The sequence below is a fragment of the Pantoea sp. SOD02 genome, from assembly GCF_024707505.1.
Classification (GTDB): Bacteria; Pseudomonadota; Gammaproteobacteria; order Enterobacterales; family Enterobacteriaceae; genus Pantoea; species Pantoea symbiotica.
Window position 1 is genome coordinate 1036208 of sequence record NZ_CP102604.1, and the last position, 57671, is coordinate 1093878.

A 57671-nucleotide genomic window follows, 5' to 3' on the forward strand; every position below is an offset into this window, starting at 1 on the left:
CTGATTCTGTTCTGGCCAATGTGGGCGGCGCCGCTTTTGTTCCCAAATCTCAGCGATCCGTCGCGATCCTATTCGATGATGGCGATGGAACTGCTGCCGAATGGCTTAGTCGGTTTGGTGCTGGTGGCGATGTTTACTCACACGCTATCGATGACCTCTTCGGATGCCAACGCCATTACCGCCGTGGTGACGCGCGATATCCTGCCTGGCATGCTGCCGAAACGCTTTCAGCGCGGTAAAAGCTCGCTGCTGGTGGCGCGGCTCACCGCTTTCCTCTTCATTATCACCACGCTGGTGATTGCCATGAACGCCAGCCACTTCGGCGGCGTGCTGTCGCTGCTGATCATCTGGTTTGGCGGCTTAGTGGGGCCGATCTCCATTCCCATGCTGCTGGGTTTGCTGCCGGCGTTTCGTCGCAGCGGCAGCGCCGCCGCACTGGTGAGTTGGGCGATTGGCGTCGGCACCTTCTTTTGCGTGAAATTCATCTTTACCGATGTCAGCACCGCCACCGTGGTGGCCGCGCCAGTGATGTCTTCACTGGTGCTGTTTGTGGTGATGGGCTGGTTGCGCCGCGCGCCGGTTCGTCCGGAAGTGGATCAGCTGCTGAATGCACTCAATCAGGATCAGGATGCGCCCGCCGCACAGCGCTGGGCGCACAAAAGCAACGTCTCTCAGGAGGGATAACATGACGCTATTACAACAGGGAACCCGAGATCGCTTACACATCAAACGCTTCGCCAGCCGCGCGGCGTTGGGTGCGGATGCGGCTCAGGATGTGGCCGCGTTTCTGCGTCAACGGCTGAGTAAACAGCATGTGGTGCGCATGGTGTTTGCCGCCGCGCCTTCGCAAAATGAGTTTCTCGCCGCGCTGGTTGCGGCGAAAGATATCGACTGGTCGCGTATTCACGCCTTCCATATGGATGAGTACATCGGGCTGGAGGCGGATGCGCCACAGCGTTTTAGCCACTTTTTACGCCAGAAACTTTTTGATGTGGTGCAGCCTGGCGAAGTTAATTTGATCCCCTCTTGCGGCGATCCTGCCATGATTTGTGCGGATTACGCTAAAAAACTTAATGCCGCTCCGATTGATGCGGTATGTCTCGGCATTGGCGAGAACGGCCATTTAGCCTTCAACGATCCGCCGGTGGCCGACTTCAGCGATCCTTTCACTGTGAAAGTAGTGCAGCTGGATGATGCCTGCCGCCAGCAGCAGGTCAACGATGGCTGTTTCGCCACTTTCGCTGCGGTGCCTACCCATGCCGTGACGCTAACGATTCCCGCGCTGATGAGCGGAACGCGGCTGTTCTGCATGGTGCCGGGCGCCACTAAACGCGCGGCGGTGCGGGCAACGCTTGATGATGCGATCTCCACCGCCTGTCCGGCGACGTGTCTGCGCCAGCATGCCGATTGCACGCTCTATACCGACAGCGATGCCTGCCCGGAGGTGACGTTTGACTAACCTCATTTTGCGCGGCCGTGATTACCGCACGTTGCAACCGATTGAGCTGGAAATTGAGCACGGCACCATTATCGATGTGCGCGCGCTGAGCGAACTGGAAGAGGAGATTATCCTCGCGCCGGGCTTGGTCGATCTGCAGGTCAACGGCTTTCAGGGCGTCGATTTCAACCATTTTCCCTTCAGCGAAGAGGATGTGCTGCACGCCACGCGCGCGCTGTGGCAGCAGGGCGTCACCAGTTTTTTGCCGACGGTGATCACCGCCATGCCGGAGGAGATTGCGCAGGCGATGCAGCGACTCGCCAGCGCCTGCCAGCATCATCCTGACGTGGCACGCGCCGTGCCCGGTTTTCATCTGGAAGGACCGTTTCTGTCGCCTGAAGATGGGCCGCGCGGCGCGCATCCGCGCGAGGCGATTCGCGCACCGGATATCGCGCTGTTCGACAGCTGGCAGCAAGCAGCGCAGCAGCATATTCGCCTGCTGACGCTGTCACCGGAATGGCCGCACAGCGATGCGCTGATCAAGCATTGTGTGGCGCAGCAGGTGCGCGTCGCCATTGGGCACACTTCCGCTACGCCAGAGCAAATTCATGCGGCGGTTGACGCGGGTGCCACGCTCTCCACTCATCTCGGTAACGGCGCGCATCTGCAACTGCCACGCCATCCCAATTACATCTGGCAGCAGCTGGCTGAAGATGCGCTGACGGCTACCTTGATTGCCGATGGCGATCACCTGCCGGCGGACGTGCTGAAAGTGTTCCTGCGTGCCAAAGGCGAGCAAGCGTTGCTGGTCAGTGACGTCACTTCGTTTGCCGGGCAGCCGCCGGGCATCTATGACACGGCGATTGGTGGCCGCGTGCAGCTCAGCGCCAGCGGACGCCTGAGCATCGCCGATGCACCGCAACTGCTGGCGGGATCGGCGCGTGGTTTGCTGGAGGGCGTGAATTTCCTGCTGCGCCAGCAACTGGCGACGCTGGCGCAGGCGATTGAGATGGCCTCCATACGTCCGGCGCGCCAGCTCAATCTGCCGCAGCAGCAAGGTTTAGCCTGCGGCGCTCCCGCCGATGTGTTGCTGCTTGCTGCTCAGCCGGATGGCAGCGTGGCGCTGCGCGGCTGTGTGAAGCAAGGCGCTGCGGTGTGGAGTGAAAACGCAGATTATCTTTAGCGATTAAACAACGACTTACCTCTCGCTGCGCTTTGTTGTTGCGGACAAATCACCACGCTTTGCCAGGCTTACTCTTTGTAGGGATTTGCTGTTTACATCAAAAACCAGAAGAAAGGAGGCCTAACGTGAGCTATCAAACTGTCGTGGAACTCAAGTCGCTAGCGCAGCGCAAACCCACCAAATTTACCGTCGGCGACACCGATGTGGTGTTGATTCGTGATGATGAGCGTGTGCAGGCGTTTCAGGCCAAATGTCCGCACGCCGGTGCGCCGTTAGAGCAGGGCGCGGTGTGTGGCGACAAGCTGATCTGTCCGTGGCACAAAGCGGTATTTCAGCTACAGGATGGTCAGATGTGCGAGCCGCTGGCGCTGGCGAATCTGAAGCGTTATCCGGTGCGCATTGAACAGGGTAAAGTGCTGGTTAGCCCGCAGGCGATGTCGCCCGCCAGTGTGTCTTCCGCACAAGGTGAGTCGCCGGTTTGCGTGATTCTCGGCTCGGGCGCGGCGGGCAGCGCGGCGATCTGGACGCTGCGCGATGAAGGTTTTAGCGGGCACATCGTGCTGATTGAGCGGGAATCGGCTGCGCCTTACGATCGCACCGCGCTGAGCAAATTCGTGCCTTCAGGCAAAATGGCGATTGAAGATGTACCGAAGCTGCTGAAGCAGGATGTGCTGGGCACGGTGGAGCGGATTCAGGGCGATGTCGAGCAGCTCAAAGTACTTGAGCAAACGCTGATCCTTAAAGGCGGCCGGCAGGTGAAGTTTGACCAACTGTTGATTGCCAGCGGCAGCGTGCCGCAAGCGCTGGATATACCGGGTAAAGATCTCGACGGCGTGCATCTGTTGCGCTCGCTCAATCAGGCCGATGAACTACTAAAGGAAGTCGATAAGACCGAGCAACTGGTGATTATCGGCAACAGTTTTATTGGCATGGAGATGGCGGGATCGCTGCGTAATCGTGATGTTGATGTCACGGTGATTGCGCGCCATCCGCTGCCGTTTACTAAACAGTTTGGCGAAGAGATTGGCCGCCATTTTTACGATCTACATCGCAGCAACGGCGTGAAGTTTGTCGAAGGCGATCCGGTGGCGCTGGAAGGCGAGGGCAAAGTGAATGCGGTGCGCCTAAAGAGTGGCAAAAAAGTCGATGCCAGTTTGGTGCTGTTTGGTACAGGCGTGGTGCCAGCGACAACATTCATCCACGATCTGCCGCTGGAAGAGGATGGCAGTTTGCTTACCGACAGCCAGCTGCGCGTAGCTGATAACATCTGGGTGGCCGGTGATATCGCCAGCTATCCGTCGGTGCATGGCCCACAACGCATTGAGCACTATCGCGTGGCGCATCAACAAGGACGCATCGCGGCGCTGAATATGTTAGGGAAACAGATCCTGTATGATCGCGTGCCGTTCTTCTGGACCGCGCATTACGGGACGCGTTATGAGTATTTGGGGCATGCGGAAGAGTGGGATGATTACCGGTTGCTAGGATCGCTGCAGAATAAGCAGTTTATCGCTTTTTATTGTCAGAAAGGGATGATTGCGGCGGTATGTTCTGCCGGGCTGTATACGCTGACGGCAGCGCTGGTGCAGGAGATGCAGCAGCCCATGACGCTGGCGCAGGGTATTGCGTTGTATGAGGCGTATCAGGGGTAGAATCGGTGTTCAAAGGTCGCCATGAATGGCGACCCTACAACTACGATCACTGCTTACTCAACGCCTCTGACTTCGCCATACACTGCTGCATCGCGTTAATCACCGCCGCGCGGAAGCCTTTCTCTTCCAGCACTTTCACCGCTTCGATGGTGGTGCCGCCTGGCGAGCACACCATATCTTTCAGCTCGCCCGGATGCTTACCGGTTTCCAGCACCATCTGCGCCGAGCCTTTTACCGCCTGCGCCGCGAACTGATACGCCTGCGCACGCGGCATGCCGCCGAGCACCGCTGCATCGGCCATCGCTTCGATAAACATAAACACATACGCTGGCGCTGAGCCACTGACGCCAACCACCGCGTGAATCAGGTATTCATTCACCACCGCCGCTTTGCCGAAGCTCTCGAAAATCCCCACCACTTCATCCACCTCATGCGCTTCCACCAGCACGTTTGGCGTCACCGAGGTCATGCCTTCGTTCACCAGCGAGGGCGTATTGGGCATCACGCGGATGATTTTGCGATCGTGGCCGAGCACCGACGCCAGAGAATCCAGCGTCACGCCTGCCGCAATCGAGACCACCAGCACATCTTTCTTCAGCTGGCCGGCAAGATCTTTCAGCACTTTGAGAATCACATTAGGTTTCACCGCGCCAAACAGGATATCCACTTCGCGCGCCAGACTTTCCACGCTATCTGCGGCGGTGACGCCATATTGCTGCGCCATCGCCTGATTGGTGGCGGGCTTACGGTCGAATACCCAGATATTGGCGGGGGCGATCTGCCCGCTGTTGACCAGTCCGCTAATAATGGCTTTCGCCATATTGCCGCAGCCGACAAACCCGATTTTCTTCTCCAGCATCGCTTTATCCTCTAAGTGGTTCATTTTCTGTGGGGGTAAGCTTACGTCAGCAGGGATTAATAACAAGGCGGGCGGCCAGCAAAAACAGTTGCGATTCTGCCGCAGCACGGCAAGATCAGCCTCATTGCCGGTTAAGAAGGATTCATCATGTCGATTTGGGTTGATGCGGATGCCTGTCCCAATGTCATCAAAGAAGTGCTGTACCGCGCGGCCGAGCGCACCAAAGTTACCGTGACCTTTGTCGCCAACCAGCCGCTGCGCGTGCCGCCGTCGCCGTGGCTGAAAACGCTACAGGTCGCTGCCGGGTTTGATGTGGCGGATAACGAGATTGTGAAACGGGTGCAGCCTGGCGAGTTGGTGATCACCGGCGATATTCCGCTGGCTGCGGAAGTGCTGGAGAAGGGCGCTGCGGCGTTGAATCCGCGCGGAGAACGTTACTCGACTGACACCATTCGTCAGCGCTTAACCATGCGTGACTTTATGGAGACGATGCGCGCCAGCGGGATTCAGAGTGGCGGCCCGTCGACCTTGAGCCAACGCGACCGCCAACTGTTTGCTAACGAACTGGATAAGTGGTTACGTCAGCGCTAATCAAACGAAGCTGTCATCGTCATCGTAGTCACCGCCAAAATCGCCGAAATCATTGTTATCCGCAACGTTGTTATCCCAACCCGAATTATCGTTGTTAAGGAACGCGTTGTTGCTGTCGTTGCCGTTAAAGGTGTCGAGGCTGTTATCCACCTGCGGCAGCGCCGGCTCGTTGATGATGTTAACGATCTCTTCTGGCTGTGAATGGTGGAACATGCTGGTCAGCATATCCGCCATCACCACGCCGCCCGCCACACCAACTGCCGTTTGCAATGCGCCGCCGAGGAAGCCGGTGCCGCGTGCCGCCGGAGCATATTGCTGTTGTGGCGCTGGCGCATACTGCTGTTGCGGCTGCGGCGGTGGATTACCCCACGCCGGTTGCTGTTGCGCTGCCGGGCGCGATCCGCCGCCAAACAAGCTTGAGAGAAAACCGCCGCTGCTCTGCTGCGGTGCCTGTTGCTGCTGCGCCTGCGCCAGACGATTTTCCAGATCCGTAACCTGCGCGTTGAGTTTTTTCAACGCCGCTTCCTGAATCAGGATCGCCTGCGACATGTAGTAAGGCGCGCCGGGCTGATTCTGTAAATGCTGTTTGATTAACTGCTCTGCGCCAGCATCACGCGGGCCGCTTTGCGTTTCAGCCTGTTTCAGTCGGCTGAACAGATTTTCAATCAGTTGTTGTTCTTCGCTTTGCATGGGGAACCCTCCTTTAAGGTATGCCTCATATATGAGGGCGCGACTTGAGAAAGTAAATCAGCGGCCTGGTAAGGAAATGTTGGCCGCTGTTACATTTGGCCCGATGCACGATTCATTCATTGTTTTTCGCTGGCTTTTCAAACGGCTAGCTTAAGATGTGACTGAAATACGCGTAAATCGTGCCTCGCGGGTGGCTGATAAAATAAAATCCAGGTATTATGCGACGCATTATTGACCTGATGACGTTGCCCGTGCGGCACATTACGGCGGAGGATGAGCCCGGATGTCATTACCCATCTATCTGATCGGCGCACGCGGTTGCGGTAAAACCACTGTTGGCAAGGCGCTGTCACAAGCGCTGGGCTATGCCTTTAACGATACCGATCACTATCTGCAACTCACTACGCAACGCAGCGTGGCGGAGATTGTGGCGTCTGAAGGGTGGGATAGTTTCCGCGCCCGCGAAACGGAATCGCTGCGTGCGGTCACCGCGCCGAATACGGTCATCGCTACCGGCGGCGGCATGGTGCTGGCTGAAGTGAATTGTCGCTTTATGCGCGAACACGGCCAGGTGATTTGGCTGAATGCGCCCTCAGAAGTGCTGGCCGATCGTCTGGAACATCAGCCGGAAGCAGCGCAGCGTCCTACGTTAACCGGCCGCCCGATTGCCGAAGAGATGGGCGATATCCTGCGTGAGCGTGCCCATCTGTATCGTCAAACCGCGCATCATGAAGTCAACGCGATGCAATCGCCCGATCGCGTGGTTGAGCAAATTCTGCAATCGCTTTCTCTGGCGCGCGCCAGCTAAACCCTCAGATTTCTCTCTGTTTTTTTGCAGCGATCCTCAGTTGTCTATACTTAGCGTTAGGCAGAGGATCACCGCTGTCTGTGGACAACTGATAGAAGAGGGAAAACGATGCCAACTAAACCACCCTATCCGCGCGTCGCGCGTATTGTCGCCGTTGAAAAAGGTTCGGCGGATCAAACCGTCACCTGGTATGAATTACGTGCCGACCATCCCAAACCCGATACGTTAATTAGCGAACACAAAACTGAAGCCGAAGCGCAAGATGCAAAAGAGCGCTATGAAGATGCCGATAAAGATTAACTTTACCCGTCATATTTCAAGCTGCCGGTGCGTTGGCTGCATGTGTTCACCCCAGTCACTTACCTAAGTAAGCTCCTGGGGATTCACACATTTGCCGCCTTCCTGCAGCTTGAACTATTTAGGGTAAAGAATCTCAGCCGAAAAACTGCAATATTCCAAAAAAGTTACACACTTTCCTGCTGAATATTTAACTCACCTGATTACGTCATTTATTTCCCACTTCACGCCGTATTTTATTCTGCCTTAAATTCCCCCAGAAACGTCCGGCTTAAAATTTGCGCTTGACCGCAAAAGCGTAGCGCTTTACTTTCTGTTTATTGATAGAGGAACTCAGTTCCATATAGTGAAACCGACACCATGACCACACTCGAAAATGCCTCCGCCGTACTGAAGCTGTTTCAGCGCTTTGGCGTGACGCAGGGCCATCCCGGCTTAACCTTTACCGAGGTGGTGGATGCGTTGGGCTTGCCGAAAAGTACGGTATCGCGCCTGCTGGCGACCATGGAAAGTGAAGGCTTACTTGAGCGTGACACCGAAAGTCGCTGCTTCCAAATTGGTCGCGTGCTGCTGTCGGTGGCGGGTCACTATCTGTCGACGCCGTTAGTGGATAGCGCGTCGGCGCCGATGGCGCGTCTGGCGGCCAGCAGCGGCTGCATGGGCTATATCTCGGTGCTGGATGGTGACGATGTGCTGGTGATGCGCATGTATCACGGCCGTTTCTTCACCCAACTGGTGACGCCGCCGGGCACGCGAGTTTCATTAACCGGCACCTCGACCGGACGCGTGCTGCTGGCGCAGCTCAGTGATGAAGAAGTTCGCGATCGTTTTGCCAGCAACTGGCAGGCGGCGTCGATGAATTCGCCACTGAGTGTGGATGCCTTATGCCAGGAGTTAGCTGTGATTCGCCAGCAAGGCTGGGCACTGGCGCGCAATGAGACGCTGCCAGGCATCAGCTCGTTAGCGGTTGCGGTAACCAATAAACATCGCGGTGAAAGTGCCGCGCTTTGTCTCTCGTTTTTATCGCAAGAAGCGGCGCCCGGTTATCCGGAGATGCTGCTCAGCGAACTACGCGCAACGGCTGCACTGATGGCCGAAAAGTACGGCGCATAATCCTGTCCAAACAGGAAACCCTATTTTAGTTTTGAAGGCGTTTATTCGCGCCACACCAGGGAAATAGCAGGTCTTCGGACCTGCTTATTTCAATAATCAGGGAACGATTAATATAAAAACGTTGATGTCCCGCGTGTCGGGCGCTGCGAATTAACGCGTTTTCTACAGGGTGAAAATACGGGGATCTTATGCGTCAAAATAATCCAATAAAAAGTGTTGGCGTTGCCTTAATGCTGGTTCTGCTGTCCGTTGCAGGCGCCATCATTGGGGTTCAGCTTATTACCACCATTGGGGTGACACCCAATACCTCTATTATCGGCGCGCTGTTTGCCATGCTGCTGGCGCGTATTCCACTGCAATGGTTTCGTCGCTATCGCTCCATTGAAGTCCAAAACCTCGCGCAAACCGCCATCTCTTCTGCCACCTTCGGTGCCGCCAACAGCCTGCTGATGCCAATCGCGGTGCCGTGGGCGCTGGGCGAGCCGCAGCTGGTGCTGCCGCTGTTTGTCGGCGTCAGCGCGGCGATGCTGCTCGATGCTTATTTACTCTATCGCCTGTTTGATACGCGCGTCTTCCCGGCCAGCAATGCATGGCCGCCGGGCGTGGCGGCAGCCGAAGCGATCAAAGCCGGTGATAAAGGTGGTCGTCAGGCATGGTTGCTGGTGGTGGGCATTGTCGGCGGCATCGTCGGTTCGATGCTGAAGATCCCCATGTCAGCATTTGGTACCGCGTTTATCGGCAATATCTGGGCGCTGAGCATGCTCGGTATTGGCTTCCTGTTACGTGCTTACGCGCAACCGGTTGCTGGCATTGATATCAACGCGCTCTATATTCCGCACGGCGTGATGGTTGGTGCAGGTTTGGTGGCGTTGATTCAGGTGGTGCAGGTGATTCGCAGCCGCCGCAATGATCAGGTCAACGTCAGCCGCAGCGACAACGAAGTGAAACGTTCGCTGGGTTTCGGCACCGTCGGCTACATCGTCATCTCCACGCTGCTGGCGCTGGCGGGCGGTTTGTGGAGCCAAATGGGCCTGCCGATGCTGGTGCTGTTTATCCTCTACGCCGCCTTTGCTGCCTTCGTGCATGAATTGATTGTCGGTATTGCCGCCATGCACTCGGGCTGGTTCCCGGCCTTCGCGGTGGCGCTGATTACCCTGATTCTCGGCATTCTGCTTGGCTTCCCGCCGCTGGCGTTGTGCCTGCTGTGCGGCTTTACTGCCGCCACCGGTCCGGCGTTTGCTGATATGGGTTATGACCTGAAAGCCGGCTTTATCCTGCGCGGCAACGGTGCCGATGTGCAGCAAGAGCTGTGGGGTCGCCGCATCCAGCTGATCGCCGCGATGATCGCCTTTGTGATCTGTATTCCCGTGGTGTGGTATGCGCACACGATTTTCTTTGCCGAGAATCTGCTGCCGCCGGTGGCGCGCGTCTATGCCAAAACCATTCAGGCCGGAGCCGAGCCGGGTATTGCTGGAAATCTGCTGATGTGGGCGATTCCGGGCGCCATCATTCAGCTGATCGGCGGACCGAAGCGTCAGCTTGGTGTGTTGCTGGCGACCGGTTTATTGATCAACAACGCCGCTGCGGGTTGGGCGGTGATGGTGGGCATCACGCTGCGCATCATCATCCTGCGCGTGTGGGGCGAGCGTGGACGTTCACCGATGGAGGTGATGGCCGCTGGATTTATCGCGGGCGACGCGCTCTACAGCTTCTTCCATTCACTCTTTGCCAGTGGCACCAAGAAATAATCCAGGGAATTCATTATGAGTTTACAGCAGACACTGCAGGTCTTTGAGTTACTCGATAGCGCTTACATTGATGGCCAACAGGTAGTTGATTTGTTCGCGGCCTATCCGGGCGTCACCGCCAGCACGAAACGCGTCACCGGGCCAAAAGGGCGGACCGATTTCGTTCGTATAGACATTCCCGGTGCGCAGGGAAAAAGCAACGGCGGCAACGCACCAACGCTTGGCATCATTGGGCGTCTTGGCGGTATCGGTGCGCGTCCAACGCGTATTGGGATGGTGTCAGACGCCGATGGCGCAGTCGCGGCGGTGAGCAGTGCCTTGAAACTGGCGCAGATGCAAACCAAAGGCGACGTGCTGGCCGGTGATGTGATCATCACGACCCACATCTGCCCGGATGCGCCAACCCGTCCGCACGAACCGGTCGATTTCATGGATTCGCCGTGCGACGACATCACCATGAATGACAACGAAGTGATTGCGGGTGTCGATGCGATTTTGTCGATCGATACCACTAAAGGTAACCGCATCCTCAATCACAAAGGTTACGCGCTGTCGCCGACGGTGAAAGAGGGTTACATCCTGCGCGTCTCAGAAGATCTGCTGCGCATCATGGAGATGACCAGCGGCAAACCGGCGGTCACCTTCCCGATCACCACGCAGGACATCACGCCATACGGCAACGGGGTTTATCACCTCAACAGTATTTTGCAGCCTTCCACCGCGACGGATGTGCCGGTGGTGGGCGTGGCGATCTGCGCTGAATCGGTGGTGCCAGGCTGCGGCACCGGCGCGAGCCACGAAGTGGATATCGCTTTAGCGGTGAAGTTTGCGGTGGAAGTGGCGAAAGAGTTCGGGCGTGAAACCTGTCACTTTTACGACGCGCAAGAGTACGCTCTGCTGCTCTCTTTGTATGGTAGTCTCAGCCATCTGCGCACCCGGAAAGCCTGATGATGAATATCTCCCTGGTCACACTGACGATTGGTCAATCACCGCGCAGCGACATTCTGCCGCTGCTGCTGGAACATCTGCCTGCCGATCAGGTGGCGCATGCCGGTTTACTCGACGGTTTGACGCTGACCGAAGTCGAGCAGCAGTATGCGCCCACGCCGGGCGAAACGGTGCTGGTGTCGCGTATGCTCAGCGGCGAGCAGGTGCGCCTGTCGGGACCAAAAGTGGAGCAGGGACTGCAACGTAAGATCAACGCGCTGGAAGAGCAGGGCTACGACACCATTCTGCTGCTGTGCACCGGCGAATTTGGCGCGCTGAAAACCCAATCCGCCTTGCTGCTGGAGCCGGATCGCATCATCCCGCCGCTGGTTAAGGCGATTGTGCAACAACACAAAGTCGGCATTGTGGTGCCGGTGGCAGAGCAGATTGCCGAGCAGGCCAACAAGTGGCGCAATCTGGATACGCCGCCGTGCTTTGCCGTCGCCAGTCCCTATCTGGCGGAGCAGGCCGATTTGGTGGAAGCGGGATTGTCGCTGCAGGAGCAGGGCGCGGATGTGGTGGTGCTGGATTGCATCGGCTATCACCAGAAGCACCGTGATTTCCTGCAGAAAATGCTGGGCATTCCGGTACTGCTGTCGAACGTGCTGGTCGCCAAGCTGGCGGCAGAATTGATCGTCTAATGCGGAGAGATCACAAGTTGCGATCTGTGGCGCTAATTCGCGTGACAGATCAGCGAGTTCCTTAGTAATCTGCCAGTCACGATAATGTGCTGTGAGGAAGTAATATGCTCAATACAAGTGAGTATTTCGACGGAAAAGTGAAATCCATTGGTTTCGACAGCGTGACCATTGGCCGTGCCAGCGTTGGCGTGATGGCCGAAGGTGAATACACCTTCGGCACCAACCAACCGGAAGAGATGACGGTGGTGAGCGGCGCGCTGAAAGTGCTGCTGCCGGGTGAAACCGAGTGGAAATGGTATGAAGCCGGCGCTGTGTTCAGCGTGCCAGGCCAGAGCGAATTCCATCTGCAGGTGGCCGAGCCTTCTTCCTATCTCTGCCGCTATCTCTAAACTTAAGATTTAGAACATCTTAAACCTGCGACTTCTGTTGGAAGAGCAGGTTTTTTTATTGCTGAGCAATAGGTGCGCATGAATGCGCACCCTACGAAAATCCGCGCAGGTCTGTCGTAGGGTCGCCATTCATGGCGACCTGGTTCGAGGGAATTAACGCTTCGCTTCGCCGCCTAGCGCTTCAACCAGGTTGCTGATCAGCGCGGCCAGTTCGCTGGTCATCAGAATGAAATCGGCATCGAAACGCTGGGCGAAATCATCGCGGTCGATGTCATCATTCTGCTCACGCAGCGTGTCGCTGAACTTCAAACGCTTCACTGAAGCATCATCGGCGATAACGAACTGAATACGTTCCTGCCAGTCGAGCGCCAGTTTGGTGACCACTTTACCGGCTTCAATGTGCGTGGCGATCTCGTCGGAAATCAGATCCTGCTTCTTACAGCGAATCACACCGCCATCTTCCAGCATCGCTTTCAGTTCGGCTTCATCCATTAAGGCGAAACCGGCTGGCAGTTCACCTGAGCGCACCCATTCGGTCAGCGTCAGCTCGATCGGATTCTCCAGCGTTAACGGAACCACCGGCAGCGAACCGAGGCTTTTACGCAGCAGCGCCAGCGTATCTTCGGCTTTCTTGGCGCTGGCGCAATCGACGATGATCAGGTTGTTAACGGTGTCGATCCACATATAAGTCTGGCTGAAACGGCTAAACGCGCGTGGCAGCAAGCTGTGCAGCACTTCATCTTTCAGCGAATCTTTTTCAGTCTTCTTCAGCTTGCGGCTCTGTTCCGCTTCCAGCTTGTCGATTTTGGCTTCCAGCGCCTGCTTCACCACCGGCGACGGCAGAATTTTTTGCTCGGTGCGCGCGCAAATCACCATCTGACCGTTGATTTCATGCGTCAGCGCTTCGCTGCGGTTGCCCATCGGTGAAACCCAGCCGGTTTTCGCCATATCCTGGCTACCGCACGGCGAGAAGGTGAAGGCGTCGAGCTGCTTTTCCAGATCGTCTGCGGACAGCGGAATGTCACGATTCAGACGATAAACCATCATATTTTTAAACCACAACATCGGGATTCCTTACCGTGGGTGCGATCGGGCGCACAAGTCTCAAAGTCAGCGCGCATGATAGCGAAACATCGGATTGGTTTCATTGCCTTTCCCGATTCAGCCTTCTACTGTATTTGTCACCAGAACGAATAATGAGGAATAAATCGTGCGTATCGGGATTGATTTAGGCGGTACCAAAATTGAAGTGATTGCACTGTCGGATCAGGGTCAGGAGCTGTTTCGTCATCGCGTTAACACGCCGCGTGACGACTACGCTGCCACGGTTCAGGCGATTGTCGATTTAGTGCTGCTGGCGGAGGAGAAAACCGGCCAGCAGGGCACGGTCGGCATCGGCATTCCCGGCACGATTTCGCCCTACACGCAGCGGGTGAAAAACGCCAACTCCACCTGGCTGAACGGTCAGCCGCTGGATAAGGATTTAGCGCAGGCGCTGAATCGTGACGTGCGCATCGCCAACGACGCGAATTGTCTGGCGGTTTCCGAAGCGGTGGATGGCGCGGGCGCGGGTCAGCCGCTGGTGTTCGCGGTGATCATTGGCACCGGATCGGGCGCGGGCGTGGCGATTGGCGGTGAGTCGCGCATTGGTGGTAACGGCAATGCCGGTGAGTGGGGCCACAATCCGCTGCCGTGGATGGACGAAGATGAACTGCGCCATCGCGCGGAAGTGCCCTGTTATTGCGGTTTGCAGGGCTGCATTGAGACCTTTGTATCGGGCACCGGTTTCGCTATCGATTATCAGCGTCTAAGTGGTAAAGCGCTGAAAGGTGCGGAGATCATCAAGCTGATTGAGCAGCAGGATCCGGTGGCGGAACTGGCGATGAATCGCTACGAAATGCGTCTGGCGAAATCGCTGGCGCAGGTGGTGAATCTGCTTGATCCCGATGTGATTGTGCTGGGCGGCGGCATGAGTAATAACGATCGCCTGTATCAAACCGTGCCGGCACTGATGAAGCAGTGGGTGTTTGGCCGCGAATGTGAAACACCGGTGCTGAAGGCGGTGCACGGAGATTCGAGCGGTGTGCGTGGGGCAGCGTGGTTGTGGCCGGTTAAAGCGTGAGTTGATGTAAAAAGGTCGCCATAAATGGCGACCCTACAAAACCCCCTGCTAACATTACTCACCCACTAACATCGAATCCTGCGGCGCGTTATCGCGCTGAGCTTTGGTTGCCAGGAAGTAGACATATCCCACCGCCATAATCGCCACAAACAGGCCGCCAATCACCGGGTTAAACCACAGCATCGCTACGAGACACACCAGCGACAGCACCAGCGCAATGCCGGGCACAATCGGATAGCCCGGCGCACGGAAGCTGCGTTCCATCTCCGGCGCAGTGCGGCGCAGTTTAAACAGGCTCAGCATACTCATCAGATACATCACAATCGCGCCAAACACCGCCATGGTGATCATCGCGGCGGTCAGCGTCATGCCTTGCAGATTGATAAAGCCATCGCTGTAGATGGCGGCGATACCAATCAAACCCCCGGCGATAATCGCGCGGTGCGGCGTCTGGAAGCGCGACAGCTTGGCCAAACTCTGTGGCAGATAACCGGCGCGGGCGAGGGCGAAGAACTGGCGCGAATAGCCGAGAATAATGCCGTGGAAGCTGGCAATCAGCCCAAACAGACCAATCCACACCAGCATGTGCATCCAGTTGGAGTTTTCACCAACGATCATCTTCATCGCCTGCGGCAGCGGATCGTTGATGTCCGACAGCTTGCGCCAGTCGCCAGCGCCACCGGCCAGCAGCATCACGCCAATCGCCAGCACCACCAGCGTCAGAATGCCGGTGATATAGGCCTTGGGAATGGTGCGCTTCGGATCTTTGGCCTCTTCGGCCGCCATCGCCGCGCCTTCAATTGCCAGGAAGAACCAGATAGCGAACGGAATCGCGGCGAAGATGCCAGACATCGCCGGCATGCCGAAGTGATCGCTGCCCGCCCAGCCGTTAGCGGCAAAGTTGGCAATGCTGAAGCCCGGCGAAACCACGCCCATAAACACCAGCAGCTCCAGAACCGCCAGCACCGTGACCACCAATTCGAACATCGCCGCCAGCTTGACGCCGAGAATGTTCAGCGTCATGAAGACGATATAGGCGCCGACCGCAGCAGTTTTCGGATTGAGATCGGGATATTGCACGTTGAGGTAAGCGCCAATCGCCATGGCAATCGCCGGCGGTGCGAATACGAACTCAATCAGCGTGGCGAGGCCAGCGATCAAGCCGCCGGTTTCACCGAACGCGCGGCGGCTATAGGCAAACGGGCCGCCCGCATGCGGAATCGCGGTGGTCAGTTCGGTGAAGCTGAAAATAAAACAGGTATACATGGTGGCGATCATCGCGGTGGTGATCAGGAATCCCAGCGTGCCCGCCACGCCCCAGCCGTAACTCCAGCCAAAATATTCACCAGAAATCACCAGTCCAACCGCAATGCCCCACAAATGCAGGGTGCCCAGCGTGGGTTTGAGCTTATTCGTCATCGTCTTTTCCCCGTCGTCATTGTTGGTGCGGCAGCTTCACCGCGCTTTTTTATCTTTGCGCTACAGTGAAGTGATAATGCCGCTGGCTGGCGCGGGAAAACTTGACGCGGGCGCAGTGAGTTTTGTCCTCCACGGTCAACTCTGAGGCAAGAAAAGTGCCAGATGCACGCTGCGGTCAACTTTGGGTTGTCTGCGGTCAAGCAGTCAGGACGACGTCATCCCATGCTGATACCACTTGCTTGATGCTGGAGATTGATGAATGAGTGCCGAACAATCCGATACCTTAACCGATGCTGAAATCACCCTGCTGGCGCATCAGGCGCTGGCCAGTTATCCCGCGGCACTGCGCGGCGAACTGAAGCTGCTGTGCCGCTCGGAAAATGCCACCTTCCTGTTGCAGGCGGCGGGCAAACGCTATGCGCTGCGTCTGCATCGTCCTAACTATCACAGCAAAGCGGACATTCAGAGCGAGCTGCTGTGGCTGGATGCGTTACGTGATATCGGCATCATGGTGCCGCAGGCGATCCCGGCCAGCGATGGCGCAACTGTGCTGACGCTGCAGATGGCAAATGGCGCAGAGCGCTACGCCGTATTGTTCCATTGGATCGACGGTGACATGCCTACCACCGATGTCGATCCCAAAGCGTTTCAGCAGCTCGGTCACATCACCGCGCGCCTGCATCAGCACAGCCGCAAATGGCAGAAACCGGCCGGTTTCCAGCGCATCATTTGGGATCATCACACCATGGTCAGCGATCATAGCCATTGGGGACGCTGGCAGGATGCGCCGAACCTCAATCCGGCCGATCACGGCATCGTCGCCGAAGCGGTGGCGCGCGTCGGGCAAGAGCTGCAAGGCTTTGGCAAAGGGGCGGATCGTTATGGTTTGATCCACGCCGATCTGCGTCTGACCAATCTACTGCTGCATAAAGGCGAAACGCGGGTGATCGATTTTGATGACTGCGGACTCGGCTGGTATCTGCACGATCTGGCGGCGGCGATCAGTTTCGTTGAGCATCATCCGCGCGCCGCCGAATGGGTGGATAACTGGATCCTCGGTTACGAAAAAGTGGCGCATATCAGCGATGAAGAGATGGCGCTGGTGCCGACGCTGCTGATCCAGCGCCGTATTCAGATGACGGCGTGGATGGGATCGCACGCGGAAACGGAAATGGCGCTGAGTCTCGGGCCGCGCTGGGCCGATCACTCGGTGCGCCTCTGCCGACGTTATCTGGAAACTAATCAGCTGCCGGTCGGCGTTTGATGCACCAGCAGTGAGCAGCTTTGCGCTGTCGCGGCGCAATTGAGGTCGCCATTAATGGCGACCCTACGACAAAATCCACGAATGACTCGCCTGGTACGAAAATTGCTGGAATCCTCCACCTGTTTCACTCGCGCCACACGCAGAGGTTCCGATGCAATCACTCATCACACCCACTGAAGCCTTCAGCGCCTTGTCCGTCAGCGCCAGCAACCGCGGCGTGTTGGCGGCGGCCGCCACCGGACTGAGCGGATTTATCACTGACAAAGGCGGCGATGTCGATCGCATCTTTGGCATCAGCGGCATTAACTCCGAACTGCTGGCGAGCCCCACGCTGAGCCTGGGTTTAGTGAACTACTGTCGCGTGATGGAAGAAGCGGCACGTCATTCCGGTTTTGATAACTTCGGTTTGCATTACGGCAAGCAGTTCAAACCGCAGTCATTAGGCTTGATTGGGTATATCGGCCTCTGTTCACCGACGCTGGAGCAGGCGCTGCATAACGTGGTGAATGCGTTTCCGTGGCATCAGCACGACACGCTGACGCGGCTGGTGGACAAAGGCGAGTGCTGGCGGCTCGATTATCAGGTACGCCACGGCGCGATCCTGTTACGACGTCAGGATGCGGAACTAACGCTCGGCATGTTCCTTAACTTGATCCGCCACGTCGCCGGCAAAAACTGGGCGCCGCGCGAAGTGCATTTCGAACATCCGCGCCCGGAGCAGTGGCACGAGCACTGCAAAGTGTTTGATGCGCCGGTGTGGTTTGATCAACCCTTCAACTCATTGCTGATCCCGAAACGCGATCTGCTGCGCAGCATGCCAGAACAGGATCCGATGCTGCTGATGGTGATGCAGGATGCCATTCGCCGCCTGAACAGCTCTGCCAGCCTGCAGAGCGTGGTGGAACAGGCGCGATCGCAGGTGAATTTGTCGCTGATGCAGGGCGAACCGGTGCTGGAAGAGATTGCCGAAAAAATGGGCTTGTCGAGCTGGTCGCTGCAACGGCGGCTACGCGAAGAGGGCATCAGTTTCACCGCGCTGGTGGACAAGGTGCGCTGCGAGATGGCAACGCATTATCTGCAACAGAAGCAGCTGCCGATATCAGAAATGGCGCTGCTGCTCGGTTACTCCGAAGTCAGCGCCTTCTCCCGCGCCTTCCGCCGCTGGTTTGGCATCAGCCCGCGCCAGTGGCGCCAGGATGGCTTGGCGTCGCCGGAGCAAAACCGAACCACGCTGGCTGGCTAGCATCCGGCGGCGGCGGTAAATCTTTGCTTTGACCAATCAACTGCCACGCGCGCAGACACAGCGTTTCGTCACCTTGTGTCTGCGTCACCGCGTAGCGCCCGCTGTTTTGCCACTCGAGCCGCACCAGACATTGCTGACCGACATAACGCCGCGCATCGCGGAAATGCTGATTAAGCTGATGCTGCATCTCATCAGCCCATTTGCAGGATGCGCTGCCCGGCGCACTCTGCGGCTGGCACAGATTGATGATGCTATCCTGTTGCTTTGGCTGAGAATGCTGACAAGCGCTGAGCGCCACCACAATCATTAACCCGCCCAATAATCCCGCCATTCGATTAATTAAATTCATTAATGTGCCTGTGTTTTCACTAAAGATCCTTTCCCTCACTGCCGACAGTCTACAGACCGACTCAACCAATGCTATGGCATTACTCTGACTGTCGGCAGAACCAGAATTTGCCGCAGCCTCGCGGCTTTATCCCCTTTTGATTCATGGATTAGAAATGCAGAAAAAATATGCCCTTGCGGCACTCTCCTTGTTAAGCGCCACGCTGCTCAGCGGCTGCGCGACCGAATCGTCACGCGCGATTGAAGCACCACAGGTGCGTGCGGCCAGCCAGCCCGCGTATCAGGGCGTGCGCAGCCCGATTGCGGTTGGCCAGTTTGATAACCGCTCCTCGTACATGAACGGCATCTTCTCTGATGGCGTTGATCGTCTTGGCAATCAGTCGAAAACCATTTTGGTCACGCACCTGCAGCAGACCAATCGCTTCAACGTGCTGGATCGCAGCAACCTGAAAGAGTTGCAGCAGGAAGCGGGCTTTAAGAAGAGCGAGCAGAACATCAAAGGTGCGACTTACATCATCACCGGCGATATCACCGAATTCGGTCGCAAAGAAGTGGGCGATCAGCAGCTGTGGGGCATTTTGGGGCGCGGTAAAAATCAGATCGCCTATGCCAAAGTCAACCTGAATGTGGTGGATGTCACCACTTCAGAAGTGGTGTACAGCGCGCAGGGCGCGGGTGAATTCAAGCTGTCAGCGCGTGAGATCGTCGGCTTCGGCGGTACCGCCAGCTATGACTCAACCCTCAACGGCAAAGTGATGGATCTGGCGATTCGTGAAGCGGTTGATCATTTAGTGGATGGCATTAACAGCGGCGCATGGCGCCCGGCGAAATAAGGATATTGAGCATGAAAATGTTGCAACTGAGTGCGGCGCTGATCGCTGCGGGCGTGCTGGCAGGCTGTGCGCCAAAAGGGCCGGAACCGATCTATTACTGGGGCGATTATCAGCAGCAGATCTACAGCTACTACAAAAAAGATAGCGACCCGCAGAAGCAGATCGAAGCACTGAATCTGGATATTGAAAAAGCCAAATCGGTCAACAAACCGGTCGCGCCGGGCCTGCACGCGCAGCTCGGTTTGCTGTACGCCAAAACCGGAGATACCGATAAAGCCTTCGGCCAGTTTGCTACCGAGAAGCAGCTGTTCCCGGAATCGGCGCCATACATGGACTTTCTGATGAAGAAAAAACAAGGAGTTGCTCAGTGAAAAAGCTGATTGTTTCTTTAGGCATGCTCGCCACGCTGCTGTTGACCGGCTGCGCGCACAAAAAACCGTACGACTATAGCGCCTTCCGCGCCAGCAAACCGGCCTCGATTCTGGTGCTGCCTGCGGATAACCGCGCGCCGGATGTGAATGCGGCGAACAGCTTCACCTCGCTGGTAACGCGTCCGCTGGCGGAAGCGGGCTATTACGTGTTCCCGGTGGCGGTGGTGGATGAAACCTTCCAGCAGAACGGATTGACCAATGGCCATGAAATTCAGGCTGTCAGCCCGCAGCGCCTGCATGACATCTTCCATGCCGACAGCGCGCTGTATATTTCCGTGACCGATTACGGCAGCAGCTATCAGGTGATCCAGAGTGTGACCAAGGTGTCGGCGACGGCGCGTCTGGTGGATCTGCGCAGCGGTAAAGAGATTTGGCAAGGCATTGCCACCGCCAGCGACGCGGAAGATGGCAACAACAATAACGGCGGCATTATTGGCATGTTGGTGTCAGCGGCAATCAAGCAGATTGCCAGCAATGTGACGGATAAGGCACACACCATCGCCGGGGTGACCAGCGCCCGTCTGTTGGCGCAGAACGAGCAGGGCGGTTTGCTGGTCGGCCCGCGTTATAAGTTGGCAAGTACGCGATAAGAGAACGCAGTGAATCGTAGCGGCGCGATTTATCGCGCTCTTTTCGGATGGGCACCGCTGTAATAAGCGCGATAAATCGCGCCGCTACGAATTTTGCGTTTTTAAGCTAGATCTCCCGGCAACTCCAGCTTGCTGTAACCCAAACCGTTCATCTTGCGGACGCGGATCTGCACCGGAATGCGCTCTTTCATCGCTTCGACATGGCTTATCACGCCGATGGTTTTGCCGCTGGCGTTCAGGGCATCGAGCGCATCCAGCGCGGTGTCCAGCGTCTCGGCATCCAGTGTGCCGAAGCCTTCGTCGAGGAACAGCGATTCGATGCGCGTTTTATGACTCACCAAATCCGACAGCGCTAACGCCAGCGCCAGGCTGACGAGGAAACTCTCGCCGCCCGACAGCGTGCGGGTATCGCGCGTGGCGTCGGCCTGCCAGGTATCCACCACTTCCAGCTCCAGCTCTTCACTGACGCGGCGCTGCAGCAGATAGCGACCGTGCAAGCGATCGAGCTGGCGGTTCGCCAGCCACACCAGATGATCGAGCGTCAGGCCTTGAGCGAAGCGGCGGAATTTATCGCCTTTAGCCGAACCTACCAGATCGTTCAGGCGGCCCAGCTGCGCCAGCTCTACTTCATCGGTAGCAATTTGCGTCAGCAACGATTGTTGCTGTGAACGCAGTTGCGCATCGCTGTGCAACTGCTGCTGCGCTTCACCCTGTTGACGGGCATTGTCACGTAAAGTCACGCGCAGCTGTTCCAGCTGTTGCTGGATAGTGGCGGAGACTTCATCGCTGAGATCGGCCGGGCGCTGCTGCTGATGCGCCGTGCAGCGCTGAGTGAGCTGTTCGCTGAGAGTAATCTGCTGCTGGCGCTGCTGATCGAGCGTTTGCAATTGTTGGCGCAGTTCATGCACCTCGCGCTCATCCAGCAGGGCGGCACGCAGCGCCGTTTCATCGGCAAAATCACTCTGCTGCAGCGCGGCGAGGAAGGCGCTTTCGGCTGCGGCAGCGCGTTCACGCAAGGTTTGTTGCTGCGCCGCGATCTGCTCACATTGGCCATTCAGGCTGTGCAGCGAGCTTTGCGCCTGCTGCCACTGCTGTAGCTGTTGCGCCAGCGCTTGTTCACACTGTTGCAGCGCGGCGTGCTGCTGCTGTCGGGCTTCCGCCACCCGACGATCGCCAAACAGCTGCTGACGCTGTTGTTGCTGCTGCTGGCGCTGCTGTTGCAGCGCGCTGAGCGTCTGCTGCAGTTCATCGAGCCGCTGCTGTTCACGCGCCAGATTCTGCTGCAGGCTGCTGCGCTCGCTTTCGGCTTTTGCCAGCTGCGGCTGCAACTCGCCGTGTAAGCGCTCATTTTCCTGCCATGCGCTCCAGCGCTGCTGTAGCGTGTGGAGCCAGCTTTCCCGCTCAGCCGCGTCTGGCAAACTGAGCTGATGCTGCGCCAGCTGTTGTTCCAGCTGCTGCGCCAGTTGCTGCATGGCGCTGCGTTCGCTGGCTTCGCGCTGGCTGATTTCATCCAGCGTCTGCTGCGTGCTGACGATCTGCTGCTGCGCCAGCTGCTGTTGATTTTGATGTTGTTGCCAGAGCTGTTGCTGCTGCAGATGTGCATCCTTCGCCTGCTGCAGCGCACGCGCGGCGTCTTCCCGTGTCTGCAGCTGCTGTTGCTGCGTTTGTTCCTGCGCATCCTGCTGCTGTTGCCACTGCGCAAAATCGTCTTGCTGCTCCAGTGTGCAGGTAAGTGCCAGCTCACCGCTCAGCGCTTGCCATTGGGTGTTGACCGTTGCCAGTTGCTGGTCGTAATCAGCGATTTCCTGCTGCAACGCCTGCTGCTGTTGCAGCGACAGCTTCTGCTGCTCGCCTTTGGCGGTGCCGGACTCTTTCAGCTGCGCCACGCGCGTTTCCAGCTCAGTTAAACGCTGCTGATTGGCACCGGGCTCAAGCTGCTGATATTGCGCGATAGCCGGATGCTGACACGAGCCGCACAGCGGGCAGGGCTGATCCGGCTGCAGTTTGGCACGTTCGTCGGCCAGCTGAGCGATGGTGCGCTCCAGCTCGCAGATTTTGCGCACATCAAGCAACGCCTGATGTTCCCGTTTGTACTCGTCGCGCAGCGCCTGTAACGCCAGTTCGGCTTCCTGATGCTGCTGCTGAAGCTGCATCAGTTTCTGCTGACGCTGCAAGCGCTGTGGCTGCAACGCGCGCCACTGCGCGGCGAGCAGGCTGAGCTGCTGGCGTGCGGCACGTTGCGTTTGATGTTGTGTCAGGTCTGCACGCAACTGCGCGCTGCCGATCTCGGCTTCAAGCGAAGTCAGTGCTTGCTCCGCTTGCAGACGCTGCTGCGCGGCCTGAGTTTCGGCTTGCTGCAACGGTTGCGCCGCCTGTTCACGCTGAGCCTGCGCCTGCTGATGCTGCTCCAGCTGGCTGCGCTGCTGTTGCTGCTGCGCGATGAGCTGCGTCAGCGTCTGTTCGCGCTCATCCAGTCGGGCGATCTCCGCCTGCCAGCGCGTTAGTTCCGCCCCCCAATGGGCGACGGCGGCTTCGCGGGCGCGATATTCCTGCTGCTGCGCCAGCTGCTGTTGTAAACGTTCACTTACCTGCTGTTGCTGGCTCAGCGCGGTTTGGCTGGTTTGCAGCGCCTGTTGCTGCTGCAGATGCAGCCGCTGCTGTTCATCCAGTTGCTGCGAGAGGGTGGTAATGCGTTGATCGAGCGGGATAACCTGCTCGGTCAGCAGCGTTTCGATCTGCTGCTGTTGCTGTATCGCCTGCTCGCGCGCCTGCTGCGCGGCCTGATAATGGCTTTCGCCCTGTTGCAGCGCGGTTTTGGCCTGCTGCTGTTGCGCCTGCAGCTGCTGCGATTGCTGTTCCAGCGTGCGGAGATCGCCCTGCAGCTGTTCGCGCTGCTGTAGCTTCTCGCGCAGTTTTTCTGCCGGTTCGGCCCGCGCCAGCCGCTGACGATCGCCATCCGCCTGCTGCCACGCCTGTTGCGCGGCAAGCAGCGTCTGTTCGGCCTGTTGCTGTTCCTGCGTCAGCTGTTGCTGCTGCACCAGCCATTGTTGCTGATGCTGCGCCAGCGTTAGCTGTTCGCTTAGTGATTTCTCCTGAACGGCGAGTTCTGCCAGCTGCTGCGTCAGCTCTGCACGGCGCGCTTCATCGAGCAGCGACATACCACCGGCGCGGGCGCGCAGCGTATCCAGCTCGCTGCGTGCGGTGCGCCAGCGTTCGTAAATCTGCACGGAGATTTGCCCGTAGATTTCGGTGCCGGTCAGCTCTTCCAGCAATTCGGCGCGTTCGCCGGGTTTGGCATTCAGGAAGGCGGCAAACTGGCCTTGCGACAACATCATTGAGCGGGTAAAACGGGCGAAATCGAGTCCCGACAGGGTTTCAATCGCTTTTAGCTTGTCGCCGACTTTATCGGCGATGATCTGATTATCAGCGACGCGCGCCAGCTCGACGCGCGGTGCCTGCAGCTTGCCGTCGGCCTGACCGCGCGCGCGGTTCTGGCTCCAGAAGGCGCGCCAGGCTTCGCCTTTGATCTCAAACTCCACTTCTGCCAGACACTCGGCGGTGTCGCGCGTGATCAGCTCATTCTGGGTTTGTGACAGCGTGCCGAGGCGCGGCGTTTGGTGATAGAGCGCCAGACAAATCGCATCGAGTAAGGTGGTTTTGCCCGCGCCGGTGGCGCCGGTAATGGCAAACAATCCGTTGCTGGCAAAGGGCTCACGGCGGAAATCGATAAACCATTCGCCGCGCAGCGCATTGAGGTTTTTAAAACGTAACGTCAATATTTTCATGCAGATGGATTCTCCAGCGCAGCAAGCTGGGTGCGGAATAGCTGCGTTAACTGCTCGGCCTGCTCGGCATCCAGCTGATCTTCCTGCGCCAGTCGGCGGGCAAACACTTCTTCCACTTTTAATTCGCTCAGGGTTTCGTTCTCCAGCCGCTCGAGACTGCGCTGCCGCTGTTCGCGGCTGCGGCGCACCAGCAGCACTTCTACCGGCAGATTTTCGGTCAGCGCTTCAATGCGACGTTGCAGATCGCTGAGGTATTCCTGCGTGGTGATCTCAATATCCAGCCAGGTTGGCAGCTCGCTGGTGCTTTCGCTGAACTGCGCCAGCTGATGTTCAATTTCCGCCATCGAGCCTTTCAGCATCTGCATCGGCTGGAAGTGCGGAATGGTCAATGGCGTCACTTCCTTGAGCTTGTCGCCAAATTCCAGCAGGAAGACGCTTTTCTCGCGGCCAAGCTCATCAAAACTGAGCGGAATTGGTGAGCCGCTGTAACGAATATGTTCGCTGTTGGCGATGCGCTGGGCGCGATGGATGTGACCGAGCGCGATGTAATCCGCTGGTGGAAACGCCTGCGCCGGGAAGGCATCCAGCGTGCCGATATAGATGTCGCGCACCGAATCGCTTTTGGTGACGCCAACGGTGGTGAGATGGCCGGTAGCGATAATGGGCAGCTCGCTGTTCATTGACTGTGCGGCGGCAAAGCAGTGCTGATAATGCTGCTCGATCGCCTCCAGCAGCGAGATCTGCTTCTCGCGGCCGGATTGGCCGGCCTGGCTGCGCAAAATATCGCGCGGACGCAGATAAGGAATGGCGCACAGCAGCGCACCCGGCGCGCCATCGCGCTGCTTCAGGGTTAACACCTGCTGCTCGCCCTGCGGTGTGGCGCTGGTGATCACCTGCGTATTTAGGCAGGCCAGCAGCTCGCGCGATTCATTCAGCGTCGCCACCGAATCGTGATTGCCCGCCAGCACCACCAATTGACAGCCGCTTGGCTGCAGCGCCACCACAAAACGGTTAAACATTTCACGCGCGTAGCTCGGCGGCGAACCGGTATCAAACAGGTCGCCCGCGATAATCAGCGCATCCACCTGATGCTGCACAATCTGATCCAGCAGCCAGTCGAGAAACGCCTGATGTTCCCGCGCGCGACTTTTGCTGTAAAAGAACTGACCGAGATGCCAGTCAGCGGTGTGAATGATGCGCATGTTTGCTCCGTGCTCTGTTTAGCGAAGGCGAATTATAACCACTTAAGATCACAAAGAAAAAAAGCAGATTTTTATTGTCACATTTCTGTTTTTTATCTATCTATCTTAGGGCGGCTTTTTCATAAAAGTGTCACAAAACTGACGCATAATGGCGCCGCAAATCCCAGTGACACGTTGTCACACTAGCAGGAGTTACAATGGCTAAGCGCATTTTGGTTGTGGAAGACGAAGCTCCCATCCGTGAAATGTTATGTTTCGTGCTGGAACAGAATGATTACCAGCCTATTGAGGCGGAAGATTATGACAGCGCGATTGGTAAGCTGATCGAACCCTGGCCTGATTTGATTCTGCTGGACTGGATGTTGCCCGGCGGCAGCGGAATTCAGTTTATTAAGCATTTGAAGCGTGAAGCCATGACGCGCGACATCCCGGTGATGATGCTGACGGCGCGCGGTGAAGAAGAGGATCGCGTGCGCGGTCTGGAAGTGGGCGCGGATGATTACATCACCAAGCCATTCTCACCCAAAGAGCTGATGGCGCGTATCAAAGCGGTGATGCGCCGTATTTCACCGATGGCGGTGGAAGAGGTGATCGAGATGCAGGGCCTGAGCCTTGATCCTTCCTCACATCGCGTGATGTCGGAAACCACGCCGCTGGAGATGGGGCCGACTGAGTACAAACTGCTGCACTTCTTTATGACGCACCCGGAACGCGTGTACAGTCGCGAACAGCTGCTGAACCACGTTTGGGGCACCAATGTGTATGTCGAAGATCGCACCGTCGATGTGCATATTCGCCGTTTACGTAAAGCGCTGGAATTGACCGGCCACGATCGCATGGTTCAAACCGTTCGCGGAACAGGGTATCGTTTCTCTGCCCGCTACTAAACGTAAACGGAGTTTTTACCGTGCTGGAACGACTCTCCTGGAAGAGATTGTTGACCGAGCTGGCGCTGGTCTGTTTACCTGCGCTGGTGTTGGGTCTGTTGTTCGGATATCTGCCGTGGCTGCTGCTGATTGCGGTGACCGGCGTGATGTTCTGGCACTTCAGAAATCTGATGCGTCTGTCGCACTGGCTGTGGGTCGATCGTTCAATGACGCCGCCCACCGGACGCGGCAGCTGGGAACCGCTGTTTTATGGCCTGTATCAGATGCAGTTACGCAACCGGCGGCGTCGCCGCGAGCTGGGCAATCTGATCAAACGTTTCCGCAGCGGTGCCGAATCGCTGCCGGATGCGGTGGTGCTGACCACCGAAGAGGGCACCATTTTCTGGTGCAACGGTTTGGCGCAACAGCATCTTGGCTTGCGCTGGCCGGAAGATAATGGCCAGAACATCCTCAATTTACTGCGTTATCCTGAATTCTCCCGCTATATCCGCCAGCGCAAGTTTGATACGCCGCTGACGCAGATCCTCAATAATCAGCATCATATGGAATTCCGCGTGATGCCTTACAGCGAAGGTCAGTGGCTGATGGTGGCGCGTGATGTCACTCAGATGCACCAGCTGGAAGGCGCGCGACGCAACTTCTTTGCCAACGTCAGTCATGAACTGCGTACGCCGTTGACGGTGTTGCAGGGTTATCTGGAAATGATGGACGATGCGGTGATGAACGAGCGCACGCGCAGCAAGGCGTTGCACACCATGCAAGAGCAGACGCGTCGCATGGATAGCCTGGTGAAGCAGTTGCTGACTTTGTCGCGTATTGAAGCGGCACCAGCCATCGATCTGAAAGAGACGGTGGATGTGCCGGGCATGCTGCTGCTGTTGCAGCGTGAAGCGGAAACGCTGAGTCAGGGACGTCACACCATCCATTTCCATACCGATCCGCATCTGAAAGTGTTCGGCAATGATGAGCAGCTGCGTAGCGCCATTTCCAACCTGGTCTACAACGCGGTGAATCACACGCCGGATGGCACGCGCATCGACATCAGCTGGCTGCGTACCAAACAAGGCGCGCAGTTTAAGGTGTGTGATGACGGGCCGGGCATCAGCGAACAGCATCTGCCGCGTCTTACCGAGCGTTTCTATCGCGTGGACAAAGCGCGTTCGCGCGCCACCGGCGGCAGCGGGTTGGGGCTGGCAATCGTGAAGCACGCGCTGGGCCATCATAATGCGCGGCTGGAGATCACCAGCGTGCCGCATCAGGAAACCTGTTTCAGCTTCCTGCTGCCGCCAAGGTTGATTGTGGCTAGCGCTCTGCAAGAGCGGGTTAATTAAGGTTTGCACATCCATGGCGTAATGCCGCTCAGTTAAGCACAGAGCGGCTTTCGTTCGCCTTGAAATCAGGCAGTTGCAGCACCCTGGTGCGGCGACCGAGCAGAGAGCGCCTGGCCGCGCCCTCTGCACTCCCGGGCCTTGCGCCAGCCCAACCCGCCGCTGCGCGGTGCCTTCACTCATTCACGATTCCTGACGGACCGGTGGCGATTCGCTCCTGCTCAGCGCCACCTCTCGCCGCATCCATGCGGCTCGCCCTGGAATCCCTCATTCGTTCAGCGGGTTAGGATGTCGCCTCAACACCCGCGCTGCACCATCAAGGCATAATTTTGACTCGCCATCGCTACAAGTCTCGTAGGGTCGCCATTCATGGCGACCGCTTCGCGCTTAACTGACAACCTTTACGCAATTTATTGCGCGATAAATCACGCCGCTCCAGAATAGGCGTCTCATTAAATTGCGGAATCGCCAATGAAATCGCTGTTGCTATCCCTCTTGTTGCTTTGCTCTGCTTTAGCACACGGCCAACAAACCATGCTAACCGGCAATCTGAGCAGCGTCGGATCGGATACGTTGGGTTATCTGATGACCTTATGGGGCGAGGATTTTAGCCGCCAGTCGCCGGGCGTGAACGTTCAGGTGCAGGCGGCGGGATCGTCTACCGCACCGACCGCGCTGGCCGCCGGTGCTGCACAATTGGGCGCGATGAGCCGCCCGATGCAGATCGACGAACGTCAACTTTTCATTGCGCGCTACGGCTATCCGCCGCTGGCGGTGCCGGTGGCGATGGATGCGCTGGTGGTGGTGGTCAATCAGGACAATCCGCTGCCGCGTATCGCGCCGCAACAACTCGATGCGCTGTTTTCCATCACGCGTCTGTGCGGCGGACAGCAGGTGCTGCAGCGCTGGGGCGATCTCGGCTTGAGCGACAGCCAGTGGGCAACGCGCAGCATCCAACGTTATGGCCGTAACTCGGCGTCGGGTACCTGGGGTTTCTTCAAGCAGCAGGCGCTGTGTAAAGGCGATTTTCGTGCTGACGTCGCGGAATTCCCCGGTTCCGCTGCGGTGGTGCAAGCCGTTGCCGCCACGCCTAACAGCATCGGTTACGCCAGTTTTGGCTTTCATCTCAGCGGCGTGAAAATGCTGCCGGTGGTCACGACGAACGGCGACAGCGTGATGCCGGATGCCGAATCCATTCGCAGCGGCCGCTATCCGTGGTCGCGCCCGCTCTATATCTACGTCAACAAAGCGCCCGGCAAACCGCTGCCTCCGTTGGTGAATGCCTTTCTGCATCAGGTGTTGTCGCCACAAGGCCAGCGTCGGGTGAGCGAAGCTGGCTATTTGCCGTTGTCAGATAGCCAGATGGCGCAAGCGCGGGCGGCCATTGAGGGAAATTGAAGAACGTGCATCTGAACATGAAATAGTTTCATGTAAGCTGAATTTTCTTCCGTTGCCGAAATTGTAACAGCGTGGCATTCTTCTTGGACATATAGCCGTCCAGATGGCTGAGATAACCCAGTGAAATTATACCCTGACGCAACTAAGCGCTCAGCGAGGAGATAAGATGCCACGTCACAACCCATTCCGCGCCGATACCGTCGGCAGTTTTCTGCGTCCCGCTGCCATCAAGCAGGCGCGTGTGCAGTTTGCCAATGGTGACATCAATGCTGATCAACTGCGTCAGGTGGAAGATCGTGAAATCCGTCATGTGGTGGAGCAGCAGCGCGCCAACGGTCTGCAGATCGTTACCGATGGTGAATTCCGTCGCGCATGGTGGCACTTCGATTTCTTCGGCGATCTGCACGGCGTTGAGCTGTTCGAAGCGGAGCAGGGCATTCAGTTCAATGGCGTGCAGACCAAAGCGCACGGCGTGAAAGTCACCGGTAAAGTAGCCTTTAATCCTGAACACCCAATGCTGGATCATTTCCGCTTCCTGCAAAGCGTAGCGGGCGATGCGGTTGCCAAGATGACCATTCCCAGCCCAAGCGTGCTGCACTTCCGCGGTGGCCGCAAGGTGATCGATGCCACGGTCTATCCCGAACTGAAAGATTACTTCGCCGATCTGGCGCAGACCTACAAAGACGCAATTCAAGCGTTTTACGCAGCAGGCTGCCGTTATCTGCAACTGGATGACACGGTGTGGGCGTATCTGTGCTCTACCGAACAGCAGCAGCAGATCCGCGAACGTGGTGAAGATCCGCAGGAACTGGCGCGCATCTATGCTGAGGTGCTGAATACCGCGCTGGAAGGTAAGCCAGAAGATCTGACCGTCGGGCTGCATGTGTGTCGCGGTAACTTCCGCTCAACCTGGATCTCCGAAGGTGGTTATGAGCCGGTCGCTGAAGTGCTGTTTGGCGGCGTGAATATCGATGCTTTCTACCTTGAGTATGACAACGAACGTTCCGGTGGCTTCGAGCCGCTGCGCTTCCTCAAGCCTGGCCATCAGCAAGTGGTGCTGGGTTTGATCACCACCAAAACCGGCGAGCTGGAAGATGCGGAACAGGTAAAAGCGCGTCTGCAGGAAGCAGCACAGTTCGTCAGCCTCGATCAAATCTGCCTCAGCCCGCAGTGTGGCTTTGCTTCTACCGAAGAGGGCAACAGCCTGAGCGAAGAGCAGCAGTGGCAGAAGATTCGTCTGGTGGTCGATATAGCAAGAACAGTCTGGTAATTCCGTAAAGTTAGCCAAACAGGCGCGTAAATCGCGCCTTTTGTGCATCTGCAGGTCGATTTATGCAAAGAGATCTCCCGCGCTGAGGAAACTTTTAGCAAATCATCTGAGGTGTTTTCCTACAATTCCACCGTGATTCACTGCTTTCTCCCGCTATCTTGTTATATCCTTCTGGTTTTCCGATCCCGTATTGCCTTTCTTCGCTATAAACGTTCTAATTTGCGCCGTTGTCGATTTATCCCTCTGCGAACAGAAGAAAAGTAGATTAAATCACCTGCGCTTTAACGATTAGTCCCGCATAACACGCTGGTCTTGCCGAATAAGTCCTTGTTTTAGCGCATCCAGAGGACAACACGAACTCAACTTCCACCGCAACATCAGCTACAGGCAGTACAGAAGTTTATGACACATCGTTTAACCTCCAAGGATATCCTGGCGCTGGGCTTCATGACGTTTGCCCTGTTCGTTGGCGCAGGAAATATCATCTTCCCACCGATGGTGGGGATTCAGTCTGGCGAACACGTTTGGATTGCTGCCTTCGGCTTCCTGATTACCGCTGTCGGCTTACCGGTGATCACCGTTATCGCGCTGGCGCGCGTGGGCGGCGGCATTGATGCGCTGAGCTCACCGATTGGTAAAGCCGCAGGCTTGCTGCTGGCGACCGTATGTTACCTGGCTGTTGGCCCGCTGTTTGCCACGCCGCGTACCGCTACCGTTTCCTTTGCCGTTGGTATTGCACCGCTGACCGGCGATGGCGCGCTGCCGCTGTTCATCTATAGCCTTATTTACTTCGCGCTGGTGATCGGCATCTCGCTGTATCCGGGCAAACTGCTGGATACCGTTGGACACTTCCTCGCACCGCTGAAAATTCTGGCGCTGATTGTGCTCGGCGTTGCCGTACTGATCTGGCCTGCCGGTGGCGTTTCGCCGGGTACCGAAGAGTATCAGCGTGCGGCCTTCTCCAGCGGTTTCGTCAATGGTTATCTGACCATGGATACGCTGGGTGCGCTGGTGTTCGGTATCGTTATCGTCAATGCAGCGCGTTCTCGCGGTGTTGAGGATGCCAAACTGCTGACGCGCTACACCATGCTGGCGGGCATCATCGCCGGTATCGGTTTGACGCTGATTTACCTGACGCTGTTCAAGCTCGGTAACGATAGCGGCGCATTAGTGGCGCAGAGCGCCAACGGTGCTGAGATTCTGCATGCTTACGTGCAGCAGACGTTTGGCGGCATGGGCAGCTTCTTCCTCGCCGCGCTGATCTTCGTCGCCTGCATGGTGACGGCGGTTGGCCTGACCTGCGCCTGTGCAGAATTCTTTGCGCAATACGTTCCGCTGTCGTATAAAACGCTGGTATTTATTCTGGGTCTGTTCTCAATGGTGGTGTCGAACCTCGGCCTGAGCCATCTGATTCAGATCTCGATTCCGGTGCTGACGGCGATTTATCCGCCATGCATCGTGCTGGTGGTCCTGAGCTTCACGCTGAAGCTCTGGAACAAAAGTTCGCGTATCATCGCGCCGACCATGCTGGTAAGCCTGCTGTTCGGTATCGTTGATGCCATCAAAACCACCAGCTTTAAAGACGTGTTGCCGCTGTTCAGTCAGCATCTGCCGCTGGCCGATCAGGGACTCTCCTGGTTGCCGCCATCGCTGGCGATGCTGGTGATTGCTGCGGTGGTTGATCGGGCAAAAGGACGTGAGCAGGTCGCAGTTCATCAGTAAGCGACATTGCTGTTAATTCCAACCACGGGCTTGCCCGTGGTTTTTCATTTTCAAGGTACTGAGTGTTATGCAAGAAACCAATAAGCTCAAACGCGGACTGAGCACGCGCCACATTCGCTTTATGGCGCTGGGATCGGCGATTGGCACCGGGCTGTTTTACGGCTCGGCGGATGCCATCAAAATGGCAGGCCCAAGCGTGCTGCTGGCGTACATCATCGGCGGTGCGGTGGCGTACATCATCATGCGTGCGCTGGGTGAGATGTCGGTCAACAACCCGCAGGCCAGCTCATTCTCGCGCTATGCGCAGGATTATCTCGGCCCGCTGGCGGGTTACATCACCGGCTGGACTTACTGTTTTGAAATCCTGATTGTGGCGATTGCCGACGTAACGGCTTTTGGTATCTACATGGGCGTGTGGTTCCCCGATGTGCCGCACTGGATTTGGGTGCTGAGCGTGGTGCTGATTATCGGCGCCATCAACCTGATGAGCGTGAAAGTGTTTGGCGAAGTGGAGTTCTGGTTCTCCTTCTTCAAAGTCGCCACCATCATCATCATGATCATCGCCGGCTTCGGCATGATTTTCTGGGGCATCGGCAACGGCGGCCAGCCGACCGGCATTCACAATCTGTGGACTAACGGCGGCTTCTTCGCGCACGGCATCGTCGGCATGCTGCTGTCACTGCAGATGGTGATGTTTGCTTACGGCGGGATTGAGATTATCGGCATTACCGCCGGTGAAGCGGAAGATCCGAAAACCTCGATTCCACGCGCCATCAACTCCGTACCGATGCGTATTCTGGTGTTCTACGTTGGTACGCTGTTCGTCATCATGTCGATATATCCGTGGAATCAGGTGGGCACTTCCGGCAGTCCGTTCGTGCTGACCTTCCAGCATTTGGGCATTGCGGCGGCGGCATCGATCCTGAACTTCGTGGTGCTGACGGCGTCGCTGTCGGCGATTAACAGCGATGTGTTTGGCGTGGGACGTATGCTGCACGGCATGGCGCAGCAGGGCCACGCACCGAAGGTATTCCAGAAGGTATCGAATCGCGGGATTCCGTGGGTGACCGTTTTGGTGATGATGCTGGCGATGTTGATTGCGGTGTATCTCAACTACCTGATGCCGGAGAAAGTGTTCCTGGTCATCGCCTCGCTGGCGACCTTTGCTACCGTTTGGGTGTGGATCATGATTCTGCTTTCGCAGATCGCCTTCCGCCGCAAGATTGGTAAAGAGCAAGCCGGCAAGCTGGATTTTGCCATGCCGGGCGGCAGCACCACCGCATGGTTCGGCGTGCTGTTCCTGGCCTTCATTATTGGACTGATTGGTTACTTCCCGGATACGCGCGTATCGCTGTACGTTGGTTTCAGCTGGATTGCGCTGCTGTTGCTGGCGTGGCCGCTGGTGAAAAAGCGTAAAAGCTGATGATGAGTGAACGGGGCGCTTTTTGCGGCGCCCCGTTCATCCTGTTTTACCAATTCTTTCCTAACGCAATCTCACCACCCAATGGGCTCAGATGATTGTGGTCGTAATAGAGCGGCAATCCTTCACTGATGATCATACAACCCTGCTCATTGCACAACTTGTCGCGTAGCGTCAGCACGCGTACGTCTTGCTGCTGATAGCTTTTCAACAATGCCTCAACCGCTTCATCGGGTAACTGAAAAAGTGTGGTGCGTTCGCTTAATCGCGGCGGTGCTTCCCCGTTGCCCAGTAAAGCGCTCAGTTCGCGACGAATCGGCATGTTACGGTTATGGCTGAAGCGCAAAGGGTCGATCTCTATTGTTGGCGCTCCATCAATCACGGTGACTTTTTTTCCGGCCTGACGCAGCTGTGCCAACGCGGCGTCCATGCCTCGTTTGAGCGCTTCCAGATTACTTTGCTGGGCATCGCCGATGGCGCTGAAACCTTCGCCCGGCAACAGGCTCATGCCAGCCGCCCAATAAGCACTGATCACCACTTCATCAATCTTGTCGCTCAGCACCAGCTTCAGTACCTCCTGATTGAAGTTGATGCACTGCTGCGCGTGTTTTGGCATTTGGCTGACCACGCGCGTGGCGTCAAGCAGGAAAGGGCACGAGGCTTTGGTGAGCTGGAACAGCGGCTTATCCTGGCGCAAGGCGTAGCTTGTTACCGAGCTGCGCAGGGCGGCCGCGTGGCTATCACCAATCAACGCGATGCCGGGACGATCAGTTACCGGCTGACACTCGGCGAGTTGCGATGGGAAGTTAGGGCCGTAATCCAGCAGACACGGATTGCGCTGCGCCGCAATCTTCCATGATTCGCCGTTCACCACCACATCACTCACGCGCGACTTCATGCCGCCGGTTTGCCACAGCAGCACCATCACAGCGGCAGCAATCATCGATGAGGCGCAATAACCGGGAATAACCCAACGCGTGCGGCTGCCTGCCTGACGGAACGGCTGCTCGACAAAACGCCATGACAGCCAGGCAATGCCCAATGCTACGCCGCTGATGGTCAATCCTTGCCAGACGCTGAGCGGATGGTCGCTACAAATGCGCGCCAGACTGAGCAGTGGCCAGTGCCACAAATACCAGGAATAGGAAACTTTGCCGATAAAGCGCATCGGCGCGTTTTCCAGTAATCGTTTATTTAGCTCACTGCGTGCGCCAATCATCAGACAGGCAGCCAGTACCGGGATCAGCGCCAGCCAGCCGGGGAAGCTGTCTTGTTTACTGAGCATCAGGCTGGCGGCCACGATCAGCAACCAGCCGAGCAGATTGAGCAGGTTAGCCGCTCGCCCTTCCAGCGGCTTTGGCTTCCACAAAGCCATTAGCACGCCTGCACCCATTTCCCACGCACGCGTCGGCAACAGGTAGAACGCATGGGTGCTGGCAAGCGGTGTCAGCCAGATGCAGGCCGCCAGCGACAGCGCACTAAGTACCAGCACCACACTCGCCATTGAGCGCTTTAGGCGTGCCGCCAGCAGGAGAATAAACGGCAGCACGATATAGAATTGTTCTTCGACGCCCAGTGACCAGGTCATCAACAGCGGATTGAGATCGGCATCGCTGCTGAAATAGTCACCACTTTTCAGCAATAACATATTGGGCACGGAGATAAATACCGCCACGCTGTATTTCGCCAGCTGGCTAAACTCCAGTGGTGAAAGCAGAATAAATCCGAGCAACAGCAATATCGCCATCATAAAAAATAGCGCGGGCGCGATACGGCGAATACGGCGCAAATAAAATTGATAAAACGAGAAATGTCCTTCAGATATTTCTTTGCTAATGATTCCGCCAATCAGAAAACCAGAAATAACAAAGAACAGATCAACGCCAATAAAACCGCCGTTTAACGCGGAAACACCGGAATGGAATAACACAACCAGAATAATGGCAACAGCGCGCAGGCCGTCAATGTCCGCACGATAGCGGTGAGAGGGTGTCATAATCAAAATCCATATTGATATTAATTTTAGGTGGGGACGAATAGCGTTTAGAAAAAAATAATTCGGCGCGTCCTGTCGCCGAAAAGACTTCAAAAGGAGAAAATAAGTATAACTAAGGGATGTTTGACCGAAGAAGCATATCTCATTTTTATTTAGAGTGGGATCATTAAGGAAAAAAAGAGAGGAATCTCATGGGGGATCAGAAATTACTTGCGTGTATCTTAAGTGAATAAGCGTGAATGTTAAGCCCGAATTATTTATCGAGCTTAAACTAAGAAGTGAAATTATATCGAAGCGTGCGCAGGCAATAGCGCTTTCAGCTGCGGATAAATCACCGCATTTGCTAGCAACACCGGATTGCCGTTCTGCAAACCCTGATTGCCAAGATAATCGTTGGTGATGCCGCCCGCTTCACGCATCAGCACGATGCCCGGCAAGCCATCCCACGGATTCATATGCGCTTCGTAGTAACCAATTAATCGACCGGCAGCCGCCCACGCACTCATTAACGCTCCCGAACCGTTACGGATAAACATGCCGCCCTGCGCCAGTAATGCGCCAATAAAGGTGGTGAGAGGTTCAACCGGTTGGCTGTTGGAGCTGCTCAGACCAAGCAATCCCTGATCGAGCTGCTGCGCGCTGTGCGCCTGAATGCGTTTATCATTTACCCAGGCGCCTTTGCCTCGGCAGGCGTGAAAGGTTTCATGATGATTGGGATCGCACACCACGCCGATTACTGCTTCGTTTTCACAAACAATCGCCAGCGAAACGCACCAGTTGTGCAAGCCATTGAGGAAGCTGCTGGTGCCATCAATCGGATCGATCACCCAGATAAAGCGTGCGCCAGAAGTTTCTCCGCCGCTCTCTTCGCCCAGCACCGCATCGTCAGGAAAGCGTTCGTGGATCAGATGCTTGACCAATTCCTCCACGTTGCGATCGGCTTCGCTGACCACATCCTGCAGATCTTTCTTATGCTCAACCACTAATTGATGACGTTGCTGATACCAGGATAAAGCCCGACTGGCGGCGGTTTTGGCAACATCACAGGCGAAATGATAACGTGCGTCGAGTTCGGTAAGCGAAGCTGATGACATCTTTCCCTCTTATGATTTTTAGGCTGGCGAAGCGACAACAGACGCCAAAAATGGCGTATTGGCTGTGTGACGGACTTAACAAAAGTTAAGAAAGGTTTCATTAAGCCGTAGATGTTCGCGCGTGACAAGAGGGGGAGAAGGCCCGCCAGCGAAATTTTTATTTTCACTGGCGGGTTATGCGGGATGAAGCGTTAGTGGCGAGTTCTCACGCCAATCTGGCGCATGTCGTTACCGGTTGGCGATTGGTGTACGCGCAGACCAAAGGTCGGCAGAACCGCATATATATGGTCGAAGATATCCGCTTGAATATTTTCATACTCCGCCCATACCGTGGTGTTGGTGAATACGTATACCTCAACAGGTAAACCGTTTTCACCCGGTGCTAACTGACGCACCATTAACGTCATCTCTTTATGAATGCGCGGATGTTGTTCCAGCCAGCTTTGCAACCAGACGCGGAAGGTGCCGACGTTAGTCAGACGACGACCATTGAGCGGTGAATCCAAATCACAGCCCAACTGCGCATTCCACGCGGCCACTTCTTCGCTTTTGCTATTCAGATAGGGCGTGAGCAGATGCGCACTTTTCAACTGCTGCATCATGGCGTCATCAAGGAAAGTGATGCTGGTGGTATCGATATTAATGCTGCGTTTAATGCGACGTCCGCCGGATTCCGACATGCCGCGCCAGTTTTTAAAGGAATCGGAAATTAAGGCATAAGCCGGAATGGTCACGATGGTGTTATCCCAGTTGCGCACTTTTACCGTGGTCAGGGAAATATCGATAACCGCACCGTCCGCGCCATATTTCGGCATCTCCAGCCAGTCATTCATTTTCAGCATATTATTGGCGGCTAACTGAATGCCGGCCACCAGACCGAGAATCGGATCTTTAAATACCAGCATCAGCACCGCCGTCATGGCACCGAGACCGGTGATCAATACGCCAGGCGATTTACCCAACAGCAGCGAAATAATCATGATCACCATTAAAATGGCGGCGATCAATTTCACGCTCTGGATAATTCCGCGCAGCGGCAATTGCTGCGCCAGCATGCTGTTTGCGCTGAGCTGCTGCAGCAGATCCAGCAGCGAGAACAGCATCAGCAGAGCGAAGATCATCATCCACAGCTGGGCGAAAATCAGCAGCGCAGGATAGATCTGAGAACTGTCGTGCAGGAACAGTTCGGTCTGTAATTTGAATAGCACGCCTTGCATCAGCCATACGCTGCGGCTAAACAGGCGGCTGTTAATCAGCGCCTTCGGCCACTGACGGCTGCTTTTCTCGGTAGAACGACGCAGAAGCGGTAAAATGGCGCGGTGCAGAATGGCATGAGTGATTAACGAGATGGCAAAGATAATGGCAATCACTATCCCTAACGCCATGATGTGCGTGTAACTAAGACCGGCTTCTGCGAGCCGGTTTGCAATAAGATGCTGCATGAGATTTCCCTAAGTGTGACGAAGATTAAGGCCACGAAGGGTAGGGGATGGGAAATTTCCCGTCCAACAGACAGGTCTTGAATTACCTAATATTACAATTTCTGCGCCCGCGCGGCGGCCATTAAGCGCGGATAAAACTGAAAAAACAGCGGCTCAAGCTGATCATAGTGATCAACAAAATCCTGATAGGAATCGCGCAGCGCGGCCAGACGCGGACGGCGATGCGCCATGCCGTTTAGCACCCGCGCCAGCCGCGTCGGTTCGGCATAGTGCTCAAACCAGCGTTCGCGCCACATCACTGTATTCAGTTCGATAAAACCTTCCGGCGTGCCCGCCAGCTGCGGCACGATGTCTTGTTCTGCCGCAGCGGTAAACGCTACCAGCGATTGTGTCGGGTGAATTTTCTCCCAGTGCAGCGCGAGGAAGTGGTCCCAAATAACGTCCAGCGTGATGGGCGCCACGCGGCGTGTTTCCGGGCGAAATAGCTCACGCGCAGTACGCACTTCGGGCAGATTATCAGTTAACACATCGAGGCGACGATGCATGGCAATGCCAGCCACCACCGGCGCAGGCCATTGTGATTGCACGTTGCCGCGCACGAAATCGGCCATGAGATTGCCCAGCAAAGAGCTGTTAGCCAGCTGCGCCAGGTGAAGGTGAGCGAGAAAGTTCATGGCGCATTATATACACGTCATACTTCAAGTTACAGGTGCGTTGGCTGCTCTCGTTCACCGCCTACCTGCACCTGGAATTATTTTGTGTAAAAGCAGAATCACAGAAACTCAGCCAGTTGTTCAGAATTTGCCGCTTTTCCGCTAGACTATGCCGCCTGATTTTAAGTCCTGAAGAAGTGAAGCATGCGCGTAGCCGATTTTACCTTTGAGTTGCCAGAATCCTTAATCGCCCACTATCCGCAGGCGCAGCGAAGCGGTTGCCGCTTGCTGTCGCTGGATGGCCCAAGTGGCGCATTAAGCCACGGCGTATTTACAGACGTGATGGATAAGCTCAATCCGGGCGATCTGCTGGTGTTCAATAACACCCGCGTGATTCCGGCGCGCGTCTTTGGCCGTAAAGCCAGCGGCGGGAAAATCGAGATGCTGGTTGAGCGCATGCTGGACGACAAACGCGTGTTGGCGCACGTGCGCGCTTCTAAAGCGCCCAAGCCGGGCGCAGAGTTGCTGCTGGGCGATGACGAAAGCGTTAAAGCCACAATGGTGGCGCGTCATGACACGCTGTTTGAGATCGCTTTCGAAGACGACCGTGCAGTGCTGGATATTCTCAACAGCGTTGGCCATATGCCGCTGCCACCTTATATCGATCGTCCGGATGAAGATGCTGACCGTGAGCTGTACCAAACCGTGTACGGCGTTCGTCCGGGCGCCGTCGCCGCGCCGACCGCCGGTTTGCACTTTGACGAGCCGCTGCTGGAGGCGCTGAAAGCCAAAGGCGTCGAGATGGCGTTCGTCACGCTGCACGTCGGTGCAGGGACTTTCCAGCCAGTGCGCGTGGAAACCATTGAAGATCACATCATGCACGCCGAATACGCGGAAGTGCCGCAGGATGTGGTGGATGCGGTGCTGGCGTGTAAAGCGCGCGGCAACAAAGTGGTTGCCGTGGGCACCACCTCAGTGCGATCGCTGGAGAGCGCCGCGAAGGCCAGCCAGGACGCGCTGATTGCCCCGTTCTTCGATGACACGCAGATTTTCATCTATCCCGGCTATCACTATCAGGTGATCGATGCGCTGATCACCAACTTCCACCTGCCGGAATCGACCCTGATTATGCTGGTTTCGGCCTTTGCCGGTTATCAGCACACCATGGCGGCTTATCACAGCGCGGTGGCAGAGCAGTACCGTTTCTTTAGCTACGGGGATGCGATGTACATCACCCGTAATCCACAGGCACCTGACGAAACCGTTGGGGCTTAATAATCAGACTGTTTCTCTGATTATCTAATGAGGTTAATGTGAAATTTGAATTAGATACTACCGACGGGCGCGCGCGCCGTGGCCGTCTGGTCTTTGATCGTGGCGTTGTTGAAACCCCGGCATTTATGCCCGTGGGCACCTACGGCACGGTGAAAGGCATGACGCCGGAAGAAGTAAAAGAGACCGGCGCGCAGATCCTGCTTGGCAACACCTTCCATCTGTGGCTGCGCCCAGGTCAGGAAATCATGAAACTGCACGGCGACCTGCACGATTTCATGAACTGGCAAGGCCCGATCCTCACCGATTCCGGCGGCTTCCAGGTGTTCAGCCTCGGCGATATTCGCAAGATCACCGAAGCGGGCGTGCACTTCCGTAACCCGATTAACGGCGACCCGATTTTCCTCGATCCGGAAAAGTCGATGGAGATCCAGTTCGATCTCGGCTCTGACGTGGTAATGATCTTCGACGAATGTACGCCATATCCTGCAGATTGGGATTACGCCAAACGTTCGATGGAGATGTCATTACGCTGGGCCCAGCGCAGCCGTGACCGCTTCGATTCGCTTGGCAATAAAAATGCATTATTCGGCATTATTCAGGGCGGTGTTTACGAAGATTTACGAGATGTCTCCGTTAAAGGTCTGGTAGAGATTGGCTTTGATGGGTACGCTGTGGGCGGCCTGGCGGTGGGTGAACCTAAAGAGGACATGCACCGAATCCTGGAGCACGTCTGTCCGCAAATTCCGCAAGACAAACCGCGTTATTTGATGGGCGTCGGCAAGCCAGAAGATCTGGTGGAAGGCGTTCGCCGCGGTATCGATATGTTTGACTGCGTTATGCCAACGCGCAATGCGCGTAATGGTCATCTGTTTGTTACGGATGGCGTGGTGAAAATTCGTAATGCCCGGTATAAAGATGACACCGCTACGCTGGATGCAGAGTGTGATTGTTACACCTGTCGCAATTATAGCCGCGCCTACTTGCATCATCTTGATCGCTGTAACGAAATACTGGGCGCACGCCTGAATACGATTCACAATCTGCGCTATTACCAGCGTTTGATGGCCGGTTTACGTAAGGCTATCGAAGAGGGTAAATTAGAGCACTTTGTTAGCGAGTTCTACCAACGGACGGGGAAGGCGGTTCCTCCGCTGAACGTCTGATAATTCATCAATGAGGGAAATTTAATGAGCTTTTTCATTTCTGACGCCGTAGCCGCAGCAGGCGCACCGTCTCAGGGAAGTCCGTATTCTCTGGTGATCATGCTGGTGGTATTTGGTCTGATCTTCTACTTCATGATTCTGCGTCCGCAGCAGAAGCGTACTAAAGATCACAAGAAGCTGATGGATTCCATCTCTAAAGGTGATGAAGTGCTGACCAGCGGTGGTTTAGTTGGCCGTGTGACCAAAGTGGCAGAAACTGGCTATGTTTCTATTGCCCTGAACGACACCACTGAAGTAGTTGTTAAACGTGATTTCGTGGCCGCCGTTCTGCCGAAAGGTACTTTGAAGGCGCTGTAATTTTTTCTTCCCGAAGGGAACTGCCGTGTTAAACCGTTATCCTTTGTGGAAGTACATCATGCTGGTCGTCGTGATTCTCGTCGGCCTGCTCTATGCGCTTCCTAACCTTTATGGTGAGGATCCGGCCGTTCAGATCACTGGTGCGCGCGGTGGCGCCGCCAGTGAGCAAACGTTGGATCAGATCCAGACCGTATTAAAACAAGACAATATCGAGAGCAAATCCCTCGCTCTGGAAAATGGTGCCATTCTGGCCCGCTTTGCAACGCAGGATGTGCAGCTGCGCGCGCGTGATGCTATCACCACCGCGCTGGGCGAAGACTACATTGTGGCACTCAACCTCGCGCCGGCAACCCCTCGCTGGCTGAGCATGCTGGCCGCGGAACCGATGAAACTCGGTCTTGATCTGCGCGGCGGCGTTCACTTCCTGATGGAAGTGGATATGGATACGGCTCTGGGCAAACTGCAAGAGCAGAACGCCGACAGCCTGCGCAGCGATCTGCGCGACAAAAGCATTCCGTATACCACCGTTAATAAAATCGCGAACTATGGCGTAGAAGTGCGTTTCCGTGACGGCGCCAGCCGTGACGCGGCAATCAGCTACTTGTCTACTCGCCACCGCGATCTGGTGATCTCAAGCCAGGGCAGCGATTCGCTGCGTGCGGTGATGAGCGATGCGCGCCTGAGCGAAGCGCGTGAATATGCGGTGCAGCAAAACATCACCATTCTGCGTAACCGTGTTAACCAGCTCGGCGTTGCCGAACCGCTGGTGCAGCGTCAGGGTTCTGATCGCATCGTGGTCGAGCTGCCGGGTATTCAGGACACCGCGCGCGCTAAAGAGATTCTGGGCGCAACTGCCACGCTGGAATTCCGTCTGGTGAACACCAGCGTTGATCCAACTGCAGCGGCCAGCGGACGTGTGCCGGGCGATTCGGAAGTGAAGAAAACCCGCGAAGGCCAGCCAGTGGTGCTGTACAAGCGTGTGATTCTGACCGGTGATCACATCACCGATTCCACGTCGAGCATGGATGAGTACAACCAGCCGCAGGTGAACATTTCACTGGATGGCGCGGGCGGCAACATGATGTCGAACTTCACCAAGGACAATATCGGCAAGCCGATGGCGACCCTGTTTGTGGAGTACAAAGACAGCGGTAAGAAAGATGCCAACGGCCGTTCGATTCTGGTGAAACAGGAAGAAGTGATTAACGTGGCGAACATTCAGTCGCGCCTCGGTAACAGCTTCCGTATCACCGGCATCAATAATCCAAACGAAGCACGTCAGCTGTCGCTGCTGCTGCGCGCGGGTGCGTTGATTGCGCCAATCCAGATTGTAGAAGAGCGTACTATCGGCCCAACCATGGGTCAGCAGAACATCACACAAGGCCTTGAAGCCTGCCTGTGGGGTTTGATTGCCTCCATTCTGTTCATGGTGGTGTTCTACAAGAAGTTTGGTCTTATCGCGACCAGCGCACTGCTGTGTAACCTGGTGCTGATTGTCGGCATCATGTCACTGCTACCAGGCGCAACGCTCACCATGCCGGGTATTGCCGGTATCGTGTTGACGCTGGCGGTTGCGGTCGATGCTAACGTGTTGATTAACGAACGTATTAAAGAAGAGTTGCGTAACGGACGCTCGGTACAGCAGGCGATTCATGAAGGCTATAAAGGCGCCTTCTCCAGTATCGTCGACGCCAACGTCACTACGCTGATTAAAGTCATCATTCTTTATGCGGTCGGTACCGGTTCAATCAAAGGCTTTGCGATTACTACCGCTATCGGTATCGCAACCTCGATGTTTACCGCTATCGTCGGCACCCGTGCCATCGTTAACCTGGTGTACGGCGGCAAACGCATCAACAAGCTGTCTATCTGAGGAGTGCGTTGTGGCACAGGAATATAGTATTGAGCAGCTAAACCACGGGCGTAAAGTCGTCGACTTTATGCGCTGGGATAAGCTGGCTTTCATCATCTCCGGTTTGCTGATTGTGGCGTCAATCGCCATCGTTGGTGTCAAAGGCTTCAACTGGGGCCTCGACTTTACCGGCGGAACGGTGATTGAGATTAACCTGGAAAAACCAGCGGATCTCGACGCGCTGCGTGAAGGTTTGGTCAAAGCGGGCTTTGAAGAGCCGCTGGTGCAGAACTTTGGTAGCAGCCGCGATGTGATGGTGCGTATGCCTCCGGCGACCGGCAATGCTGGCACCGAACTGGGCAACAAAGTGCTGGCTTCCATTAGCCAGACCACGCAGCAGAACGCCACCGTGAAGCGTGTCGAGTTTGTTGGCCCAAGCGTGGGTAGCGATCTGGCGCAGGCCGGTGCGATGGCGCTGTTGTCGGCGTTGATTGCGATTTTGATCTACATCGGCTTCCGCTTTGAGTGGCGTTTGGCGCTTGGCACCGTACTGGCACTGGCGCACGATGTGATCATCACCTGCGGAATTCTGGCGCTGTCACGGGTTGAAATTGATCTGACGATTGTCGCCTCGCTGATGTCGGTGATTGGTTACTCGCTTAACGACAAGATCGTGGTATCTGACCGTATTCGTGAGAACTTCCGCAAGATTCGTCGCGGTTCTTCTTACGACATCACCAACGTATCGCTGACCCAGACGCTGAGCCGTACCTTGATCACCTCCATCACTACGCTGGCGATGATCATGATCCTGTTCGTGTTTGGTGGTGCGTTGCTGAAAGGCTTCTCACTGACCATGCTGATCGGCGTCACCATCGGTACCATTTCATCGATTTATGTCTCTTCAGCGCTGGCGCTGAAACTGGGCATGAAGCGTGAACATATGCTGGTGCAGAAAGTGGAAAAAGAGGGCGCAGATCAGCCTTCGATTCTGCCGTAACGCTGAGTCAGAAAGTAAACGGGCTGCCAGTGGCAGCCCGTTTTTTTATGCCTGTCGATCAGGACGTCGTGCACAGAGGTCACCATAAATGGCGACCCTACAGCGTGCGTATTCAAGGCGCGGTTTTATTTACCGCTGTGCCTTCCACTTCATGCACGCGCACGTAGCCGAGTTGATCCGGGGTTAAGCCGCTGAGCCGCAACGGCACGCTAACCGAACTGCGTGGCATTAACTCGGCCGGAACGTCGATGGTCTGGCTCAGGCTGCCCGCGTTAAGCGGTTTGCCGCTGGCCGGATCCATTTCGCCCCAAACCACGGTAGCGCGCAGTGCCGGAATCGGCTGGTCATCGGTCGAGCGGATATTCAGGTTGGCGCGACTACCGCTGGCTTCACCCGCCACCTGCGAGAGTGACAAACGCAATTTACCCAACTGCGTCTGCAGTTCTACCGGCGTATTGGCTTGCGGCAACAGCCACGCGCCTTGGGTGGATTGGCTGTTCAGCTGTCCCTGAATCTCCAGCGCCGTTGCCTGATTGGTCAGTTTGCGCATCTGCTGGTTAAGCTGACTCACTTCCTGATGCAACTCTTTGACCTGCGGTGAAACCGGCGTTGAACTACAACCACTGAGAACCAGCAAAGAGAGTGCTGCCGGAGCCCAAAACGTCCTGATCGTCATGCAATGTCCTTTCTTTATTCGGGAATTCGTAAAACCTGGCCAGGGTAGATCTTATCAGGATGCGTCAGCATTGGCTTGTTCGCCTCGAAAATCTTGTTGTATTGATTAGGATTTCCGTAGACCTCTTTCGATACCGCACTCAAGGTATCGCCTTTTTTAACGGTGTAGAACTTCGCGGGCGTAGCGGCATCGCTGGTGGTGACCTTGTCATCGACCTTGGTGATCCCCGCGACGTTACCGGCTGCAACCAGAATCTTCTCTTTCAACTCCTGAGAAATGCCATCACCGGTTACCGTAACGGTGTCGCCTTTCACATCTACCTTGACCTTATCGCTGTCGGGCAAACCGAGTTTGTTAATGTGATCCTGCAATTTCTTGCTGGCATCGTCGCCACCGCCACTCACGGCATCCCACAGTTTTTCTCCAGCATCTTTCACGAAATCAAACAGACCCATACATCCTCCAGATTTTTATGATGTTGGCCGCCTTGCTGGCGGCTCTCTAAGCGTAGTGGTTTTTTGACGAGGGAACATGAGGGAGATGTCTTGCATTTGGCTTAATGTCACAAATCGCTATTCACACATTATGTGCCACACACATACATTTTGTGGCGCGATCGCGCTACACTGTGTGGCCTATTTATCTCGCATCAGGAAGCCTCATGCATTGCCCATTCTGCTCCGCTGTGGACACCAAAGTGATTGATTCTCGTCTGGTTAGTGAAGGATCGTCGGTGCGTCGCCGTCGTCAGTGTCTGGTGTGTCATGAGCGTTTTACCACCTTTGAAGTGGCGGAGTTGGTGATGCCGCGCGTGGTGAAAAGCAATGATGTGCGTGAACCTTTCAATGAAGACAAGCTCAGCAGCGGCATGATCAAGGCGCTGGAAAAACGCCCGGTGAGCGCCGATGCGGTTGAGAGCGCGGTCAATCATATTAAAACTCAGCTGCGTGCCACCGGCGAACGCGAAGTGCCAAGCGCACTGATCGGCAATCTGGTGATGGATGAGCTGAAAAAACTCGATAAAGTCGCCTACATTCGCTTTGCCTCGGTCTATCGCAGCTTCGAAGATATCCGCGATTTTGGTGAAGAGATCGCCCGCCTACAGGACTAATCCATGACTGACGAACGCTTTATGGCGCGAGCGCTGGAACTGGCGCGCCGCGGACGCTTTACCACCACACCTAATCCCAACGTCGGCTGCGTGATTGTGCGCGAAGGCGAGATTGTCGGCGAAGGCTGGCATCAGCGCGCCGGCGAACCGCATGCCGAAGTGCACGCGCTGCGTATGGCGGGCGAACGTGCCGCTGGCGCAACCGCGTATGTCACGCTGGAACCTTGCAGTCATCATGGACGTACGCCGCCGTGCTGCGATGCGCTGATTGCCGCTGGCGTGACGCGCGTAGTCGCCGCGATGCAAGATCCCAATCCGCAGGTGGCGGGACGTGGACTCTATCGTTTACAGCAGGCGGGCATTGACGTCAGTCATGGCCTAATGATGAACGAAGCGGAAGCGCTGAACCGGGGTTTTCTGAAACGCATGCGCACCGGATTCCCGTGGATCCAGCTAAAACTCGGCGCATCCCTTGATGGGCGCACCGCCATGGCGAGTGGCGAAAGTCAGTGGATCACCTCCGCAGCCGCAAGGCGCGATGTGCAACGTTTACGAGCTCAGAGTTCAGCTATTCTTAGCACCAGCGCCACCGTGTTAGCGGATAACCCATCGTTAACGGTGCGCTGGAGTGAATTGAGTGAAGAGGTGCGTGCGCAGCTCGATGAAAGCCAGCTGCGGCAGCCGGTGCGCGTGGTGATTGATAGTCAACAGCGCGTCACGCCGCAACACCGCTTGATTGACCAGCCGGGCGAAACCTGGCTGATGCGCAGCGAACCCGATGAGCTTACGTGGCCGGCCAGCGTGACCCAGATCGCCGTGCCGCAGCGTGGCGAACAGCTTGATCTGGTAGCGATGATGATGTTGCTCGGTAAGCGGCAGATCAATAGCGTGTGGGTAGAAGCCGGTGCCGGTTTAGCGGGCGCGTTGCTGCAAGCGGGGCTGGTAGATGAGCTGATCGTTTACATGGCGCCGAAGCTGTTAGGCAATGCCGCTCGCGGCCTGTGTACGCTGCCGGGACTGGAACAGCTGGCCGATGCGCCGGCCCTGAATTTTAGCGATGTACGCCGGGTTGGCGAGGACCTGCGCCTGACGCTGACACCGCGTTGAAAGCGCGCGGAAAAGCCTGAGCGCGTCGCCAAAGAGTATGATAGAATCCGCCCCCTTCTGCGGGGCCATAAAACAACCCAAAGGATATGTATGAAAGTTATCGAAGCTCCTGTTGCCACGCCTGATGCAAACATTGCCATCGTAATTGCGCGTTTTAACAACTTCATTAATGACAGCCTGCTGGACGGCGCGATTGACGCACTTAAGCGCATCGGCCAGGTGAAAGCAGATAACATCACCGTTGTCTGGGTTCCGGGTGCATACGAACTGCCGCTGGCAGCACGCGCGCTGGCGAAAACCGGTAAGCACGACGCCATTGTTGCGTTGGGCACCGTGATCCGTGGCGGCACCGCACATTTCGAATATGTGGCCGGTGAAGCCAGCTCGGGCATTGCGCACGTCGCGATGACCAGCGAAATCCCGGTGACCTTCGGCGTGTTGACCACTGAAAATATCGAGCAGGCGATTGAACGCGCCGGCACGAAAGCAGGTAATAAAGGTGCCGAAGCGGCCCTGACTGCACTCGAAATGATCAACGTATTGAAAGCCATCAAAGCCTGATTTTTGTAAGGGGAATTTTGTGAAACCTGCTGCTCGTCGTCGCGCCCGTGAGTGCGCTGTCCAGGCGCTTTACTCCTGGCAGCTGTCCAAGAACGACATTGCCGATGTGGAATACCAGTTTCTGGCGGAACAAGACGTCAAAGACGTCGATATTAGCTATTTCCGCGAATTGCTGGCCGGTGTGGCGACTAACAGCGCGTACCTGGACGGTCTGATGAAGCCTTACCTGTCGCGTCAGCTGGAAGAGCTGGGCCAGGTAGAAAAAGCCATCCTGCGTATTTCGCTGTATGAGCTGAGCAAGCGTTCTGATGTGCCGTATAAAGTGGCCATCAACGAAGGCATCGAGTTGGCAAAAGTGTTTGGTGCTGAAGACAGCCACAAATTCGTCAACGGTGTCCTCGACAAAGCTGCCCCGCAAATTCGACCGAATAAAAAATAGTCTTAAAGGCCGGTTTTCCGGCCTTTTTCTCATTGAGACCTGACTTATGTCTTGTGGTGAATTCGAACTGATCGCACGTTACTTTAACCGCGTCACCAGCTCCCGCCGCGATGTGGAGAAAGGAATTGGTGATGACTGCGCGTTACTCAACGTGCCAGAAAAACAGACACTTGCCATCAGCACCGACACGCTGGTTGCGGGCGTCCACTTCTTACGTGATATCCATCCCGCCGATCTCGGCTACAAAGCCGTCGCCGTTAATCTCAGCGATTTAGCCGCCATGGGCGCCGATCCGGCCTGGCTGACGCTGGCATTAACGCTGCCTGAAATCGATGAAGAGTGGGTAGCGGCCTTTAGCGATAGCCTGTTTGAGCTGCTGGATTACTACGATATGCAGCTGATTGGCGGCGATACCACGCGCGGACCGCTGAGCATGACGCTCGGCATTCACGGTTTAGTGCCGGTGGGAAGGGCGCTGAAACGTTCGGGTGCGAAGCCCGGCGACTGGATTTTTGTCACCGGAACCTTGGGTGATAGCGCAGCCGGTTTGTCGCTGCTGCAGCATCGTCATCGCCTGAACGATCCGGCGGTGCATGAAGCCTTGATCAAACGCCATCTGCGTCCGATGCCGCGCGTGCTGCAAGGCCAGGCGCTGCGTGGACTGGCGACCTCGGCGATCGATATCTCTGATGGCCTGATTTCCGATCTCGGCCATGTGCTGACCGCCAGCCGCGTTGGCGCTCGCATCAATCTCGACGCGTTACCGCTATCAGCAGCCCTGCGCGATCACTTCGAGCCTGAGCTGGTGCTGAAATGGGCGTTGAGCGGCGGCGAAGATTACGAGCTGTGCTTTACCGTGCCGGAAGTGAACCGTGGCGCACTCGATGTGGCGTTGGGGCATTTTGGTGTGCCTTATACCTGCATTGGTCAGATTGCACCGGAATCGGAAGGGCTGAGTTTGCTGGAAAACGGCAAGCCGCGCAGCGTGGATGTGAAAGGGTTTGATCATTTCGGTGTGAAGTGAATGAGGTGGCCATGAATGGCCACCCTACAAAACATCGCCATTTATGGCGATCTGGTTCCTCAATCACTCAAATCCCACCACCGGATGCGATTGATACACCGTCTCCAGTTCGGCAATTTCATTCTCACTCAACTCCACATCCACCGCTTTCACCAGCTCGGCGAACTGCTGCTCGCGTGAGGCACCAATAATCGGCGCGGTGACCGCCGGTTTATGTAACAGCCATGCCAGCGCCACCTGCGCGCGCGTCACACCTTTATCGGCGGCAACGTTAGCCAGACGCTCGGCAATCGCCGCATCGTTCTCTTCGGTGCCGGTATACAGTTTCTCCATCACATTATCCGATACCGAACGTGCGGTGGTTTCGCCCCATGGGCGCGTGAGTTTACCGCGGGCCAGCGGGCTCCACGGCAGCACCGCGATCCCTTCGCGCTGACACAACGGATGCATGTCATTCTCCTCTTCACGCTGAATCAGATTGTATTGATCCTGCATGCTGACAAAGCGCGCCCAGTTGTTTTGCTTCTGCAGATCCAGCGCCTGAGCAAATTGCGATGCGTGCATTGATGATGCGCCGATGTAACGTGCCTTGCCGGATTTCACCACTTCATGCAGCGCTTCCAGCGTCTCTTCAATCGGCGTGTCGTAATCCCAGCGATGGATTTGCAGCAGATCGACGTACTCCATGCCAAGACGCGTCAGGCTGTCATCAATCGATTGCAGGATATTCTTGCGCGATAAACCTTGTGACAGATTGCTCAGCGGGAAATAAACCTTGGTGGCAACCACAACCTGATCGCGGCGGGCAAAATCTTTCAGCGCGCGGCCCACGATCTCTTCGCTGCTGCCGTCGGAATAGCTGTTGGCAGTATCGAAGAAGTTGATGCCGGCTTCCAGCGCCTGCTTGATCAGCGGTCGGCTGCTCTCTTCGGGCAGCGTCCACGCGTGGTTTCCGCGCGTGGGATCGCCGTAGGTCATGCAGCCTAAACAGAGACGCGAAACCTGTAAGTCGGTCTGGCCTAAGGGAATGGTTTTCATGTATTTGGGCTCCTGCTCTTATGCTTGAGGGAAAATCGTTCCCTAAGCATAGCAGCAGGCTCGCTCACCGGGCGGTGAGCGAGTCGGGCAGATTACTGGGCGAGCCAGTCAGCGATTTGCTGCTGAATACCGGCGGCATCCAGCTGGTAATCCTGACGCACTTCTTCCTGCGTACCTTGTGGGATGAACTCATCCGGCAGGCCGAGATTCAGCACCGGCACGCGCAGGCGTTTTGCCATCACGTACTCGTTGACGCCGCTACCGGCGCCGCCTTTAATGGCGCCTTCTTCCAGCGTTACCAGCGAATCGTGGCTGGCCGCCAGCTCGGCAATCAATGCTTCGTCGAGTGGCTTCACAAAACGCATATCCACTAGCGTGGCATTCAGCGCTTCCGCCGCGGCAGCGGCTTCTGGCAGTAAGGTACCAAAGTTAAGGATCGCCAGCTTTTCGCCGCGACGCTTCACGATGCCTTTACCCAGCGGCAAGCTCGCCAGCGGTTCCAGCGTTGCGCCGGTTCCGGTGCCGCGCGGGTAACGCACCGCACTTGGGCCAGCCTGATAGTGATAACCGGTGTACAGCATCAGACGACATTCGTTTTCATCGCTTGGCGTCATGATCACCATCTCTGGCACGCAGCGTAAGAACGCGATATCGAAGGCGCCCTGATGGGTTTGGCCATCCGCGCCGACAATGCCGCCACGATCGATGGCAAACAGCACCGGCAATTTCTGGATAGCTACGTCGTGGATCAGCTGATCGTAGGCGCGCTGCAGGAAGGTTGAGTAGATCGCCACAACCGGTTTGTAACCACCAATCGCCATGCCCGCCGCAAACGTCACGGCGTGCTGCTCGGCAATCGCCACATCAAAATATTGCTGCGGATAATCGCGCGAGTAGCTCACCATGCCGGAACCTTCGCGCATCGCTGGCGTTACCGCCATCAGGCGCGCATCGTCAGCGGCCATTTCGCTCAGCCAGTTGCCGAAGATTTTCGAGTAGCTTGGCAAGCCCGGCACGCTTTTCGGCAGCGCTAAGCTGGCGGGATCGAACTTCGGTACCGCATGCCAGGTGATCGGATCTTCTTCCGCCGGGGCATAACCTTTGCCCTTTTTGGTCATGATGTGCAGGAACTGCGGACCTTTCAGATCGCGCATGTTCTTCAGCGTGCTCACCAGCGTCAGCACGTCGTGGCCATCCACCGGGCCGATATAGTTAAAGCCCAGCTCTTCAAACAGCGTGCCCGGCACCACCATGCCTTTCAGGTGCTCTTCAGTGCGCTTCACCAGCTCTTTAATCGGCGGTAAACCGCCCAATACACGCTTGCCGCCTTCGCGCAGGCGTGAATAGGTTTTTCCGGACAGAATCTGTGCCAGACGATTGTTGAGTGCGCCGACGTTTTCGGAGATCGACATCTCGTTGTCGTTGAGGATCACCAGCATATCCGGCTTGATGTCACCGGCGTGGTTCATGGCTTCAAACGCCATGCCCGCCGTGATCGCGCCATCGCCAATGATACAGGCGGTGCGGCGGCCTTTGCCTTCACGCTCGGCGGCAACGGCCATGCCGAGACCGGCGCTGATTGAGGTGGAAGAGTGGCCCACGCTTAACACGTCGTACTCACTCTCACCGCGCCACGGGAACGGATGCAGGCCATTTTTCTGACGGATGGTGCCGATGCGATCGCGGCGTCCGGTCAGAATTTTGTGCGGATAAGCCTGATGGCCGACGTCCCACACCAGATGATCAAACGGGGTGTTATAAACATAATGCAGCGCCACTGTTAGCTCGACGACGCCCAGACCCGATGCAAAGTGGCCGGAAGAACGGCTCACGCTATCCAGCAGATACTGACGCAGTTCGTCACACAGCTCCGGAAGTTTTTCTTTCGGTAATAAACGTAATTCCTGAACCGTGTTGGCTAACGCCAGTGTCGGGTATTTTGCAATATCAAAACTCATCAGAGACTCATTATGAAAGTTATTTATCGCGTTCAATTATGAAGCTTGCCAGCGCTTGTAAGGCGATTGTGTTGTAAGACTGTGCCGCCAGAATATCGAGCGCGCCGAGCGCCTCTTGATAAAGATCCCAGGCTTTACTACGGGCATTTTCCAGCCCCATCAGTGCAGGATAGGTGCTTTTACCTAATGCCTGATCTGAGCCCTGTGTTTTCCCTAACACGGCGGTATCGCCGACCACATCGAGGATGTCATCCTGCACCTGAAACGCCAGTCCGATGGCGTTGGCGTAGGTATCCAGCACCGGCAACGCGGCGCGGCCACGCTCGCCGGCGGCTAATGCGCCAAGACGTACCGCTGCACGAATTAACGCGCCGGTTTTATGACGGTGAATCTGTTCCAGCTGCGCCAGATCGATACTTTTGCCTTCCGCCGCCAAATCCAACGCCTGACCGCCGCACATACCTGCCACACCGCTGGCCTGCGCCAGTTCGGAAATCATCGCAATACGCGCTTCGGCGTTGACGCCAGGCATTGGCTGATCGGCCAGAATCGAAAAGGCCAGAGTTTGCAGAGCATCGCCGGCGAGAATCGCCGTGTCTTCACCATATTTTATATGGCAGGTTGGCTGCCCGCGGCGTAACGCATCGTCATCCATCGCCGGCAGATCGTCATGAATCAGGGAATAAGCATGGATGCATTCCACGGCAGCAGCCGGCACATCCAGGCTGGCCGCATCGGCCTTTAGCATTTCGCCTGTTGCGTACACCAGAAAGGGACGCAGACGTTTACCGCCTAATAATGCCCCATACTCCATGGCATTAACCAGAGGAGAACTCTGAAAAGGAAGTGGATCTATTAAGCGCGTCAAGGCCTGATTGACGCGTTGATGGTACGCGCTCAGCAGTTTAGCGAAATCCATTACTCATTTTCCGGGGTAAAAGGGGCGAGGGCGGCATCTTTCTCGTCGCTGAGCAGGATTTGCACGCGCTGCTCTGCCTGCTGCAGGGTTTGCTGACCGGTACGTGCCAATTGTACGCCGCGTTCGAATTCGTTCAGCGCCTGCTCCAGCGGCAGCTCGCCACTTTCCAGACGGCTGACAATCTGTTCCAGCTGCTGCAATGCGCTTTCAAAACTGGCAGGCGCTTCGGCTTTTTTCGGCATAATCAGTGTCGACTCACAGGTTAGGACATTATCTTGCAATCGGTCATGGTAGCCGACAGGGATTAATTAGCAAAATAATGAATGTGACTGCGGTTGCAGAAGCAGTCACCCAGCAAAGGTGATATACTTTTGCGCCTCGGATGCGGGGGCTCCTGAATCAACCCGCAATTATATGATTTTAACAGCTAAGTGCCGATGCTTTTAGCACTTATTTGCCCAAACGAACCCCTGTCGCCATGAAGTTTATCATCAAGCTGTTCCCAGAAATCACCATCAAAAGTCAGTCGGTGCGTCTGCGCTTTATCAAAATTCTCACCAGCAGCATTCGTAATATTTTGCGCACTGTCGATGAAGACATCAAAGTGGTGCGTCACTGGGACCACATCGAATTGCGTTCCAAAAATGAGTCGCTGCGTGAAACCATCGTTACCGAATTAACGCGCATTCCGGGTATTCACCATGTGCTGGCGGTGGAAGACCGCGCCTACACCGATATGCACGATATCTTCGAGCAGACGCTGGTGTTGAACCGCGAGCGTCTGGAAGGCAAAAGCTTCTGCGTGCGCGTGAAGCGTCGCGGCAAGCACAGCTTCAGCTCGCAGGACGTGGAACGCTACGTTGGCGGCGGCCTTAATCAGCACATCGCCAGCGCGCGCGTGCAGCTCAATCGCCCGGACGAAACGGTGAATCTGGAGATTGAAGACGATCGCCTGTTGCTGATCACCGCGCGCTATGAAGGCTTAGGCGGTTTTCCGATTGGTACCCAGGAAGATGTTCTGTCACTGATTTCCGGTGGTTTCGACTCTGGCGTGTCGAGCTACATGCTGATGCGTCGCGGCTGCCGCGTGCATTACTGCTTCTTCAATCTTGGCGGTGCGGCACACGAGATTGGCGTGCGTCAGGTTGCGCATTACCTGTGGCAGCGTTTTGGTCGTTCGCACCGCGTACGTTTCGTGGCGATCAACTTCGAGCCGGTAGTCGGTGAGATTCTGGAAAAAGTGGACGACGGCCAAATGGGCGTGGTGCTGAAGCGCATGATGGTGCGTGCGGCGTCGATGGTGGCGGAACGTTACGGTGTGCAGGCGCTGGTGACCGGCGAAGCGCTGGGTCAGGTTTCCAGCCAGACGCTGACTAACCTGCGTTTGATCGATAACGCCTCCGATACGCTGATTCTGCGTCCGCTGATCTCCCATGATAAAGAGCACATCATTGATGTGGCGCGTAAGATCGGCACCGAAGATTTTGCTCGCACCATGCCAGAATATTGCGGCGTGATTTCGAAAAGCCCAACCGTTAAAGCGGTGAAAGGGAAGATCGAAGCGGAAGAGCAAAACTTCGATTTCGAGATCCTTAATCGTGTGGTGCAGGAAGCCAGCAACGTCGATATCCGTGAAATCGCCGAGCAGACGGAAGAAGAAGTGGTGGAAGTTGAAACCGTTGACTCCTTCACCAGCAACGACGTAGTGCTGGATATCCGTTCGGCCGATGAGCAGGACGCGAAACCGCTGGAACTGGAAGGCGTTGAGGTCAAACCTCTGGCGTTCTACAAACTCAGCACCCAGTTTGGCGATTTGGACCAGAGCAAAACCTGGCTGCTGTATTGCGATCGCGGTGTGATGAGTCGCCTGCAGGCGCTCTATCTGCACGAGCAGGGCTTCAAAAACGTAAAAGTTTATCGCCCGTAATAAGTAGGGTCGCCATTTATGGCGACCTCTGCCAATTAACGCTCTTCAAACTCCTGATAATTATAAATTCCCGCCGCCAGCACCAGCTGTGAAGCCACTTCACGCGCGGTCTCTTTATCCACCAGCAAATCTATCAGCTTCAACGCAAAATCAATGGCGGTGCCCGGTCCCTGGCTGGTCAGCAGATTAACGCGCGGATCCCACACCACGCGGCGCTCCATCCATTTGCTGTCTGGAATGGTGTCACGCAGGCCGGGAAAACCGGTCATATTGCCGACGGGAAACAGATCGTGCGGAACCAAAACCGTGCCCGGCGCGGCACAAATCGCCGCCACGATTTTGCTGGAGAGATGGAACTGGCGCACGGTTTCCACCAGCAGCGGGCTGTCCCGGAAAGTCTCCGCGCCTTTCAAACCGCCGGGCAGTACAATCGCATCGTAGTCGTTATCCGCGACCTCAACCAAAGGCGCATCCGCCAGCAGCCGCACACCGCGCGAGCAGACGATCTCACGCGTGCCATCGCTCTCCACGCTGGCGGTGGTGACGCTTAATCCGCCGCGTACCAGCAAATCGATAGTGGTGACCGCTTCGGTCTCCTCACTTCCATGTGCCAGGCAAACCAGAACCGATGCGTTCGCGCTCATAGTGGGACTCCTTACGTTTAATCAGATCGTACAAACGGGTATTTTCCGGCAGTGAAATGCCCTGCGCGCGGGCGCGACGCAACAGGTAACCGGTGATGTAATCAATTTCGGTCAGGCGCTGCGCCCGCACATCCTGCAGCATCGATGAGGTATTGGCAGCGGTGCTATCAATCACGTCGTAAATAATGTCGCGCAGATTATCCACCGCCATGTGCTGGCCTTCGCGCTCCATCACCCAGGCGATCTCTTCGCACAGCATTGCTATTTGTTCCGGCCAGGCACGCAGCGCACCGTTTTGGCAATCGTGCTCAACGGTCATCGGATTGATCACGCAGTTGATGGCCAGCTTGCGCCAGCTGGCGGCGGCGATGTTGTCATGCCAGGCCACATCCGGCAGCGCCTGATGCAGAATATCGGCGATATCGCTCAGCGCGGCGCTCTCTCGATTAGCAGGGCCAATGTGCGTGATGCCGTGTGCGATATGTTTGATCACCGTACCGTCGCGCATCGCGGCGTGCGTGGTGATGCCGCGCAGCAGCGGCTGACGCAGATCTTTCAACTCTTCCAGCGTACCCATACCGTTATGTAGCAGCAGAATCGGCGCGTGCGTCGGCAGCACGCTTTGCAGGTTTTTCACTGCAGGGGAAACCTGCGGCGCTTTGAGCGTCACCAGTAACAGCTGGCTTTCGGCGAGGAACAGCGGATCGTTGGCGATAAAGGTGTGATTGCTCACCTGGCCTTGTGGATCGACCACGTTGGCGGAGCAATACGGCTGCGGCACACGTAACCAACCCTGCACCTCATGTCCCTGACGGGCGAGAGCGGCGAGCCAAATTTGACCTAAGGCGCCACACCCCAACACGGTAATTTTCATTTTGCCTCCCGTGGGCGGGTTCCTGTTTTCACGTTACGAGTAAGTATAGCTTTCCATGTATCGTGTTTTATTAGCGCCACAAGACGCGTATTATGCATGTCACTTTAGTATCAGGAGAAGAAAAGATGCCATCTTTCGATATCGTTTCCGAAGTCGAATTGTCGGAAGTGCGAAATGCCGTGGAGAATGCGAGCCGCGAGATCTCAACCCGTTTCGATTTCCGTAACGTGAGTGCAACCATTGAGCTCAACGAAAAGAATGAGACCATCAAACTCAGCAGCGAATCTGATTTTCAGGTTAAGCAGCTGGTGGATATTCTGCGCGAAAAGCTGCTGAAGCGTGGCATTGAAGGCGCGGCAATTGAAGTGCCAGAAGAGATCGTGCACAGCGGTAAAAGCTGGTCGGTGGAAGCCAAGCTGAAGAAAGGTATCGAAAGCGATATCGCGAAAAAGCTGGTGAAGCTGATTAAAGACAGCAAGCTGAAGGTGCAGACGCAGATTCAGGGTGAAGAACTGCGCGTAACCGGTAAGTCACGCGACGATCTGCAAGGTGCGATGGCGCTGGTGCGCGGTGGCAACCTCGGTCAGCCTTTCCAGTTCAAAAACTTCCGCGACTAATCGCGTTTGTCGCGCGCCGCACGACGATAGAGCGTGCTGCGCGCGACGCCCAAGGCTTCCGCTGTTTTACTGATATTGCCATTAAAGCGCTGCAGCGTTTCGCTGATCAATCGTTCATCATGACTCTGCCGATCAGGCTGTGGCGGCAACGCCGCGCGACGATACTCGGCCGGCAAATGCACTTCAGTCACTTCCTCACCCTCATCCGCCAGCGCCAGCAGCACGCGTAACAAGCTGCGCAATTGCCGCACATTACCCGGCCATGGCAGCTGTGCCAGTGCTGTTA

At 56.3% G+C, this 57671-nt stretch carries 56 protein-coding genes (2 of these 56 running past the window's edge); 36 read left to right on the forward strand and 20 right to left on the reverse strand.

Annotation, left to right across the window (positions count from 1 at the left end; all coding sequences use genetic code 11):
- The 4 genes from NR302_RS04705 to NR302_RS04720 all read left to right on the forward strand — a co-directional run.
- Nucleotides 1-684: the 3' portion of a sodium:solute symporter family protein gene (locus NR302_RS04705; protein WP_154183124.1), read on the forward strand. It extends 840 nt beyond the left edge of the window; 684 of the gene's 1524 nt are visible here — the last part of the coding sequence; its start codon lies off the left edge, out of view; the stop codon is at nt 682-684.
- A 1-nt stretch (nt 685) separates the two neighbouring features.
- Entirely contained in the window at nt 686-1459 is a 774-nt protein-coding gene (locus NR302_RS04710; protein ID WP_258144685.1) for a glucosamine-6-phosphate deaminase, read from the forward strand.
- Nucleotides 1452-2621 (forward strand): N-acetylglucosamine-6-phosphate deacetylase, encoded by a 1170-nt coding sequence (locus NR302_RS04715; RefSeq protein WP_258144686.1) that lies wholly within the window; start codon nt 1452-1454, stop codon nt 2619-2621. The genes NR302_RS04710 and NR302_RS04715 overlap by 8 nt, the downstream gene beginning before the upstream one ends.
- Before the next feature lie 125 nt (nt 2622-2746).
- Entirely contained in the window at nt 2747-4273 is a 1527-nt protein-coding gene (locus tag NR302_RS04720; protein WP_258144687.1) for an FAD-dependent oxidoreductase, read from the forward strand.
- Between the two features lie 46 nt (nt 4274-4319).
- Here NR302_RS04720 and proC read toward each other — a convergent pair whose 3' ends face one another.
- Nucleotides 4320-5132 (reverse strand): pyrroline-5-carboxylate reductase, encoded by an 813-nt coding sequence (gene proC / locus NR302_RS04725; RefSeq protein ID WP_064740399.1) that lies wholly within the window; start codon nt 5130-5132, stop codon nt 4320-4322.
- Between the two features lie 147 nt (nt 5133-5279).
- Here proC and NR302_RS04730 point away from each other — a divergent pair, with 147 nt between their 5' ends.
- Nucleotides 5280-5723 carry a YaiI/YqxD family protein gene (locus tag NR302_RS04730; protein ID WP_008106050.1) on the forward strand — a complete coding sequence of 148 codons (444 nt, stop codon included), beginning with the start codon at nt 5280-5282 and terminating at the stop codon, nt 5721-5723.
- Here the strand turns inward: NR302_RS04730 and NR302_RS04735 are convergent, their stop codons facing one another.
- Entirely contained in the window at nt 5724-6413 is a 690-nt protein-coding gene (locus NR302_RS04735) for a DUF2076 domain-containing protein (RefSeq protein ID WP_258144688.1), read from the reverse strand.
- Nucleotides 6414-6696: 283 nt separating this feature from the next.
- Between NR302_RS04735 and aroL the strand changes: the two genes are divergently transcribed.
- From aroL to ppnP, 7 genes are all read left to right on the forward strand, one after another.
- Nucleotides 6697-7221 carry a shikimate kinase AroL gene (gene aroL / locus NR302_RS04740; RefSeq protein ID WP_008106055.1) on the forward strand — a complete coding sequence of 175 codons (525 nt, stop codon included), beginning with the start codon at nt 6697-6699 and terminating at the stop codon, nt 7219-7221.
- Between the two features lie 108 nt (nt 7222-7329).
- Entirely contained in the window at nt 7330-7521 is a 192-nt protein-coding gene (locus tag NR302_RS04745) for a YaiA family protein (RefSeq protein ID WP_061717492.1), read from the forward strand.
- Nucleotides 7522-7878: 357 nt separating this feature from the next.
- Nucleotides 7879-8631 carry an IclR family transcriptional regulator gene (locus tag NR302_RS04750; RefSeq protein WP_154191709.1) on the forward strand — a complete coding sequence of 251 codons (753 nt, stop codon included), beginning with the start codon at nt 7879-7881 and terminating at the stop codon, nt 8629-8631.
- Nucleotides 8632-8819: 188 nt separating this feature from the next.
- Nucleotides 8820-10379 (forward strand): OPT/YSL family transporter, encoded by a 1560-nt coding sequence (locus NR302_RS04755; protein WP_258144689.1) that lies wholly within the window; start codon nt 8820-8822, stop codon nt 10377-10379.
- A 15-nt stretch (nt 10380-10394) separates the two neighbouring features.
- Entirely contained in the window at nt 10395-11327 is a 933-nt protein-coding gene (locus NR302_RS04760) for a DUF1177 domain-containing protein (protein ID WP_061717490.1), read from the forward strand.
- 2 nt (nt 11328-11329) lie between these two features.
- Nucleotides 11330-12007, forward strand: a complete 678-nt coding sequence (locus tag NR302_RS04765; protein ID WP_258145158.1) for an AroM family protein — start codon at nt 11330-11332, stop codon at nt 12005-12007.
- Between the two features lie 104 nt (nt 12008-12111).
- Nucleotides 12112-12396 carry a pyrimidine/purine nucleoside phosphorylase gene (gene ppnP / locus NR302_RS04770; RefSeq protein WP_008106067.1) on the forward strand — a complete coding sequence of 95 codons (285 nt, stop codon included), beginning with the start codon at nt 12112-12114 and terminating at the stop codon, nt 12394-12396.
- A 153-nt stretch (nt 12397-12549) separates the two neighbouring features.
- Here the strand turns inward: ppnP and rdgC are convergent, their stop codons facing one another.
- Nucleotides 12550-13461: a recombination-associated protein RdgC gene (gene rdgC / locus NR302_RS04775; RefSeq protein WP_008106069.1), complete on the reverse strand. Its 912-nt coding sequence runs from the start codon at nt 13459-13461 to the stop codon at nt 12550-12552.
- 145 nt (nt 13462-13606) lie between these two features.
- On the opposite strand from rdgC, the gene mak reads away from it, so the two are divergent.
- Nucleotides 13607-14518, forward strand: coding sequence for a fructokinase (gene mak, locus NR302_RS04780; protein WP_008106071.1), 912 nt, complete (start codon nt 13607-13609; stop codon nt 14516-14518).
- Nucleotides 14519-14572: 54 nt separating this feature from the next.
- On the opposite strand, the gene eat is transcribed toward mak, so the two are convergent.
- Nucleotides 14573-15937 carry an ethanolamine permease gene (eat, locus tag NR302_RS04785; protein WP_061717487.1) on the reverse strand — a complete coding sequence of 455 codons (1365 nt, stop codon included), beginning with the start codon at nt 15935-15937 and terminating at the stop codon, nt 14573-14575.
- A gap of 259 nt (nt 15938-16196) precedes the next feature.
- On the opposite strand from eat, the gene NR302_RS04790 reads away from it, so the two are divergent.
- Together NR302_RS04790 and NR302_RS04795 are read left to right on the forward strand one after the other, a co-directional pair.
- Nucleotides 16197-17201 carry a phosphotransferase enzyme family protein gene (locus tag NR302_RS04790; protein WP_258144690.1) on the forward strand — a complete coding sequence of 335 codons (1005 nt, stop codon included), beginning with the start codon at nt 16197-16199 and terminating at the stop codon, nt 17199-17201.
- 151 nt (nt 17202-17352) lie between these two features.
- Nucleotides 17353-18444 carry an AraC family transcriptional regulator gene (locus NR302_RS04795; RefSeq protein WP_258144691.1) on the forward strand — a complete coding sequence of 364 codons (1092 nt, stop codon included), beginning with the start codon at nt 17353-17355 and terminating at the stop codon, nt 18442-18444.
- Here the strand turns inward: NR302_RS04795 and NR302_RS04800 are convergent.
- Nucleotides 18374-18793 carry a cell envelope integrity protein TolA gene (locus tag NR302_RS04800; protein WP_258144692.1) on the reverse strand — a complete coding sequence of 140 codons (420 nt, stop codon included), beginning with the start codon at nt 18791-18793 and terminating at the stop codon, nt 18374-18376. The genes NR302_RS04795 and NR302_RS04800 overlap by 71 nt on opposite strands.
- A gap of 154 nt (nt 18794-18947) precedes the next feature.
- Between NR302_RS04800 and NR302_RS04805 the strand changes: the two genes are divergently transcribed.
- The 3 genes from NR302_RS04805 to NR302_RS04815 are packed head-to-tail and all read left to right on the forward strand — an operon-like array spanning nt 18948 to nt 20646.
- Complete coding sequence (locus NR302_RS04805; protein WP_101762459.1) at nt 18948-19625, forward strand: CsgG/HfaB family protein; 678 nt, start codon at nt 18948-18950, stop codon at nt 19623-19625.
- Nucleotides 19626-19636: 11 nt separating this feature from the next.
- On the forward strand, nt 19637-19996 hold the full coding sequence (locus NR302_RS04810) for a DUF4810 domain-containing protein (protein ID WP_154153651.1): 360 nt from the start codon (nt 19637-19639) through the stop codon (nt 19994-19996).
- Nucleotides 19993-20646: a DUF799 domain-containing protein gene (locus NR302_RS04815; protein ID WP_374990636.1), complete on the forward strand. Its 654-nt coding sequence runs from the start codon at nt 19993-19995 to the stop codon at nt 20644-20646. Before NR302_RS04810 ends, NR302_RS04815 begins: the two co-directional genes overlap by 4 nt.
- Before the next feature lie 101 nt (nt 20647-20747).
- Here the strand turns inward: NR302_RS04815 and NR302_RS04820 are convergent, their stop codons facing one another.
- Both NR302_RS04820 and sbcD read right to left on the reverse strand, forming a co-directional pair.
- Entirely contained in the window at nt 20748-24431 is a 3684-nt protein-coding gene (locus NR302_RS04820) for an AAA family ATPase (protein WP_258144693.1), read from the reverse strand.
- Nucleotides 24428-25633 carry an exonuclease subunit SbcD gene (gene sbcD / locus NR302_RS04825; RefSeq protein WP_258144694.1) on the reverse strand — a complete coding sequence of 402 codons (1206 nt, stop codon included), beginning with the start codon at nt 25631-25633 and terminating at the stop codon, nt 24428-24430. The genes NR302_RS04820 and sbcD overlap by 4 nt, the downstream gene beginning before the upstream one ends.
- Nucleotides 25634-25830: 197 nt before the next feature.
- Here sbcD and phoB point away from each other — a divergent pair, with 197 nt between their 5' ends.
- From phoB to proY, 6 genes are all read left to right on the forward strand, one after another.
- The gene (gene phoB / locus NR302_RS04830; protein WP_007887040.1) at nt 25831-26520 is read left to right on the forward strand and encodes a phosphate response regulator transcription factor PhoB; all 690 of its coding nucleotides are present in this window, start codon (nt 25831-25833) and stop codon (nt 26518-26520) included.
- A gap of 20 nt (nt 26521-26540) precedes the next feature.
- Nucleotides 26541-27851, forward strand: coding sequence for a phosphate regulon sensor histidine kinase PhoR (phoR, locus tag NR302_RS04835; protein WP_008106091.1), 1311 nt, complete (start codon nt 26541-26543; stop codon nt 27849-27851).
- Between the two features lie 468 nt (nt 27852-28319).
- A complete protein-coding gene (locus NR302_RS04840) occupies nt 28320-29246 on the forward strand; it encodes a PstS family phosphate ABC transporter substrate-binding protein (protein WP_258144695.1) in 927 nt (308 codons plus the stop codon).
- A gap of 166 nt (nt 29247-29412) precedes the next feature.
- Nucleotides 29413-30516 carry a cobalamin-independent methionine synthase II family protein gene (locus tag NR302_RS04845; RefSeq protein ID WP_258144696.1) on the forward strand — a complete coding sequence of 368 codons (1104 nt, stop codon included), beginning with the start codon at nt 29413-29415 and terminating at the stop codon, nt 30514-30516.
- Nucleotides 30517-30918: 402 nt separating this feature from the next.
- Nucleotides 30919-32238 carry a branched-chain amino acid transporter carrier protein BrnQ gene (gene brnQ / locus NR302_RS04850; RefSeq protein WP_008104007.1) on the forward strand — a complete coding sequence of 440 codons (1320 nt, stop codon included), beginning with the start codon at nt 30919-30921 and terminating at the stop codon, nt 32236-32238.
- Between the two features lie 67 nt (nt 32239-32305).
- Entirely contained in the window at nt 32306-33661 is a 1356-nt protein-coding gene (proY, locus tag NR302_RS04855; protein WP_154191731.1) for a proline-specific permease ProY, read from the forward strand.
- 46 nt (nt 33662-33707) lie between these two features.
- Here the strand turns inward: proY and NR302_RS04860 are convergent, their stop codons facing one another.
- The 4 genes from NR302_RS04860 to NR302_RS04875 form a co-directional block, all read right to left on the reverse strand.
- On the reverse strand, nt 33708-35654 hold the full coding sequence (locus NR302_RS04860; RefSeq protein WP_258144697.1) for an acyltransferase family protein: 1947 nt from the start codon (nt 35652-35654) through the stop codon (nt 33708-33710).
- Between the two features lie 284 nt (nt 35655-35938).
- On the reverse strand, nt 35939-36748 hold the full coding sequence (locus NR302_RS04865; RefSeq protein WP_258144698.1) for an inositol monophosphatase: 810 nt from the start codon (nt 36746-36748) through the stop codon (nt 35939-35941).
- A 191-nt stretch (nt 36749-36939) separates the two neighbouring features.
- A complete protein-coding gene (locus NR302_RS04870; RefSeq protein WP_258144699.1) occupies nt 36940-38190 on the reverse strand; it encodes a mechanosensitive ion channel family protein in 1251 nt (416 codons plus the stop codon).
- A 92-nt stretch (nt 38191-38282) separates the two neighbouring features.
- Complete coding sequence (locus NR302_RS04875; protein WP_258144700.1) at nt 38283-38864, reverse strand: ACP phosphodiesterase; 582 nt, start codon at nt 38862-38864, stop codon at nt 38283-38285.
- 183 nt (nt 38865-39047) lie between these two features.
- Here NR302_RS04875 and queA point away from each other — a divergent pair, with 183 nt between their 5' ends.
- Genes queA through secF form a run of 5 tightly spaced genes read left to right on the forward strand, consistent with a single transcriptional unit; the run spans nt 39048 to nt 44490 of the window.
- The gene (queA, locus tag NR302_RS04880) at nt 39048-40118 is read left to right on the forward strand and encodes a tRNA preQ1(34) S-adenosylmethionine ribosyltransferase-isomerase QueA (protein ID WP_061717470.1); all 1071 of its coding nucleotides are present in this window, start codon (nt 39048-39050) and stop codon (nt 40116-40118) included.
- 38 nt (nt 40119-40156) lie between these two features.
- Nucleotides 40157-41281 (forward strand): tRNA guanosine(34) transglycosylase Tgt, encoded by a 1125-nt coding sequence (gene tgt / locus NR302_RS04885; protein ID WP_061717469.1) that lies wholly within the window; start codon nt 40157-40159, stop codon nt 41279-41281.
- Between the two features lie 24 nt (nt 41282-41305).
- Complete coding sequence (yajC, locus tag NR302_RS04890; protein ID WP_008103990.1) at nt 41306-41638, forward strand: preprotein translocase subunit YajC; 333 nt, start codon at nt 41306-41308, stop codon at nt 41636-41638.
- Nucleotides 41639-41663: 25 nt separating this feature from the next.
- On the forward strand, nt 41664-43511 hold the full coding sequence (secD, locus tag NR302_RS04895) for a protein translocase subunit SecD (protein ID WP_071531647.1): 1848 nt from the start codon (nt 41664-41666) through the stop codon (nt 43509-43511).
- 10 nt (nt 43512-43521) lie between these two features.
- On the forward strand, nt 43522-44490 hold the full coding sequence (secF, locus tag NR302_RS04900) for a protein translocase subunit SecF (RefSeq protein ID WP_008103986.1): 969 nt from the start codon (nt 43522-43524) through the stop codon (nt 44488-44490).
- Between the two features lie 112 nt (nt 44491-44602).
- Here secF and NR302_RS04905 read toward each other — a convergent pair whose 3' ends face one another.
- Nucleotides 44603-45166, reverse strand: coding sequence for a DUF3251 domain-containing protein (locus NR302_RS04905; RefSeq protein ID WP_154153624.1), 564 nt, complete (start codon nt 45164-45166; stop codon nt 44603-44605).
- A 14-nt stretch (nt 45167-45180) separates the two neighbouring features.
- Nucleotides 45181-45621 (reverse strand): peptidoglycan-binding protein LysM, encoded by a 441-nt coding sequence (gene lysM, locus NR302_RS04910; protein WP_008103980.1) that lies wholly within the window; start codon nt 45619-45621, stop codon nt 45181-45183.
- Between the two features lie 206 nt (nt 45622-45827).
- On the opposite strand from lysM, the gene nrdR reads away from it, so the two are divergent.
- From nrdR to thiL, 5 genes are all read left to right on the forward strand, one after another.
- The gene (gene nrdR / locus NR302_RS04915; protein ID WP_008103978.1) at nt 45828-46277 is read left to right on the forward strand and encodes a transcriptional regulator NrdR; all 450 of its coding nucleotides are present in this window, start codon (nt 45828-45830) and stop codon (nt 46275-46277) included.
- A gap of 3 nt (nt 46278-46280) precedes the next feature.
- Nucleotides 46281-47384, forward strand: a complete 1104-nt coding sequence (ribD, locus tag NR302_RS04920) for a bifunctional diaminohydroxyphosphoribosylaminopyrimidine deaminase/5-amino-6-(5-phosphoribosylamino)uracil reductase RibD (RefSeq protein WP_258144701.1) — start codon at nt 46281-46283, stop codon at nt 47382-47384.
- 90 nt (nt 47385-47474) lie between these two features.
- On the forward strand, nt 47475-47945 hold the full coding sequence (gene ribE / locus NR302_RS04925; RefSeq protein WP_008103973.1) for a 6,7-dimethyl-8-ribityllumazine synthase: 471 nt from the start codon (nt 47475-47477) through the stop codon (nt 47943-47945).
- 19 nt (nt 47946-47964) lie between these two features.
- The gene (nusB, locus tag NR302_RS04930) at nt 47965-48384 is read left to right on the forward strand and encodes a transcription antitermination factor NusB (RefSeq protein ID WP_007887007.1); all 420 of its coding nucleotides are present in this window, start codon (nt 47965-47967) and stop codon (nt 48382-48384) included.
- Between the two features lie 46 nt (nt 48385-48430).
- Complete coding sequence (gene thiL / locus NR302_RS04935) at nt 48431-49408, forward strand: thiamine-phosphate kinase (protein ID WP_061717466.1); 978 nt, start codon at nt 48431-48433, stop codon at nt 49406-49408.
- Nucleotides 49409-49471: 63 nt separating this feature from the next.
- Here the strand turns inward: thiL and NR302_RS04940 are convergent, their stop codons facing one another.
- From NR302_RS04940 to xseB, 4 genes are all read right to left on the reverse strand, one after another.
- On the reverse strand, nt 49472-50446 hold the full coding sequence (locus NR302_RS04940; protein ID WP_258144702.1) for an aldo/keto reductase: 975 nt from the start codon (nt 50444-50446) through the stop codon (nt 49472-49474).
- Between the two features lie 92 nt (nt 50447-50538).
- Nucleotides 50539-52404 carry a 1-deoxy-D-xylulose-5-phosphate synthase gene (gene dxs / locus NR302_RS04945; protein ID WP_176971259.1) on the reverse strand — a complete coding sequence of 622 codons (1866 nt, stop codon included), beginning with the start codon at nt 52402-52404 and terminating at the stop codon, nt 50539-50541.
- A 19-nt stretch (nt 52405-52423) separates the two neighbouring features.
- Nucleotides 52424-53323, reverse strand: coding sequence for a (2E,6E)-farnesyl diphosphate synthase (gene ispA, locus NR302_RS04950; protein ID WP_008103965.1), 900 nt, complete (start codon nt 53321-53323; stop codon nt 52424-52426).
- Nucleotides 53323-53565, reverse strand: coding sequence for an exodeoxyribonuclease VII small subunit (gene xseB / locus NR302_RS04955; RefSeq protein ID WP_176971261.1), 243 nt, complete (start codon nt 53563-53565; stop codon nt 53323-53325). Before xseB ends, ispA begins: the two co-directional genes overlap by 1 nt.
- A gap of 236 nt (nt 53566-53801) precedes the next feature.
- On the opposite strand from xseB, the gene thiI reads away from it, so the two are divergent.
- Complete coding sequence (gene thiI, locus NR302_RS04960; RefSeq protein ID WP_258144703.1) at nt 53802-55250, forward strand: tRNA uracil 4-sulfurtransferase ThiI; 1449 nt, start codon at nt 53802-53804, stop codon at nt 55248-55250.
- 35 nt (nt 55251-55285) lie between these two features.
- Here the strand turns inward: thiI and yajL are convergent, their stop codons facing one another.
- On the reverse strand, nt 55286-55894 hold the full coding sequence (gene yajL / locus NR302_RS04965) for a protein deglycase YajL (RefSeq protein ID WP_154191751.1): 609 nt from the start codon (nt 55892-55894) through the stop codon (nt 55286-55288).
- Nucleotides 55848-56768 carry a 2-dehydropantoate 2-reductase gene (gene panE / locus NR302_RS04970; RefSeq protein WP_008103956.1) on the reverse strand — a complete coding sequence of 307 codons (921 nt, stop codon included), beginning with the start codon at nt 56766-56768 and terminating at the stop codon, nt 55848-55850. Before panE ends, yajL begins: the two co-directional genes overlap by 47 nt.
- A gap of 125 nt (nt 56769-56893) precedes the next feature.
- Here panE and NR302_RS04975 point away from each other — a divergent pair, with 125 nt between their 5' ends.
- On the forward strand, nt 56894-57385 hold the full coding sequence (locus NR302_RS04975) for a YajQ family cyclic di-GMP-binding protein (RefSeq protein ID WP_008103954.1): 492 nt from the start codon (nt 56894-56896) through the stop codon (nt 57383-57385).
- On the opposite strand, the gene NR302_RS04980 is transcribed toward NR302_RS04975, so the two are convergent.
- A protein-coding gene (locus tag NR302_RS04980) for a sigma-54-dependent Fis family transcriptional regulator (protein ID WP_258144704.1) crosses the window boundary here: on the reverse strand, nt 57382-57671 show its 3' end. Its footprint extends 1483 nt past the window's final position; the window shows 290 of its 1773 coding nt (coding positions 1484-1773); its start codon lies beyond the right edge, outside the window; its stop codon occupies nt 57382-57384. The genes NR302_RS04975 and NR302_RS04980 overlap by 4 nt on opposite strands.

Coding starts and splice junctions, on each gene's coding strand:
- proY (WP_154191731.1), top strand. CDS start 32,306: ATGCAAGAAACCAATAAGCTCAAACGCGGACTGAGCACGCGCCACATT.
- NR302_RS04840 (WP_258144695.1), top strand. CDS start 28,320: ATGAAATCGCTGTTGCTATCCCTCTTGTTGCTTTGCTCTGCTTTAGCA.
- aroL (WP_008106055.1), top strand. CDS start 6,697: ATGTCATTACCCATCTATCTGATCGGCGCACGCGGTTGCGGTAAAACC.
- NR302_RS04975 (WP_008103954.1), top strand. CDS start 56,894: ATGCCATCTTTCGATATCGTTTCCGAAGTCGAATTGTCGGAAGTGCGA.
- xseB (WP_176971261.1), bottom strand. CDS start 53,565: ATGCCGAAAAAAGCCGAAGCGCCTGCCAGTTTTGAAAGCGCATTGCAG.
- rdgC (WP_008106069.1), bottom strand. CDS start 13,461: ATGTTGTGGTTTAAAAATATGATGGTTTATCGTCTGAATCGTGACATT.
- thiL (WP_061717466.1), top strand. CDS start 48,431: ATGTCTTGTGGTGAATTCGAACTGATCGCACGTTACTTTAACCGCGTC.
- dxs (WP_176971259.1), bottom strand. CDS start 52,404: ATGAGTTTTGATATTGCAAAATACCCGACACTGGCGTTAGCCAACACG.
- ribE (WP_008103973.1), top strand. CDS start 47,475: ATGAAAGTTATCGAAGCTCCTGTTGCCACGCCTGATGCAAACATTGCC.
- proC (WP_064740399.1), bottom strand. CDS start 5,132: ATGCTGGAGAAGAAAATCGGGTTTGTCGGCTGCGGCAATATGGCGAAA.
- NR302_RS04760 (WP_061717490.1), top strand. CDS start 10,395: ATGAGTTTACAGCAGACACTGCAGGTCTTTGAGTTACTCGATAGCGCT.
- NR302_RS04860 (WP_258144697.1), bottom strand. CDS start 35,654: ATGACACCCTCTCACCGCTATCGTGCGGACATTGACGGCCTGCGCGCT.
- thiI (WP_258144703.1), top strand. CDS start 53,802: ATGAAGTTTATCATCAAGCTGTTCCCAGAAATCACCATCAAAAGTCAG.
- NR302_RS04790 (WP_258144690.1), top strand. CDS start 16,197: ATGAGTGCCGAACAATCCGATACCTTAACCGATGCTGAAATCACCCTG.
- nrdR (WP_008103978.1), top strand. CDS start 45,828: ATGCATTGCCCATTCTGCTCCGCTGTGGACACCAAAGTGATTGATTCT.
- yajC (WP_008103990.1), top strand. CDS start 41,306: ATGAGCTTTTTCATTTCTGACGCCGTAGCCGCAGCAGGCGCACCGTCT.
- NR302_RS04800 (WP_258144692.1), bottom strand. CDS start 18,793: ATGAATTTAATTAATCGAATGGCGGGATTATTGGGCGGGTTAATGATT.
- panE (WP_008103956.1), bottom strand. CDS start 56,768: ATGAAAATTACCGTGTTGGGGTGTGGCGCCTTAGGTCAAATTTGGCTC.
- NR302_RS04750 (WP_154191709.1), top strand. CDS start 7,879: ATGACCACACTCGAAAATGCCTCCGCCGTACTGAAGCTGTTTCAGCGC.
- ribD (WP_258144701.1), top strand. CDS start 46,281: ATGACTGACGAACGCTTTATGGCGCGAGCGCTGGAACTGGCGCGCCGC.
- NR302_RS04765 (WP_258145158.1), top strand. CDS start 11,330: ATGAATATCTCCCTGGTCACACTGACGATTGGTCAATCACCGCGCAGC.
- NR302_RS04940 (WP_258144702.1), bottom strand. CDS start 50,446: ATGAAAACCATTCCCTTAGGCCAGACCGACTTACAGGTTTCGCGTCTC.
- brnQ (WP_008104007.1), top strand. CDS start 30,919: ATGACACATCGTTTAACCTCCAAGGATATCCTGGCGCTGGGCTTCATG.
- NR302_RS04820 (WP_258144693.1), bottom strand. CDS start 24,431: ATGAAAATATTGACGTTACGTTTTAAAAACCTCAATGCGCTGCGCGGC.
- NR302_RS04795 (WP_258144691.1), top strand. CDS start 17,353: ATGCAATCACTCATCACACCCACTGAAGCCTTCAGCGCCTTGTCCGTC.
- NR302_RS04870 (WP_258144699.1), bottom strand. CDS start 38,190: ATGCAGCATCTTATTGCAAACCGGCTCGCAGAAGCCGGTCTTAGTTAC.
- NR302_RS04845 (WP_258144696.1), top strand. CDS start 29,413: ATGCCACGTCACAACCCATTCCGCGCCGATACCGTCGGCAGTTTTCTG.
- NR302_RS04905 (WP_154153624.1), bottom strand. CDS start 45,166: ATGACGATCAGGACGTTTTGGGCTCCGGCAGCACTCTCTTTGCTGGTT.
- ppnP (WP_008106067.1), top strand. CDS start 12,112: ATGCTCAATACAAGTGAGTATTTCGACGGAAAAGTGAAATCCATTGGT.
- eat (WP_061717487.1), bottom strand. CDS start 15,937: ATGACGAATAAGCTCAAACCCACGCTGGGCACCCTGCATTTGTGGGGC.
- sbcD (WP_258144694.1), bottom strand. CDS start 25,633: ATGCGCATCATTCACACCGCTGACTGGCATCTCGGTCAGTTCTTTTAC.
- NR302_RS04810 (WP_154153651.1), top strand. CDS start 19,637: ATGAAAATGTTGCAACTGAGTGCGGCGCTGATCGCTGCGGGCGTGCTG.
- NR302_RS04875 (WP_258144700.1), bottom strand. CDS start 38,864: ATGAACTTTCTCGCTCACCTTCACCTGGCGCAGCTGGCTAACAGCTCT.
- ispA (WP_008103965.1), bottom strand. CDS start 53,323: ATGGATTTCGCTAAACTGCTGAGCGCGTACCATCAACGCGTCAATCAG.
- lysM (WP_008103980.1), bottom strand. CDS start 45,621: ATGGGTCTGTTTGATTTCGTGAAAGATGCTGGAGAAAAACTGTGGGAT.
- NR302_RS04710 (WP_258144685.1), top strand. CDS start 686: ATGACGCTATTACAACAGGGAACCCGAGATCGCTTACACATCAAACGC.
- NR302_RS04745 (WP_061717492.1), top strand. CDS start 7,330: ATGCCAACTAAACCACCCTATCCGCGCGTCGCGCGTATTGTCGCCGTT.
- NR302_RS04865 (WP_258144698.1), bottom strand. CDS start 36,748: ATGTCATCAGCTTCGCTTACCGAACTCGACGCACGTTATCATTTCGCC.
- NR302_RS04730 (WP_008106050.1), top strand. CDS start 5,280: ATGTCGATTTGGGTTGATGCGGATGCCTGTCCCAATGTCATCAAAGAA.
- NR302_RS04735 (WP_258144688.1), bottom strand. CDS start 6,413: ATGCAAAGCGAAGAACAACAACTGATTGAAAATCTGTTCAGCCGACTG.
- NR302_RS04755 (WP_258144689.1), top strand. CDS start 8,820: ATGCGTCAAAATAATCCAATAAAAAGTGTTGGCGTTGCCTTAATGCTG.
- phoB (WP_007887040.1), top strand. CDS start 25,831: ATGGCTAAGCGCATTTTGGTTGTGGAAGACGAAGCTCCCATCCGTGAA.
- yajL (WP_154191751.1), bottom strand. CDS start 55,894: ATGAGCGCGAACGCATCGGTTCTGGTTTGCCTGGCACATGGAAGTGAG.
- queA (WP_061717470.1), top strand. CDS start 39,048: ATGCGCGTAGCCGATTTTACCTTTGAGTTGCCAGAATCCTTAATCGCC.
- NR302_RS04805 (WP_101762459.1), top strand. CDS start 18,948: ATGCAGAAAAAATATGCCCTTGCGGCACTCTCCTTGTTAAGCGCCACG.